The organism is Chelatococcus caeni (genome assembly GCF_014196925.1).
Lineage (GTDB): Bacteria > Pseudomonadota > Alphaproteobacteria > Rhizobiales > Beijerinckiaceae > Chelatococcus_A > Chelatococcus_A caeni.
In genome coordinates this window covers 166,241-222,134 of record NZ_JACIEN010000008.1, presented here as the reverse complement: position 1 = coordinate 222,134, position 55,894 = coordinate 166,241, and the positions used below count along the sequence as shown (strand labels likewise).

Sequence of the window (55,894 nt, the reverse complement as noted above, 5' to 3'; positions counted from 1 at the left end):
GGACTCCGTCGCCTTCGCCACGAGCGGCGAGAACTTCATCTCCCGCCGGGCCGGCGGCATCACCAAGACGGACAATCCGCTCGATCTCGCCATCGACGGGGAGGCGTGGTTCGCCATCACGACGCCGGCCGGCATCGTGCACAGCCGCGACGGGCGCCTGCAGATAGGCAACGACGGCATGCTGCGGACCGTGACCGGCTATCCGGTGCTCGATGTCGCCGGCGCGCCGATCATGATCGAGGCCGATGCCGGCCCGCCGACCATTGGCCGCGACGGCACGCTGAGCCAGAACGGGCAGCAGATCGGCGCGATCGGCCTCTTCACCATCGCGCCGGGCGCCGATCTCGAGCGCTTCGAGGCGTCGGGCATTATCGCGCGGACGGGCGTCGCGCCGGTCCAGGATTTCGTCGCTCATGGCGTCGTGCAGGGCTATGTCGAGGAATCGAACGTCAATCCCATCATGGAGATGACGAAGCTCATCGCCGTCTCGCGCGCCTTCGACAATGCCTCGACGGCGGTGAATGACGGCGAATCCTCGCTGCGCGAGGCGATCCGCAGCCTCGGCCCGTCGACCTGAGCCGGCCATGGACACGCTCGAGCGACTGGCCGCCGTCGTCACGGCCGGGGCACAGGAACTGCCGAGCGTGCGCATTGGCGGCGTGGTGCGGGAGGTAACGCCCACCTACTACCGCGTCGCCGGTCTCTCCCGCTTTCTCAAGCTCGGCGATCGCGTCGCATTGTGTGCTAACGGGCGCGAGCACGCCGGCGAAGTCGTGCGCATCGACGACGGCGGCGCGACCGTGAAGCCGTTCGACGGTTATGTCGATATCGGCATCGGCGCGCGCGCCTATCGCCTCGGCACCATGGCCCTGCGCCCGCACGAGAGCTGGAAGGGGCGCGTGATCAACGCCCTCGGCAAGGCGGTGGACGGGCTCGGGCCGCTCGGCGCCGGCGAGCGCGCCATGCCGGCCGATGCGCCGCCGCCCTCGGCGATGACGCGCGGGCGCGTGACGAAGCCGCTGCGCACCGGGGTGCGCGTCATCGACCTCTTCCTGCCCATCTGCGAGGGCCAGCGCATCGGCATCTTCGCCGGTTCCGGCGTCGGCAAGTCGACGCTCCTGTCCATGCTGGCCCGTGCCAGCGGCTTCGATACGGTGGTCGTCGCCCTCGTCGGCGAGCGCGGCCGCGAGGTGCGCGAGTTCCTGGAGGGTCCGCTCGCCGCGAGCCGGGAGCGGGCGATCACCGTCGTCTCGACGGGTGACGAGAGCCCGATGATGCGGCGCCTCGCGCCGCGCACGGCGCTCAGCATCGCCGAATATTTCCGCGATCGGGGCGAATCCGTCCTGCTCATCGTCGATTCCGTCACCCGCTTCGCCCATGCGGCGCGCGACGTCGCGCTCTCGGCCGGCGAGCCTGCCGTCGCGCGCGGCTATGCGCCGAGCGTCTTCAGCGACCTGCCGAAGCTCCTGGAGCGGGCAGGCCCGGGCGAGGAGGGCAGCGGTACCATCACGGGCGTCTTCTCCGTGCTCGTCGACGGCGACGACCACAACGACCCGGTGGCCGACAACATCCGCGGCACGCTCGACGGCCACATCGTGCTCGACCGCGCGATCGCCGACCAGGGCCGCTATCCGGCGGTCAACGTGCTCGCCTCCATCTCGCGCCTCGCCGACCAGATCTGGTCGGGGGACCAGAAGGAGCTGGCGCTGCGCCTCAAGGGCATGATCGCCCGCTTCGAGGACACGCGCGACCTGCGCCTGATGGGCGGCTACCAGACCGGTTCGGATGCGGCACTCGACCAGGCGGTGACCCTGGTGCCGCGCATCTACGACGCCCTGCGGCAGGACCCCGGCATGCCGCCGAGCGTCGACGCATTCGGCGAGCTTGCGCAGGTTCTGCGCCAGTAGCGCCGGACGGCTGCCGGCAAGCGGCAGCTTCACGCAAGCTTTTGCCCGTTTACTGGGGGCAACCACGGATAGCGAGGATAGGGTCCCATGAGCCTTTATGGTGTGCTGCGCACCGGCGTGTCCGGCATGAATGCCCAGTCGAACAAGCTTGGCACCGTTGCCGACAACATCGCCAACGCCAACACGGTCGGCTACAAGCGCGCCTCGGCGGAGTTCTCCTCGCTCGTGCTCTCCTCGGGCAAGGGCAGCTACAACTCGGGCAGCGTCGTCACCAACATCCGCTATTCCATCAGCCAGCAGGGGCCGCTGGTCTTCACGACGTCCTCTGCCGACCTTGCGGTGCAAGGCAACGGCTTCTTCGTGGTGTCGGACGAAGGCGGCACGCCCTATCTGACGCGCGCCGGCAGCTTCGTGCCCGATAGCGAGGGCAATCTCGTCAACACCGCCGGCTACTACCTGATGGGCTACCCGCTAACGAACGGCAACCCGAACGTCACGCTCAACAGCCTCGACGGTCTCGAGCGGGTCAATCTCGCCAACCTCGCCATGTCGGCCAACCCGACGACGCAGGGTTCGCTCGGCGGCAACCTTCCCATCGCCGCGGCATTGGGCGACACGTTCCAGTCCTCGCTCATCGTCTACGACAACGTCGGCAACAAGGTGCAGTTCAACGTCACCTTCGAGAAGATGACCGATTTCGATCCGCTCGCGCCGGCCAACCAGCAGTGGCAGGTCACCATCGACGGCGTCGAGCCCGCGGGCTGGACGGCCGGGCCGTTCGCGCTCGAGTTCGACACCTCCGGCCAGATCGTCGCCGGCGCGGCGCTGACGCCGATCAACATTCCCAACGGCCAGGCGATGACGCTCGACCTCTCGGGCATGCAGCAGCTCGCCTCCGAGTATGCGCCGCTCGACCCGATCGTGAACGGCAACGCGCCGAGCCAGGTCGACAAGGTGGAGTTCGGCAAGGACGGCACGGTCTACGCCGTCTACGAGGACGGCACGCGCATCGCCACCTACCGCATCCCGCTCGCCAACGTGCCGAGCCCGGACAAGCTGACGCCCGAGGCCGGCAACGTCTATTCGGCCAGCATCGAGTCCGGCAACGTGCAGGTCGGCTTCCCCGGCCAGGCGGGGCTCGGCTCCATCCTCTCCGGCGCGCTCGAGCAATCCAACGTCGACATGGGCGAGGAGCTGACGGCCATGATCGAGGCCCAGCGCAACTACACCGCCAATTCCAAGGTGTTCCAGACGGGTTCCGAGCTGCTCGACGTTCTCATGAACCTCAAGCGCTGACGGGACGTCCTACACAGCCTTGCCGGAGCCCTCGTCATGAGCCTTTCCGTCGCCCTCAACACGGCCCGCTCGTCCCTGCTGACGACCTCGACGCAGATCGCCGTGTCGGGAGCCAATACCAGCGGGGCGCTCGATCCGAGCTACTCGCGCAAGATCGCGATGTCCGTCACGGCCGGCGACGGCAGCGTGCGCATCGTCTCCATCGGCCGGGCGGCCGACACCTCCCTCTACTACCGCATGCTCGACGCCACCTCGCGCACGGCGGCGAGCCAGGCGCGGCTCGAGGGGCTCGACAAGCTGCACCAGACGGTGGGCGACACGGAAGATGCGCGCTCGCCCGCCGCTCGCCTCGGCAAGCTGCTCGACGCGCTCAACCAATATGCCAACGCGCCGCAGGACAAGGTCCTGGCAGGCCAGGTGCTGAGCCAGGCGAGCGGGCTCGTCACGACGCTGAACGAGGCGGCCAAGACCGTCACCACGACCCGCCAGGAGGCGGATGCCGAGATCGCCAAGTCGGTCTCGCGCGTCAACGACCTCCTGTCGCAGTTCGAGGAGCTCAACCGGGCGGTGGTGAAAGGCACGGCGACCGGCGCCGACGTCACCGACCTGCTCGACAAGCGCGACATGGTGCTCGCCCAGATCTCGGAGGAGATCGGGGTCAACGTCGTCACGCGCGAAAACAACGACATGGTGCTCTACACGGACGGCGGCGTGACGCTGTTCGAGACGAGCGCCCGCAAGGTCGAGTTCACGCCGACGCTGGTCTATGGCGCGACGACGGTTGGCAACCAGGTCGTCATCGACGGCGTGCCGGTCACCGGCAACACCACGATGCCGCTGCGCTCGGGCCGCATCGTCGGGCTGATGGAAGTGCGCGACGTGACGACCGTCGCCTACCAAAACCAGCTCGACGAGATCGCTCGCGCCGTCATCGACATCTTCGACACCGGCACGGCGGCGGGCGGGCTCTTCACCCAGGTCGGTCTGCCCGCGGGCGGCGGACTGCGCCCGGGCCTTGCGGCCGACATCCGCATCAACGCGGCCTACGACCCCGACCAGGGCGGCTCGCTCGACGAGTTGCGCGACGGCGACACCAACCCGACCGGAGAAGCGAGCTATTCGGCGCGTCTCTTCGAGCTCATCGACCGGTTCAATGCGACGCGTGGCTTCGACCCGGCCGCCGGCATCCAGACGAGCGGCTCGCTGGTCGATTTCTCCTCCTCCTCGGTCGGCTGGCTGGAGGCCCGGCGCTCGAGCGCGCAGACCGACGCCGCCTACCAGGAAACGGTGCTGGCCCGCGCCTCCGATGCGCTGTCGACCGCGACGGGCGTCAATCTCGACGACGAGCTCGCGCTGCAGCTCCAGCTCGAGCGCTCCTATTCGGCAGCCTCGCGTCTCATCGCGGTGATCGACGAGATGCTGCGCTCGCTCCTCGAGGCGGTGAGGTAAGCGCCATGAAGACGACGTTCATCTCCACTTATTCGCTGCTCAACTCGCCGCGCTCGTCGCTCGTGCGTATGCAGGCGGATGCGGCGCGCCACAACCAGGAGATCGCCACCGGCCGCCATGCCGATGTCGGCCTCACCCTCGGCGGCAGGACGAGCCAGGCCGTGTCGCTGCGGGCCGAGTACGACAACCTGACGGCGATGATCGACGCCAACAGCCGCACCAAGACGCGGCTCGACGTGACGGTCGAGGCGCTCGGCAACATCCGCGCCATGGCCGACGAGTTCCAGGCCGAGCTCCTGTCGGTGCCGCATGCGCAGCGCGGCAGCGAGGTGATCCGCAATGCGGCGCGTGACAAGCTCGCCGCGCTGATCGGGAGCCTGAACTCGGCCGTCGACGGCCAGTTCCTCTTCGGCGGCACCAACAGCGGCGTCACGCCGGTCAACAACTATGCCGCCGGCTCGGCCAACAAGGCCGCCCTCGATGCGGCCTTCCTCGCCGAATTCGGCATGACGCAGGACGACCCGGCCGTCGCCAACATCCCGGCGGCGGACATGGCGACGTTCCTCGACAACGCCTTCTCCGATCTCTTCTTCGACGACGCCCAGTGGGCGGACTGGTCCAACGCCTCCGACAACGCCCAGCGCAGCCGCATCTCGCAGAGCGAGACGCTCACCTCCTCCGTCTCGGCCAACGACGCGGCCCTGCGCCAGCTCGCCGCCGCCTACACGATGGTCTTCGACCTCGGCAGCGACAAGCTCAACACTGAAGCGCTGCAGGTGGTGATCGACAAGGCGACGGAGCTGATGGGCGGCGCCATCGCGCAGATCATCGACATCGAGGCGCAGATGGGCGTGGCCCAGAACCGGATCGAGACCGCCAACACCAACATGGAGGCGCAGAAGAAGATCCTCGCCACCCGTGTCGGGAAGCTGGAGGATGTCGATCCGGCCGAGGCGAAGGTGCGGCTCGACGCGATCCTGACGCAGATCGAGATGTCCTATTCCCTGACGGTTCGCCTGCAGAGCCTCAGCCTGCTCAGATATCTGTAACCCTGTTAGTGAGGCGGACGGATGTATCGGCATTCCTATGCGGAAATCCTCGACGACGCGGCTTCGGAGGGCAGGGCGCGCGAGCGCATGGCCTTCGATCACGCCATCGAGCTGATGCAGGCGGCCGAAGCGAAGGGCGCCGATTCGCGCGAGGCCGTGGAGGCGATCTATTTCCTCAACCGGTTGTGGAACCTCCTCATCGAGGATCTGGCGAGCGAAGAAAACGGACTGCCGCAGGAGCTGCGCGCGAGCCTCATCTCCATCGGCCTGTGGGTTCTGCGCGAAGCGCAGCGCCTCCGGCAGGAGATGGCCGGCAGCTTCTCCGCCCTGATCGAGGTCAACTCCGCCATTCGGAACGGTCTTGCATGAAGCGTTCGATGCAACTGTCGCTGCGTGCCGGCGAGCGTATCTACATCAACGGCGCGGTGCTGAGGGTCGATCGCAAGGTCGCGATCGAGCTGCTCAACGACGCGACCTTCCTCATGGAGAACCACGTCCTGCAGATCGAGGACGCGACGACGCCGCTGAAGCGCCTCTACTTCGTGCTGCAGACGATGCTGATGGATCCGGCCACGGCGCAGGAAACGCTGAAGCTGTTCCGCCAGCTCTTCGATCTCGTCCCCTGCAGCTACAGCCAGGCGCCTGAAGCGCCCTTTCTCGAGACGCTCGAGAAGGTGCGAGGGCTTGCGGAAGAGGGGCGCCCCTTCGAGGCCATGCGCGTCCTGCGCGGTCTCTACTGCGACGAGCTGCCGCTCCTCGACGAGCACGAGCGGGAGGCCGAGGCGCCGCTCCTGCGCAAGCAGGCCGGCTAGGCGCAGGGCCAGACACCCGGGAGAAGACCCATGACCGTACCCTCGGTATCCAACGTGACGAACAACACGCCGACCAATCAGTCGGCGGGCACGTCGAAGACCTCGGTCGATTACGACACCTTCCTCAAGCTCCTCGTCGCCCAGCTGAAGAACCAGGATCCGACGGAGCCGATGGATTCGACGCAGTACATGGCGCAGCTCGCCACCTTCTCGCAGGTGGAGCAGAGCGTGATGATGAACAAGAAGCTCGATTCCCTCCTCGTCGCCAGCTCCCTGCAGCAGATCGACGGGATCATCGGGCGCACGCTGACGACGGCGGACGAGAGCATCTCCGGCACGGTCAAGTCGGTCTGGATCTACGACGAGGGTGCCGTCGCGGAGCTCGAGGACGGCACGCGCGTGCTGCTCGGCCCGGGCGTCAACATCAGCTGAGCCGATGAACGAGGCTGATGCGCTCGACATCGTCCAGATGGCCATCTGGACGATCATCATCGGGGCGGGGCCGGCCGTCGCCGCGGCGATGCTCGTCGGCGTCGGCATCGCGCTCATGCAGGCGCTCACCCAGGTCCAGGAGATGACGCTGACCTTCATTCCGAAGATCCTCGCCATCTTCGTGGTCATCGCGCTCACCGGCTCGTTCACCGGGGCGCAGATCTTCGCCTTTACCGAACAGGTCTACGGCCGCATCACCACTGGCTTCTGAGGCGGCGGGCCGACGCGGCAAACGAGGGAACAGGCGATGTCGGACGTGACGGCGGGGCAGGCGGCGGCAGGCGGGCGCAGGGGGCTCGATGTCGGCTTCGCCATCGGCATCATCGCCATCCTCACCATCCTCTTCCTGCCGGTTCCGACGTTCCTCATCGACATGGGCCTGGCCCTGTCGATCGCCTTTTCCGTGCTCATCCTCATGGTGGCCTTGTGGATCCACAAGCCGCTCGAATTTTCCGCCTTTCCGCAGGTGCTGCTCATCGCCACGATGCTGCGCCTCGCCCTGTCCATCGCCACGACGCGCCTCATCCTCGCCCACGGCGACCAGGGCGTCACGGCCGCCGGCTACATCATCAACGGCTTCTCGCAGTTCGTGATGAGCGGTGACTTCGTCATCGGCATCGTCGTCTTCCTCATCCTCATCACCGTCAACTTCCTCGTCATCACCAAGGGTGCGACGCGTATCGCGGAGGTGGGCGCCCGCTTCACCCTCGACGCCATCCCCGGCAAGCAGATGGCCATCGACGCTGACCTGTCGGCCGGCACCATCGACGAGAAGGAAGCGCAGCGGCGCCGGCGCGAGCTCGAGGAGGAGAGCGCCTTCTTCGGCTCCATGGACGGTGCCTCGAAGTTCGTGCGCGGCGAGGCGGTGGCGAGCCTCATCATCACCGCGGTCAACATCTTCGGCGGCATCATCATCGGCGTCACGCGACACAACATGTCGCTGGCCCAGGCCGCCGACGTCTTCACCAAGCTGTCCGTCGGCGACGGCCTCGTCTCGCAGATCCCGGCGCTCATCGTCTCGCTGGCCGCCGGCCTCCTCGTCTCCAAGGGCGGCACGCGCGGCTCGGCCGAGCAGGCGGTGCTCGGCCAGCTCGGCACCTATCCCAAGGCGCTGTTCGTGGCGGCCGGCCTCATGTTCACGATGGCCGTCGTGCCGGGCCTGCCGTTCCTGCCCTTCGTCGCGCTCGGCGGCCTCATGGCTTTCGTCGGCTACGCCATCCCCCGCCGCATCGCCGAGCGGGAGGCTGCCGCCGCCGCCAAGGTCAAGGAAAAGGAAGAGCAGACCAAGCGCGAGGCGCAGGATTCGGTCAAGGAATCGCTCAAGACGGCCGAGATCGAACTGTGCCTCGGCAAGCAGCTGTCGATGAAGCTGCTCAATGCCCACGGCGAGCTTGCCCACCGGGTCGGCAAGATGCGGCGCAAGTTCGCGCAGCAGTACGGCTTCGTGGTGCCTGACATCAAGCTGACCGACACGTTGTCGCTGCCCGGCAAGACCTACCAGGTCAAGATCCACGGCACCGTCGTCGCTACCCAGGAGATGCGGATCGGCGAGATGCTCGTCGTCACCGGCGACGGCCCGCAGCCGGACGTGCCTGGCGAACTGACGCGGGAGCCAGCCTTCGGCATCAAGGCCATGTGGGTGGCGGAAACCTATTCGAACGAAGTGCGCCGGCAGGGCTTCACCACCGTCGACAACGTCTCGGTGCTGCTGACGCACCTCAGCGAGATCATCCGCAACAACCTCTCGCAGCTCCTGTCCTACAAGGACATGCGCGGGCTGCTCGATCGGCTCGACCCCGAGTACAAGCGCCTGATCGACGACATCTGCCCGGCGCAGATCTCCTATTCCGGCCTGCAGGCGGTGCTGAAGCTGCTCCTCGCCGAGGGCGTCTCCATCCGCAACCTGCACCTCATCCTCGAGGCCATCGCCGAGATCGTGCCGCATGCGCGCCGGTCCGAGCAGGTCGCCGAGCACGTGCGCATGCGCATCGCCCCGCAGATCTGCGGCGACCTCGCGGAGAACGGCGTGCTCAGCGTGCTGCGCCTCGGCAACCGCTGGGACCTTGCCTTCCACCAGAGTCTCAAGCGCGACGCCCGCGGCGACGTCGTCGAGTTCGACATCGACCCGCGCCTCGTCGAGCAGTTCGGCAACGAGGCCTCGCAGGTCATCCGCCGGCACCTCAACGAGGGCGCCACCTTCGTCCTCGTCACCGCGCCCGACGCCCGGCCCTACGTGCGCATGATCGTCGAGCGGCTGTTCCCGACCCTGCCGGTGCTGTCGCACGTCGAGATCGCGCGGGGCATCGAGATCAAGTCGCTCGGAACCATCTCGTGAGCGCTCAGCTTTCGCAGTCGCTCCTCGCCGTCTTCCTGATCTTCTGCCGCATCGGCGGCTGCCTCATCGTCGCGCCCGGCTTTTCGAGCGCACGCGTGCCGACGCGCGTGCGCCTGTTCATCGCGCTCACCGTCTCGCTCGCGCTGACGCCGCTGCTGCTGGGGCCGGTCGGCGCGCGGGTGGGAGATGCGGCTCCGGCCGACATGCTGCGCCTGATCGCTTTCGAGACCTTCACCGGCTTCGTCATCGGCTTCATGGCGCGCCTGTTCTTCATGGCGCTCGAGACGCTGGCCGTCGCCATCGCCATGGCCATCGGCATCGGCGGCATGCTCGGCACGCCGGTCGATGACGGCGAGAGCCTGCCGTCGCTCGCGACGCTGATCACCCTGACGGCGGTCGCGCTCGTCTTCTTCGCCGATCTGCACTGGGAGCTGCTGCGCGGCCTCGTCGCGTCCTACCAGCGGCTGCCGCCGGGCGAGACCTTCGGCACGCGCCTGGCGCTGACGGAGGTCGTCGACAAGCTGACGGACGCCTTCCTCATCGCCTTGCGCATCAGCAGCCCCTTCATCATCTATTCGCTCGTCATCAACTTCGCCATCGGCGTCGCCAACAAACTGACGCCGCAATTGCCGATCTACTTCATCATGATGCCGCTCGTGATCGGGCTCGGACTGTTGATCTTCTACCTTCTCTTCCGTGAATACATGACCCTCTTCATGCTCGGCTTCGCCGAGTGGCTCCGGAACGGATAGCCCATGGACGCCCGCCGCAGACTGGACAAGATGCGCCGCCTCATGGACGTGCAGGAGCGGCTTTGCCGCATGGCGGAGGCGAAGCTCGTCGAAATCGAGCGCCAGCAGGCCGAGCTCTCCCGCGCGCAGACGGACATCCTGGCGAGCCTCAACGAAGGCGAGCCGCTGCACGGCCTGTTCGTGGAAACGATGGCCCGTCATCTCCACCGGCTCGCGGGCCACGCCGGGGAGCTGGAGGCGGCGCGGCAGACGCAGGCGCAGCAGGTGCTGCAGGAGGCGATGAAGCTCAAGCGCGTTGAGCGGCACGCGGCCAAGGTGGCGCGCTCCTCCCGTGAGGAGGAGGACAAGCGCAGCCTCGCGGAGATCCTCGACGCCCTGCAGGCGCGCGCGACGCAAGCCTGACATAAGCCAGCGCGGGCAAATTACCCCACGGCGCACAGACTCTATCCGCTCTGCGCCGTGAAAAGGGTAAGCCATGGCCATTCAGCCGCCGTCGGATATCGTGCTCGAGGTGACGCGCGCCGTCGAGCCGTCACGCTATCAGGCCGCGCTCCAGCGCCTGCAGAGCATGCCGGCGAGCGCCGCCGGCGTCGATTTCGCCGATACCTTCGACGCCGTCCGCCCGCCGGTGCTCGGCTCGACGCACGACGTGGAGGGCGCCCTGACGGCGATGCGCAGCCGCGCCGCCTCGGTGCGCAAGAGCGACGGCGACCCTTATCGGAAATTCGAGGCCTTCGTTCTCCAGAATTTCATCGAGGCCATGCTGCCGGAGAACGGCGAGGTCGTCTTCGGCACCGGGACGGCCGGCAAGATCTGGAAGTCGATGCTCGCGGAGAAGATGGGCGAGCAGGTGGCGGCGTCGGGCGGCATCGGCATCGCCGACATGCTGCGCACGGCCACCGAGCGGTCCCAGCAGGCGAAGCAGCAGTTTGCGCACAACGACGGCGAGGGTGCCGCCGGTCCCCTTCCGGCAGCCGGAACAGGTGAGGAGAACAGAGCATGACGTTCGATGATGTGAACGGGTCCGAGGCCGGCGAGGGACTCGACGCTGCCGAGCGCCGCGGCGAGGCGAGCATCCTTCCCCCCGCCGGGCCGCGGGTGTCCGCCACGGGAACGGCCCTGCTGCGGGCCATGGAACGGCTGGAGTTCGTCGTCGACGTCGAGACCCGTGCACTCGAGACGCACCACGACATCGATCTCGACGAGACCAACCGGCGCAAGAGCCAGATCCTGCTCGAGCTGAGCCGGCTCATGAAGGTGGTCGACCAGGAGCCGATGGAGCGGCAGGTCATCGACCGCATGAGCGGCGTGCGCCAGAAGCTCGCCCGCAACCACGCGGTGCTCGAGCTCAACCTGCGCGCCATGAACGAGGTGGCCGAGATCGTCGCCGCCTCGATCCGCGCCGAGGATTCTGACGGCACCTACAACCCCGCCGGCCATCTCCAGGGTTCCGCCCGATGATGCGTCTGCTGCTGACCGGGTTCTGGGTGGCCGCCATCGCCCTGATGTCGAGCTACGCGACCGCCTACTGGGTCGCGGGCGGCAATCCGCTCGGCACGCAGCAGACCTATCTCGAAGGCCTTGAGTACAAGAAGCTGGCGCCGATGAACGTGCCCGTCATCCTCGATGGCGAGCTCCAGGGCTACATCGTCACCCAGCTCATCTTCACGGCGGATGCGGGCACGCTGCGCGAGATGTCGGTGCCGCCCGATCCCTTCCTGATCGACGAGGCTTTCCGCCGTATCTACGCGGAGGATCGCATCGATTTCCGGAACCTCTCGCGGCAGAACCTGGCCGAACTGCTGCAGGTGATCAAGGACCGGACCAACGAGAGGATCGGTAGTCCGATCGTTCGCGACGTTCTCATCGAAGAAATCAACTACATCAAGAAAGACGAGATGAGGCCGTAGGGCGAAGCCTCATGTCGAGCGTGCAATGAGTACGTTCTTCCAGAACGGGAAAGCGGGGCACATGAAGATCTCCGGCAAGATATACGCGATTGTCGCAATCATGGGTGGCGTGGCGGTGATGGTCGCGGCGATGGCGATCCATGCGCTCCGGCAATACGACGATCAAAGCACTCTGCTCAACCAGACCGCTCAGCGTGCCTATTACGCGGAGCATCTGAACCGCCTCATCACGGCGGTCGTCATGGACTCGCGCGGCATCTACATGTCGGAGACGAGCGATTCCGCGGTGCAGTTCGCCGACGGCATCCGCAAGCACCTCGAGGAGATCGAGAAGACGCTGGCGGACTGGCGCCATCTCGTGCCGCCGGACCGGCTCGGCAGCTTCGAGGAGATGGCCGCGCGCGCGGCGGAGTTCCGCACGTTCCGGCTCGAGACGGCGCGGCTCGGCGTCGATGTCTCGCCCTCGGCGGCGAACGAGCAGGGCAACAACGAGACCAACCGCCGCAACCGCAAGGAATTCCAGGCATCGCTCGACCAGCAGGTCGACGGCATCCTCGGCCAGCTCGACCGGGTCCGCGGCAACATGCGCGACTTCCAGTCACGCATGATGGGCCTCGTCGTCGGCACCGCGGCCATCGGCCTCCTGCTCGGCGCCGGCCTCGCCGCCTGGATCGGCACCTTCCTCCTCAGCCGGCCGCTGCGCCGTGTCACGGGCGTGCTGCAGCAGATGGCCGCCGGCGAGTACGATGTCGAGATCGAGACGCGCCGCTCGCGCGACGAAGTGGGAGCGATCTGGGGCGCCACAGAGCATTTCCGCGAGGCGCTTCTCGAGGGCGAGCGGCTGAAGGCCGAGCAGGCCGAAGCCGATGCGCGCGCCGAAGAGCGCAAGCGCGCGATGCTGAACGAGCTTGCGGACGCCTTCGAGGCGCAGGTCATGGGCGTCGTGCGGTCGGTCTCGGCGGCGGCGGCCCAGCTCGAGCAGAATGCGGCGGCGATGAACGCCGCGGCCGAGGAGACGAACCACAAGTCGCTCGCGGTCTCCTCGGCGTCGGACCAGGCGACCAACAACGTGCACACGGTCGCCTCGGCCGCCGAGCAGCTCTCCGCATCCATTCGCGAGATCGGCCACCAGGTCACGAACGCCGCCGCCATCGCCAGCGAAGGCGCGCAGCAGGCGGGCTCCACCGTCTCGGTGGTGCGCGGCCTCGACGACAGCGCCCAGCGCATCGGCGAGGTCATCCGCCTCATCAACGACGTGGCGGCGCAGACGAACCTCCTTGCCCTCAACGCCACCATCGAGGCGGCGCGTGCGGGCGAGGCGGGGCGGGGCTTCGCGGTCGTCGCCATGGAGGTGAAGAACCTTGCGGCCCAGACGGCCAAGGCGACCGAGGAGATCTCGGCCCAGATCGGCGCGGTCCAGGGTGCGACCGGCGACGTCGTGCGGGCCATCGAGGGCATCTCCGAGACGATCGCGCGCATCGACGAGATCTCGGCGACGATCGCCTCCTCCGTCGAGGAGCAGGGCGCGGCGACGGGCGAGATCGCCCGCAACGTCCAGCAGGCGGCGCAGGGCACGCAGGAAGTCTCGGCGCATATCTCGGGCGTGACGCACGCCGCGGCCGACACCGGGCGCGTGTCGTCGGAGATCGTCAGCGCGGCGAGCGAGCTGACGGACCAGGCCGGGCGGCTGCGCGAGGAAGTGGACCGCTTCATCGCGCGGGTGCGAGCGGCCTGATCGGTACGGGTTGAGAGGCCGGAGCGGGGCTCCGGTCGGGCTGAACGGGAAGGGGGCGGATGCGCGGGCCGAGATGGCCGGCATCCCTCCGGCGCCGGGCGGGCAGGCCGCACGGCGGGCTTTGGGGAGTTGGGCGCATGGACGATCTGCTTCGGGAGTTTCTGACCGAGACGAACGAGAACATCGACGTCGTTGACGTCGAACTCGTGAAGTTCGAGCGGGACCCCAACAACGCTCAGGTTCTCGACAACATCTTTCGCCTCGTCCACACCATCAAGGGGACGTGCGGCTTCCTCGGCCTGCCGCGCCTCGGTGCGCTGGCTCATGCCGCGGAAACCCTCATGGGCAAGTTCCGCGAGGGGGCGCCGGTCACGACGGAGGCGGTCGGGCTCATCCTGCGCACCATCGACCGGGTGAAGGAACTGCTCGTCGAGCTCGAGAACAACGTCGGTCAGGAGCCGGTCGGCACCGACGACGATCTCATCGCCCCGCTCGAGGCACTGGCCTTCGGGCCGCCGGCTCCGCCGGAGCCTGCGCCAGCTCCCCAGCGCAAGGTCTCCGTCGGCACGCTGAGCGACCAGGTGCTGGAGCGCGAGCTGCTGCCGGGGGAGGATTCGCTCGACGAGATCGAGCGCGCCTTCCGCGAGGCGGAGGCTGAAGTGCCGCGGCCGAAGCCCGTCACCAAGCCCGCAGCCAAGGCTCCGCCGGCGCCCGAGGTCGAGACCAAGACCGAGGCGAAGCCCGCTCCCAAGGCCGAGGCCAAGGCGCCCGTCGCCGAGGGCGACGAGCAGGGCGGCTCCGGCAAGGGCTCGGTCTCCTCGCAGTCGCTGCGGGTCAATGTCGACACGCTCGAAAAGCTGATGACAATGGTCTCGGAACTGGTGCTGACGCGCAACCAGCTCATGGAGATCGCCCGCCGCCAGGGCGACACCGAGTTCAAGGTGCCGCTGCAGCGCCTGTCCAACGTCACGGCCGAGCTGCAGGAAGGCGTCATGAAGACGCGCATGCAGCCCATCGGCAACGCCTGGCAGAAGCTGCCGCGCATCGTGCGCGACCTCGCCCAGGAACTCGGCAAGCAGATCGACCTCGAGATGGTCGGCGCCGAGACCGAGCTCGACCGGCAGATCCTCGACCTGATCAAGGATCCGCTGACGCACATGGTGCGCAATTCGGCGGACCACGGCCTCGAGACGTCGGAAGGCCGCCGCGCCGCCGGCAAGCCGGAGCGCGGCAAGATCCGCCTCTCCGCCTATCACGAGGGCGGACACATCATCATCGAGATCGCGGACGACGGGCGCGGGCTCGACGTGGCGCGCATCCGCGCCAAGGCGCTGGAGAACGGCCTCGCCACCGAGGCCGAGCTCGAGAAGATGAGCGAGGCGCAGATCCACAAGTTCATCTTCCACGCCGGCTTCTCGACCGCCGCCAAGATCACGAGCGTGTCGGGCCGCGGCGTCGGCATGGACGTGGTGCGCAACAATATCGAGATCATCGGCGGCACCATCGACGTGCGCTCCGTGCTCGGGCGCGGCACCACCTTCGTCATCAAGATCCCGCTGACGCTCGCCATCGTCTCGGCGCTCATCGTCGAGGCGGCGGGCGACCGCTTCGCCATCCCGCAGCTGGCGGTGATGGAGCTGGTGCGGGTGCATCACAAGTCCGGCCACCGTATCGAGCGCATCAAGAACACGCCGGTGCTCCGGCTGCGCAACAAGCTCCTGCCGGTCATCCCGCTCGCCGAGCTGCTCGGCACGGCCGAGCCGGAGGGCGGAGCGTCCGGCGTGGAGCAGGGCGAGCAGGGCTTCATCGTCGTCATGCAGGTCGGCAACCAGACCTTCGGCATCGTGGTGGACGCGGTCTTCCACACCGAGGAAATCGTGGTGAAGCCGATGTCGACGCTGCTCAGGCACCTGTCGATGTTCTCGGGCAACACGATCCTCGGTGACGGCAGCGTCATCATGATCATCGACCCGAACGGCATCGCGCAGGCGGTGGCGCATTCGGCGACGCTCGGCTCGGGCGAGGTGGCCGGCATCGACGCCGAGCGTGCCGCCGGCAAGGGAAACACGGTGGCGTTGCTGCTCTTCCGCGCCGGCGGGGCCGAGCCGAAGGCGGTGCCGCTGTCGCTCGTCACCCGCCTCGAGGAGCTGCCGGTCGAGAAGATCGAGCGCGCGACGGGGCGGCAGGTCGTGCAGTACCGCGGCTCGCTCATGCCGCTCGTGCCCGTCAACGAGCGCATCGAGCAGCGCGAGGGCGGCACGCAGCCGGTGCTCGTATTCTCGGATTCCGGCCGCTCCGTCGGCCTCATGGTCGACGAGATCATCGACATCGTCGAGGAGCAGTTCGAGGTCACCCTCGCCTCGGAGATGCCCGGCATCCTCGGGTCGGGCGTGGTGCGCGGCCAGACGACCGAGATCATCGACATCGCCCATTACCTGCCGATGGGCTTCAAGGACTGGTTCCATCGCCGCGGCGCGATGCAGGGCGCGCCGGAGCGGCGCAGCCTGCTGCTCGTCGACGACAGCGCCTTCTTCCGCAACATGCTCGGCCCGGCCCTCAAGGCTGCCGGCTATGACGTGACGCTGAGCGACTCGGCGGTCGCCGCCCTGCAGCTCTTCGAGCGGGGCGCCATGTTCGACGTCGTCGTCACCGACATCGAGATGCCGCACATGGACGGCTTCGAGTTCGCCGGCCACCTGCGCCGCGACCCGCGCATGGAGGGGCTGCCGATCATCGCGCTCTCCGGCCTGTGCACGCCCGAGGCGATCGAGCGCGGCCGTTCCGTCGGCTTCTCCGACTACATCGCCAAGTTCGACAAGCCCGGCCTCCTCGAGGCGCTCAAGGAGTTCGCCGGGATCCAGCAGGAGGTGGCCGCATGACCAAGCCGATCGAGGCGGCGGGCAAGCCCGCCGACACCATCCAGTACGTCACCGTGCGCATCGCCGGGCAGCTCTTCGGCCTGCCCATCCTCTCCGTGCACGACGTCTTCATGCCCGAGCGCACGACGCGCGTGCCGCGGGCGCCGCGCGCCGTGGAGGGCGTGCTCAACCTGCGCGGGCGCATCGTGACGACGATCAACATGCGCCGGCTGCTCGATTTTCCCGACGCGACCGACACCCTGCAGCCGATGGCCGTGGGCATCGACTACAAGGGTGAGTCCTATGGACTCATCATCGACACGGTCGGCGAGGTGCTGGCGCTCGACAGCTCGACGCGCGAGCCCAACCCCATGAATCTCGATCCGCGCTGGGCGCAGGTGGCCGACGGCATCCACCGGCTGGACAGCGAGCTGATGGTCATTCTCGACGTCGAGCGCGTCCTGTCCCTGCGGCAGGGGGCGATGGCGGCCTGAGCCGCAGCAGTCGGAGCCGATGAGTATAGAGGCGGCTGATGAAAACGTGTCTGGTGGTCGACGATTCCCCCTTCATCCGGAAGGTGGCGCGCAAGATCCTCGAGGAACTGTCCTTCGAGGTGAGCGAGGCGGGCAACGGGCAGGAGGCGCTCGACCATTGCATCGTGACGATGCCGGACGCGATCCTGCTCGACTGGAACATGCCGGTGGTCGACGGGCCGCAGTTCCTCGAGGCGGTGCGCGCCCTTGAGGGCGGCACCAGGCCCAAGATCGTGTTCTGCACGACGGAGAACCATCCCGGCCATATCGCGCGGGCGCTCATCGCAGGGGCGGACGAGTACATCATGAAGCCCTTCGATCGGGAGATCCTGGCCTACAAGTTCCAGGAGGTCGGCCTCATCGATGCGGAGGCCGAGGCTCTCGCCGATGCCGGAAAGCCGCTCGCATGACGGGTGTCACGGGAGCCGCCACGGCGGGTGATCAGATCCGGGTCATGATCGTCGACGATTCGGCGATCGTGCGCGGGCTCGTGTCGCGCTGGCTGGAGGAAGAGCAGGATTTCGTCGTCGTCGCCACCCACCGGCACGGCCGCCTCGCCGCGCAGGACATGACGCAGTCGCGGCCGGACGTGGTGATCCTCGACATCGAGATGCCGGAGATGGACGGGCTCACGGCCCTGCCGCTCCTCCTCAAGGCCAAGCCCGACACCGTCGTGCTCGTCGCCTCGACGCTGTCGCAGCGGGGCGCGGAGACGAGCCTCAGGGCGCTGGCGCTCGGCGCTGCCGACTATGTGCCGAAGCCGGACCCGACGGGCCGGCTCGCCACCTCGGCCGACTTCCGCCGCGAGCTCGTGGAGAAGGTGCGCCATCTCGGCCAGCGGCTGCGCACCCGCTCGGCGGCGGGCCTGCGCCTGCCGCTCGGCGCCCCCGCCGTCAAGCCGGCCACCCCGGCGCCGGCACCTGCGGCGCCGGCTTTCCAGCCGCGGCCGCAGCCGCCGCGGGGAACGGAGAAGCTCAGGGCCTACACGGGTATTCCCGCGCGGGTCCTGTGCATCGGCAGCTCCACCGGCGGACCGCAGGCGCTGATGCAGTTCCTGCAAGGGGCAGGGCAGGCACTCGCGCGGCTGCCGGTCCTCATCGTCCAGCACATGCCGCCGACCTTCACGACCATCCTCGCCCAGCACCTCGGCCGCACGGCCAACCGCGAGGCGGCGGAGGGCGTCGACGGCGAGCCGCTGGCGGCGGGGCGCATCTATGTGGCGCCCGGCGGCCGGCACATGCTGGTCGAGAAGGTGGGCGAGAAGCCCGTCATCCGCCTGTCGGACGCGCCGCCCGTGCATTTCTGCCGGCCGGCCGTCGACCCGATGTTCGAGTCCGTCGCGCGGGTCTTCGGCTCGGCGGCGCTCGGGGTCATCCTGACCGGCATGGGCAGCGACGGCGCCAAGGGCGCGCTCGCCATCGCCGATGCGGGTGGCAACGTCATCGCGCAGAACGAGGCGACGAGCGTCGTGTGGGGCATGCCGGGCGCGGCGATCGCCGCCGGGGCCTGCGCGGGCGTGTTGCCGATCGAGGACATCGGTCCCAGGGTCAGCCAGCTGATCGTCGGAGGTAGAGCATGATTGCGGCCGGCGATTACGAATTCCTGCAGCACTTCCTCAAGCAGCGCTCGGGCCTCAACCTGTCGCAGGAGAAGCAGTATCTCATCGAGAGCCGCCTTGCGCCCGTGGCGCGCAAGGTGGGGCTCGTCGGCGTCGAGCAGCTCGTGACGCGCCTGCGCGCCGCTCCTTCGGGCGCGGTGGCGGATGCCGTCGTCGAGGCGATGACGACGAACGAATCCTCCTTCTTCCGCGACAAGACGCCGTTCGAGACCTTCGTCTCCTTCGTGGTGCCGAACCTCATCGACCGGCGCGGCTCGCGGCGCATCCGCGTCTGGTGCGCCGCCGCATCGACGGGGCAGGAGCCCTATTCCCTGGCGATGACGCTGAAGGAGAACGCGCATCTCCTGCCGGGCGTCACGGTCGAGATCCTGGCGACGGACCTTGCCGGCCACGTGCTGGAGCGGGCGCAGGCGGGGCTCTATTCGGCCTTCGAGGTGCAGCGCGGGCTGCCCATCCAGTACCTGCTCAAGTACTTCGAGCAGAAGGGCGACCAGTGGCAGATCCGCCCGGAGATCCGGGCGATGGTGCAGTTCCGGCAGTTCAATCTGCTGCAGTCCTTCGCCGGGCTCGGCACGTTCGACATCATCTTCTGCCGCAACGTGCTCATCTACTTCGACATCCCGACGAAGGCGGACGTGCTTTCGCGCATGGCGAAGGTGCTCGCGCCCGACGGCTACCTGGTTCTCGGCGCAGCCGAGACGGTGATGGGCATCTCCGATGCCTTCCGGTCCGCCTCGGGGCGGCCCGGGCTTTATGTGGCCAACCGGCTGGCGGAGGCCACGGCATGATGGCCGCCGCCCTGCCGCCCCTTTCCCCCTTTCCGTTCCCGCTCACCGCCGCGACTTGCCGCGGCGCGCGGGACGAGTTCGCGTGGTAGGAATGATGTCCGAAGCGGTTCTTTCCCTGAACGAGCGCCTGGCCTTCTACAAGATCGACGCTGCGGTGCGCGGTGACCTCGAGACCGCCTGGGGTCTCATCGCGCCCCACATGCCGCGCATCATCAGCGACTTCTACCGGCATCTCGCCAAATTCCCGATGACGGCGCGGCTCGTCGACAAGCGGCAGGACCGGCTCGCCAAGCTGCAAGCCGAGCACTGGCGCCGGCTCTTCACCTCGGGCTTCGATGAAAGCTATCTCACGAGCGTGCGGGCCGTGGCCGTGGCCCATGTGCGCGTCGGCGTCGAGCCCGACTGGTACATCGGCGGCTACAGCGTCATCCTCGCCGAGCTGACGACCGTGCTCGCGCAGGAGACGCGGCTGCGTTCGGGCCGGCTGGCGCGGCTCGCTAGCGCCGTCGGCAGCGCGGTGATGTTCGACATGGGCATCGCGGTCTCCGTCTATCACGAGACCTTGCTGACCGCAGGCGAGGAGCGCCGTACGCGGCTGACCGGCGAGATCGGCATCTTCGATCAGACCTTCTCGCAGAGCCTTTCGGCGCTCAACCAGGCGGCGCACGTCATGCGCGGCGCGTCCGAGCAGCTCGGCGCGGCGACCGGCCGCACGAGCGAGCAGGCCGACAGCATGACGATGACCGCCGAGGAAATGGCGGAGCGGGCGGCCCGCGGTGCGGCTGCGGCAGGCACGATGGCGAGGTCCATCGAGACCGTCGAAGGCTATGCCCAGCGCGCCTACGAGATCGCCGGCAAGGCCGCGGAACAGGCCAAGGCGGCCGACGCCGGCGTGCGCGGCCTCGCCGAGGTCACCGAGCGCATCGGCTCCATCGTCGAGCTCATCGGCGGCATCGCCCGGCAGACGAACCTTCTCGCCCTCAACGCCACCATCGAGGCGGCGCGCGCAGGCGAGGCCGGGCTCGGCTTCGCCGTGGTGGCGCGCGAGGTCAAGACGCTGTCGACGCAGACCGCCAAGGCCACCCAGGAGATTTCCGACCAGATCGCGGCCATCCAGCAGGCGACGCGGGCCACCGTCGGTGATCTCGACGGCATCGGCACCGTCATCCGCGAGGTCGTGCAGTCGGCCGAGGCGATTGCCGCGGCCGTCGAGAACCAGGCTGCGGCGACCCATTCGATCCTCACCGCGGTCGAGGAGATGTCGCAGGATGCGCAGGGCGTGGCGGAGGCCGTGGCGACCGTGCGTGCCGCCGCGCAGGACATCGGCGGCATCGTCACCACCGTGCAGACGCTCGCGTCCTCGCTCGACGAGCAGGCGGCGCACATGAACGGCGACGTGCGCCAGTTCTTCGACCGTGTGGCGGCGGCGTGAGCGGCGACGACGAACAATCGGGAAAGAAGAAGGGGGCGCGGCGCGTGCGGCCAGGTCTCGATGCCCTCTTGCAACCCGGTCTGGCGAAGGCGCCGGACCGGGTGAAGCCGTTTCAGCCGCCGCGCTTGCCCGGCCCCCTCAAGAAGCGGGCGCAGCCGCCGAAGGCCGCGCCCGTGCCGCCGCCCGCAGGCCCCGCCCGCGCGCCCGGCTCCGCGCAGGAGACGGGCGGGCGCGAGCTGCTGCCGGTCGTCGCCCAGTACGGCGCGGATTCGGCCGCCCGCGGCGACGGCCAGGGGCATGTGGTGGAGGCGCGCAACCGCCGGGCGCGGGTGCAGTTCTCCTTCGGCGGCGTGCCGGCGGGCCAGTGGTGCGAACTGGCGTTCGCCCTCACCTGGGCGGATGACGAGAAGGCCGGCAGGGTGCCGGACGCCGTCCGCCTCGGCTTCGACTTCCAGACGGGCGACGGCGTCAGCCTCGACCTTCCGGCCGTCGCCGGGTTGATGCGGGGAAGGATCGACCCCTTCTCGATCGACGTCGCCGGACCCGCCGCGCCTGGCCGCAAGGTCTCGCAGGTGCGCGTGGCCTTCCAGCTGCCGGCCCATGCCGAGCGCGTGGAACTGACGGTACGCAGCTGGCGCAACACGGCGCCGTTCGAGATCGCGACGCCCCGCCTGCGGCCGTTGCCGCAGCCGCCCGCAGAGGCCGCGGCGCCGCCGGGACCCCAGCTCCTCGACGCGGAGCCGCAATGGGAGAGCTGGGGTGTCGTGCCGGGCGGCGGGCTGACGGTGCGCGGCCAGCTGCTCTGCGCAACGCCCGCGCCGGACATGGCCTTTGCGCGCATCGTCTACCGCGATGCCAAGGGCCGGGCCTTGCCGCGTCCCTATGAGGGCACGCTCGAGGCCGAGGGCATCGGCGCCTTCGTCATGCTGCCGACGGACCGGCGCGCGCGTCGCTTCACGCTGCGCCTTGCCCCGCCGGCCGGCGCCCGCTCGGTCGATATCGGCTTCCAGGCGCGGGGCCGGGCGGATATCCGGCGCATCCTCCCTTACGAAGTTTCGCCCGACGATGGACTTGCGGACGGGACCGAAGACGACCCGCTGGGGCTGCTTGGCCGCCTGGCCGAGCGGTTCGGCATCGCCGAACGCGACGCCCGCGGGCTGCTCGCGTCTTTCGTCGACGAAGCGGCGCTCGCCGCGGCGCCGTTCGTCCAGGCCGATCTCGCCGGCTGGCTCGCCGGCGGCATGGGCAGCGTGGCCGACGGGCGCCTTCGCCTTGCCGGGCACGAGGACTGGTCGCTGCCGGAGATCATCGACTGGCAGGAAGACCCGTTTGGCTGCGGTCTGTGGCGCGCCCGCTATCACGCTCTCGGCTGGCTCGTCTCGCTGACGGAGGGCGGCGAGCGCAAGAGCCTCGCCCAGGCGGTCGCCCTCGCACTGTCGTGGCAGGCGGCTGCCCCGCGGGCGGACGTCGACGACGAGGATCGGTTCGGCCCGCGTACGGTGGCGATCCGGGTCGAGGTGTTGCTGCAGCTCCTCGCGCAGTCGCTCGCGGCCGGCCTGCCGGTCGGCAAGAGCGCGGGGCTGGTCGCCGAGATCGTGCGGCATGCCCGGTTCCTCGCCGAGGCGCTCGGCGACAATCTCATCGGCGAGGCGCGCGAGCGGCTGCATGCGGCGGCCGGGCTCGCGGTCGTCGCCGCGGCGCTGCCGCGCCTGCCGCTCGCGGCCCTGTGGCGCTCCATGGCGCTCAACCACATCGAGTGGTCGGCGGCGCAGCTCTTCGCCGAGACGGCGATGCCGAGCGAGGGCTCGTCGCATCTGCATTTCGAGGCGCTCGCGGTCGGCCTGGCGCTGCAGGGCGTCCTTGCCGTCCTGCCGGGCACGGAGGGCCTGCGCCGGCGCATGGCGCTGCCGCTCGGCCGGGCCATCGCGACGAGCGTGGCGCTGACCGACCCCGACGGCTGCCTCGCGCCCTTCGGGGAGACGACGGGCGGTGCGGAGCATCTGCCCATCCTGCGGGATCTCATCGCCCGTTGCGGGCGGGACGTGATGGCCGAACCGGCGGTGGCCGAGATGCTGGCCGCCCGTGCCTCGGCGCCGCTTGTGCTCGACCGGCAGGCAGGGCTCGTCACGGCGCGCCACAGGGACGGGCGGGACTGGGCCTATTTCGCCACCCGCTTCGGTGCCAGCAGTGCCCGTGGACACGATGACTGCGGCTCCTTCGTCTATGCCGCCAGAGGCATCCGCTGGATCACCGATCCCGGCGGCATCGCCGTCAGGGGCGATGGCGGGGCGGGCAGCCACTTCCGCACGGGCGCCGCCCACAACATCCTTCGGCCGGTCGATGCGGAGAGCGTTGCCGGCTGCGGCTGGCTCGCGGCGGATGTCGCCCTCGAGGGGGCGAGCGCCTTTCTCGTCGACAGCAATGTCCACGGGACGTCCCATCATCACCGGCGCCTCTTCCTGCTGCTCGACGATCTCTCCGGCATCGCGGTGTTCGACCGGCTGGCGAGCGTCGAGCCCGGTGCCGATCTCGCGGCCGAGGGCTTCCTGCATCTCGGGCCTGGCGTCGCCGGGGTGCTCGTCGCCGCCAATCTCGGCCTTGCCCTCGCCGGCAACAGCCGGCTGCAGATCGTGGCGCAGGCGCGGGCAGGCGTGCTGAACGGCCTGTCCTTCATCTGTGGCCAGGAGGCCGGGACGGGGGGCGAGCAGGGCTTCCTGTCGGGAGCCTGCGGCGAGAAAGAACCGGCGAACGTTCTTCGTTATTCGGTCGCGGGGAAGGGCGACGTCACCGCCGGCGTGCTGATCGCCATGGATGACACCGCCCGCCGCCGGCTGGCCGAGGGCCTCGGCGATCCCCGCCTGACGATGCAATTCGAGATGCCTTTTGGGGGCATGGCATGAAACTGACGCGCGAATTCACCGCCCCGATCGGGGCGACGGGCGGGATGCGGTCGCCGGCTGCCTCGCAGGCGCTCTGCCGCCGTGCGGGGCCGCTCCTCGGCCTCCTCGTCCTCGCCGGCTGCTCATCGGGCGACTTCAACAGCTGTGAGCGCTATTACACCAGCCCTTGGAACCCGCCGGCGCGGTGCTACCGGGCGGCGCCGCCATCCGTGGAGGTCGAGGCCGTCGTCGTGGCCCCGGCCGTGGGCATGCGCCCGCGGGGCGTGGTCGTGCGCGAGGCGCCGATGCCGCCCCTGCCGGCGCAGCCCTTGCCGGCGAAACCGGCGGGCCCCCCTCCGCCCCTGGGCGGGGCGACGGCTCCCGGCCCGCTGCCGGCGCCGAAGGTGGTCAAGGGCTACACGCCGCCCCAGGCTGGACATGCGAAGCCGGTGCCGCAGCGGTCCCAGGTCTCCGGCCGCTGGCGCATGACGGAAGCGGGCGGCAAGGCCTGCGAGCTCGTGCTGACCAATGCCGGCCTCCTCGACCAGTACCGCGCCTCGACGAGCGGCTGCGCGAGCGAGGCGCTGCGCAGCATCAACGGCTGGGACCTGAAGGGACCGGACGTGGTGCTCTATGCACGCGGCGCGATCATTGCGCGCCTTGCCGAGGATCGCGGCGGCTATCGCGGCGTCGTCCTCAGTTCCGGGGCCGGCCTCGCGCTGGCGCGCTGAGGCCGTCCTCCAGCTTCGCACAAGGCTGGCGGCCTAAGCTGAACATGGTGTTGGTGGGAGAACTGCGTTCTTCGGTCCTGCGCGGGTCTCCGCGGCCGGTCTGACCGGGGAAGCGCCGGCGGCTCATTCGCTCAGCGGACACCGCCGAGTTGCGTCTATTCCGAAATGCGACCGAGGAGGTCCTCCGGCCGACGGAGGGCCCCATCGGCGAGGCAACGCCGCGCACCGGCAAGGGTGGGCGGCACCAAACGAAGGGCGACCGGCTGGCAAGAGCCGGTCTGCGAATGCGGGGTGGCTGGCATGGAAACTGCCAAGGTTCGAAACGGATTGGGTCGCTTTCTCGGAAAGATCGGCCTCAGGACGATCGGCGCGCGGCTGGCGGCGGTCGTCGCGCTCTTTGCGGTCAGCACGGCTGCGATCGTGGCCATCCTTGCATCCATGCAGGCCACCTCGATCCGCGATGCCCGCGTGGACATGCTGCAGTCGGTGACGGGTGTCGTCATCAAGGCCATCGACCAGCAGTTCCAGGAAACGGCGAAGGGCCTCATCGGCGAAGGCTGGGCGCAGCAGCGCGCCCGGGCCGTGGTCCGCGCCATGCGCTACAACGGCGACGAATATTTCTTCGTCATCGATGACGAGGGCAATTCCATCGTCAACGGCGGCCAGCCGGCGATGGAGGGCAAGAACATCATGGACGCCAAGGACGCCAAAGGCGTGGCGTACGTGAAGGAAATGATCGCCATCAGCAAGGACAAGGGCTCCGGCTACGTCTCCTACGACTACCCGCGGGCGGGCGAGGACATGTCGCAGGCGGTGCCCAAGCTCGCCTATGTCGAGCGCTTCGGTCCCTGGGGCTGGACCGTCGGCACCGGCGTCTACACCGACGACGTGACGGCGCGCATCCAGCACGCCGCGCTCGTCGCGGCTGCGGTCGGCTTCGCCTTCTTCCTCGTCATCGGCGGCTTCGCCTTCGTCTTCGCCCGCAACCTGACGCGCCGCATGCGCAACCTGCGCGACGTGATGCTGCGCCTCGCCGACGGTGACAGCAACGTCGTCGTGCCGCCGGTCGTCGGCCGTGATGAGATCGACGAGATGACGGGTGCGGTCGAGGTCTTCCGCGAGAACGCCATCGAGCGCGAGCGCCTTGCCGCGGAGCAGGAAGCCGAGCAGCTCGCCAAGGAAGAGCGGGCGCGCAACGTCGAGGCGCTGGTGAACAAGTTCGAGGCCGAGGCGATGGGCGTGGCCCGTGCCGTCGCCGCCGCAGCCTCGCAGCTGCAGCAGAATGCCGGCGCCATGAACTCCGCCGCCGAGGAGACCAGCCGTCAGTCGACGACGGTCGCCGCGGCCGCGGAGCAGGCGACGAGCAACGTCAACACGGTCGCTTCGGCCGCCGAGCAGCTCACGGCCTCCATCCGCGAGATCGGGCAGCAGGTGACGACGGCCGCCCGTGTCGCGAGCGCCGCCAACGGCCAGACGAAGTCCGCGGCGGACGTGGTGCGCGGCCTCGCCTCCAGCGCCCAGCGCATCGGCGAGGTGGTGAGCCTCATCACCGACATCGCCTCGCAGACGAGCCTGCTCGCCCTCAACGCCACCATCGAGGCGGCGCGGGCCGGCGAGGCGGGCCGCGGCTTCGCCGTCGTCGCCACCGAGGTCAAGAACCTCGCGGAGCAGACGGCCAAGGCGACCGACGACATCTCGGCCCAGATCGCCGCGGTGCAGAACGCCACCAACGACGTGGTCGGGGCCATCGACAGCATCACCGAGACGATCCGCCAGATCGACGAGGTGTCGACGACGATCGCCTCGGCGGTGGACCAGCAGGGCGCGACGACCAACGAGATCGCCCGCAACGTCTCGCAGGCGGCGCAGGGCACGCAGGAGGTGTCGTCGAACATCACCGGCGTCAGCCGTGCGGCGGCCGAGACGGGCGTCGTCTCCAGCCAGATCGTCGAGGCGGCCAATGACCTCGTGCGCCAGTCCGATGCACTGCGCCAGCAGGTCGACGGCTTCATCCGGCAGGTGAAGGCAGCGTGACGAAGGCGACCTGAGCCGTCCCTCGGAGGGTTCAACGATCATCCGCCGCGCGACGAGCGCGGCGGATTTTTTGTTCGCAAGCGAGCGAGAGGCACGGAGTAAGGGGCCGGCCGATCCCGCGACTAGGCCTCCTCGCGCCTGAAGCCCTCGCTCGCCACCATCAGCTCGCGCGTATAGGGCGTCTCGATGCGCCGGGCGGCGAGGTCGGCGGAGGTCAGGAGCTCCACCGGCCTGCCGTGCTGCATCACCAGCAGGCGCTCGCACATGTGCGTGACGACGGCGAGGTCGTGGCTGACGAGGACATAGGTGAGCCCGCGCTCGCGGCGGATCTCCTCGAGGAGGTTGAGCACCTCGGCCTGCACCGAGGCGTCGAGCGCCGAGGTCGGCTCGTCGAGCAGCAGGATCGTCGGCTCGAGGATGAGCGCGCGGGCGATGGCGACGCGCTGGCGCTGGCCGCCCGACAGCTGGTGCGGATAGCGGAAGCGGAAGCCCTTGCCGAGACCCACCTCGTCGAGCGCCTTCAGGATGCGCCGCTCGGAATCGCCGATGCCGTGCACGGCGAGCGGCTCGGCGAGCGCCCGGTCGATGGTGTGGCGCGGATGCAGCGAGCCGTAGGGATCTTGGAAGACCATCTGCACCCGGCGGTAGAAGGCCTTGCTGCGCGCATGGCCGATCGTCTCACCGCTGACGGAGATGGCGCCCTCGGTGACCGGTGCAAGGCCGGCGACGGCGCGGAGGACGGTGGATTTTCCCGAACCGGATTCCCCGACGAGGCCGAAGGATTCGCCCTCGGCGACCGAAAAGCCCACGCCGTCCACGGCGCGGAAATCGTCGAACTCGACCGCTAGGCCCTTGATCGCGAGCGCCTCCGTCATGCCGCCCACTCCGGCTTGCGGTCGAGCACCGGCAGGGGATGGCGGCTCTGCCCGAGCTTCGGCAGGCAGTTCAGCAGGCCCTGGGTATAGGGATGCTGCGACTGGTGCAGCCTGTCGGCGGCGATCTCCTCCACCACGCGGCCGGCATACATGACGAGCACACGGTCGCAGAAGGAGGAGACGAGCCTGAGGTCGTGCGAGACGAAGATGAGGCCCATGCCGCGCTCGGCGACGAGCTTGTCGAGGATGGAGAGCACCTGGAGCTGCACGGTCACGTCGAGGGCCGAGGTCGGCTCGTCGGCGATGAGCATGTCCGGCTCGGCGACGAGCATCATGGCGATCATGGCGCGCTGGCCCATGCCGCCCGAGACCTCGTGCGGATAGAGGTTGAAGACGCGCTCGGGATCGCGGATCTGCACCGCCTCCAGCATGGCGAGCGTGCGCCGGCGCGCCTCGGCGCCCGAGCCGCGGCCGTGGGCGGCGAGGGTTTCCATGATCTGCTCGCCGATGCGCATCACCGGGTTGAGCGAGAACTTGGGATCCTGCAGCACCATGGCGATGCGCTTGCCACGCAGCGTCCGGCGTTCCTTCTCGCTCGCGGCGAGCAGGTCGGTGCCGTCGAAGACGAGGCGGTCGGCGGTGACGGTCGCATGCGGCGGGGTGAGGCCGAGGATGGCGCGGCCGGTCTGCGACTTGCCCGAGCCCGATTCGCCGACGATGCCGAGCCGCTCGCGCCCGAGGGTGAAGGAGACGCCGCGCACGGCCTCCACCACGCCCGAGCGCGTGGGAAAGCTGACGCGCAGGTTTTCGACGTCGAGGAGCGCGCTCATTGGCCGGCCGCCTTCGGGTCGAGCGCGTCGCGCAGGCCGTCGCCCAGGAGATTGAAGCCGAGGCTGACGACGAAGATGGCCACGCCCGGCGCTGCAGCGACCCACCACTGGTCGAGCACGAAGCGCCGGCCCGAGGCGATCATGGCGCCCCATTCGGGCGAGGGCGGCTGGGCGCCGAGGCCGAGGAAGCCGAGGCCGGCCGCCGTCAGGATGATGCCGGCCATGTCGAGCGTCACGCGCACGATCACCGAGGACACGCACAGCGGCATGATGTGGCGGGCGATGATGCGGGCGGGCGAGGCGCCCATCAGCCGCACAGCGCTGATGTAGTCCGCATGGCGCAGCGTCAGCGTCTCGGCGCGGGCCATGCGTGCGTAGGGCGGCCAGGAGGTGATGGCGATGGCGATGACGGCATTGACGATGCCGGGGCCGAGCGCCGCGACGAAGGCGAGTGCCAGCACGAGGCGCGGGAAGGCGAGGAAGATGTCGGTGATGCGCATCAGCACGGCATCGATCCAGCCGCCCGCATAGCCCGCGACCGTGCCGATGAGGAGGCCGACGGGCGCGGCGATGACCGCCACCAGGATGACGACGAAGAGGGTGATGCGCGAGCCGTGCACCAGGCGGGCGAAGATGTCGCGCCCCTGGTCGTCGGTGCCGAACCAGTGCGCGGCGCTCGGCGGCAGCAGGCGCGCCGTGCGCAGGTCACCGTCGGTCACGGCCGAATAGGGCGCGATCACGTCGGCGAAGGCGGCGACGAGGAGCAGGGCCAGGATGATGAAGAGGCCGGCCATGGCGAGGCGGTTGTCGGCAAAGCGCGACCAGGCGGCATAGGCGCGGCCGAGGCGGGCCTGCCGGCGCGAGGCCGGCCGCTCGCTCGTCAGCCATGCGCGCCAGGTTTGAGCGTCGTTCGTCATCTTGCGCGGGTCCGCTATCGGGCTCGGGTTCTGGGGTCGAGGACGCGGTAGAGCAGGTCGGACAACAGGTTGAGGCCGATGAAGACCGAGCCGACGACGATGGTACCGCCGAGGACGGCGTTCATGTCCGCGTTCTGCAGCGAATCGGTGATGTAGAGGCCGAGGCCCGGCCAGGAGAACACGGTCTCCGTCAGCACCGAGCCTTCGAGCAGGTTGGCGTAGGACAGGGCGATGACCGTGACGAGCGGCACCAGCGCGTTGCGTAGCGCATGGCGCCAGATGATCGTGCGCTCCGACAGGCCCTTGGCCCTTGCCGCCACGACATATTCCTGGCCGAGCTCCGTCAGCATGAAGGAGCGCGTCATACGGCTGATGTAGGCCATCGAGAAATAGCCGAGCAGCGACGCCGGCAGGATGAGATGGCCGAAGACGTTGCGGAACGCCTCCCACTCGCCCTGCATGGCCGTGTCGAGCAGCAGGATGCCCGTGACGGGCGTGACGGTGTATTCGTAGACGACGTCGATGCGGCCCGGGCCTTCCACCCAGCCGAGGCGGGCATAGAAGACGAGCAGTGCCATCAGCCCCAGCCAGAAGATCGGCACCGAATAGCCGACGAGGCCGATGACGCGCACGACCTGGTCGAGGAAGCTGCCGCGCCGCACCGCGGCGAGGACGCCGAGCGGCACGCCGAGGAAGGCGCCGATGAGCGTGCCCAGCGTGGCGAGCTCCAGCGTCGCGGGGAAGACGCGGCGGATGTCGGTCATCACCGGGTTCGAGGTCAGCACGGAGATGCCGAAATCGCCCGTCAGCGCCTTGCCGACATAGATGACGAACTGCTGGTAGAGCGGCAGGTTGAGGCCGAGTTCCTCGCGCACACGCTCGACGACATGCGAGGGCGCCCGATCGCCGACGATGGCGAGCACCGGATCGACGGGAATGACGCGGCCGATGAAGAAAGTGACGGCGAGGAGGCCGAGATAGGTCAGCGCGACGACGACGAGAAAGCGCGCGATGGCCATGGCCGTGGAACGCAGGCGGGCGCGTCTGCGCCCGCCTGCTGTGGCGGAACCCGCGAGTGCCATGCGGGCCTCAGTTCTTGGAAACCCTGAAGACGTAGGTCGAGTCGGAGGTGGAGCCGAGGACGAAACCTTCGACGTTCTTCCGCACGCCTGCGGTCTCGACCATCTGGTAGATGATGACGAAGGGGCTCGTCTTCAGCAGGTCGCGCTGCAGCTCGGTGTACATCTCCACGCGCTTGGCCGGGTCACGCTCGAGCACCGCGGCATCGGCCTTCTTGGTCAATTCCGGAATGTCCCAGGCGTTGCGCCAGGCGAGCGGCTTGGAGGCCGCGTTGTCGGAATTGTCCGGGTTGCGCGCGAAGGTGTCGGCGTTGGTGTGGGGGTCCCAATAGTCGGCGCCCCACTGGCCGATGTAGAGGTCGTGGTTGCGGGCGCGGTACTTGGTCAGCGTCTGCTTGCCGTCGCCGGGGATGATCTCGAGCTTGATGCCGGCCTGGGCGAAGGTGCGCTGGACGGCCTCGGCGATGCCAGCGACCGGCTGCGTCTGGCGCACGTCCATGGTGATCGAGAAGCCGTCCTTGAGCCCGGCCTTCTCCAGCAGCTCCTTGGCCTTGGCGACGTCGAGCTTGTAGGGCTTCTCGTCGATGGCCCCGAGCAGGCCCATGGGCAGGAAGGTCTGGTGGACGGTGCCGATGCCCTTGATCAGCGTCTCGCCGATGGCGTCGTAATCGACCAGCCACTTCATCGCCTCGCGTACCTCGGGCTTGGCGAGGGTCGGGTTCTTCTGGTTGAGGCTGATGTAGTAGATCGTGCCCTTGGGCCGGTTGGTGATGGCGACGTCGGCATTCTTCTCGACCGCCGCAAGATCTTCCGGGCTGAGGTTGCGGGCGATGTCGACGTCGCCCTTCTCGAGCAGGAGGCGCTGGGTCGCGCTTTCCTTCACGTGGCGGTAGATGACGCGCGGCAGCTTGGCCTTCTCGCCGTAGTAATTGTCGTTGCGCTCGAGCGCCAGGATCTCGTTGGCGCGCCAGTCGCGGATCTTCATCGGGCCGGAGCCGGCATAGTTCGTCTTCAGCCAGGCGTAGCCGAGGTCGCCGTCCTTCTCGTGCTCGAGGACGAGCTTCTTGTCGATGATGGCGGCGACGTTGGCGGTGAGGCAGTTGAGCACGAAGGTCGGTGCATAGGCCTGGTCGGTCTCGATCACGACGGTGAGGTCGTCGATCTTCTTCACCTTCTCCTCGACATTGTCCTTCGACAGGCCGAACTGGGTGAGGATGAAGGCCGGCGACAGGTCGAGCTTGACCGCGCGCTGCAGCGAGAAGGCGACGTCGTCGGCCGTCAGCGGATTGCCGGAGGCGAACTTGAGGCCGGGCTTCAGCTTGAAGGTATAGGTCTTGCCGTCTTCAGAGACCGTCCAGCTTTCGGCGAGGTCGCCGTAGAGCTTGGAGGGATCGGCCACGTCGAAGCGCACCAGCCGGTCATAGGTGTTGCCCATGATCTCGCCGGCGCTGATCTCGAAGGATTCGGCGGGGTCGAGGGTGATGATGTCGTCGATGGCCCAGGCGAGGACGAGCGTGTCCTTCGGGGTCGCGGCAAGGACGACGGGGCTCGTGGTGGCGATGAGGACGGCCGCGGTGGCGCCCAGGAGGCCACGGCGGGTGAGGCCGCGGGCGACGAGGTTCTTCACGGCGGTCATGGGCGTGCGGATGGGCATTCGGGTCATGGACATGGATTGTTCCCCCATTTTGCGCCATACGAGGGCATGACGAGGGGCGGGCGTCAAGAGCGCGCGGTGGGCAATCCCGGGTGGAGAAAGGGCACGAGCTGCCCATGCTGGAGGCAGTCCCTAAGAGGCATGCCCGCGAGGCTGTGCAAAGGCGGCGCCAGCGGCTATGAAGCGCTGTCCGCTGCTGCGGCAGGCGGGCAAGTGGACGGGCCAGGTATATGACCATTCTCGTCACCGGCACGGCCGGCTTCATCGGATACCACACCGCCGAGGCGCTGCTGGCGCGCGGCGAATCCGTGGTCGGCCTCGACATCGTGAACGACTATTACGACCCGGCCCTGAAGGAGGCGCGGCTCGCGCGCCTTGCCGGCCGCGCCGGCTTCGTCGAGGCGCGGGTCGACATCGCCGACCGGCCGGGGCTCGAGGCGGTCTTCGCCCGCTATCGGCCACGCGGGGTCATCCACCTCGCGGCGCAGGCGGGGGTGCGCTATTCGGTCGAGAACCCGCATGCCTATGCCGGCAGCAATCTCGTCGGCTTCCTCAACATCCTCGAATGCTCCCGGCAGGGGCGCGTCGAGCATCTGGTCTACGCCTCGACGAGCTCCGTCTATGGCGCCAACGCCGCCCTGCCGTTTTCGGAGCAGCACGGCGTCGGCCATCCGATGAGCCTCTATGCCGCCACCAAGCGGGCCAACGAGGTGATGGCGCATTCCTATGCGCATCTCTACGGCCTGCCGTGCACGGGGCTGCGCTTCTTCACGGTCTACGGCCCGTGGGGGCGGCCGGACATGGCGCTGTTCAAGTTCACGCGCGCCATCCTCTCGGGCGAGGCCATCGACGTTTACAACAACGGCGACATGCGCCGCGACTTCACCTATGTCGACGACATCGTCACGGGCGTGGTGCGCGTGTTCGACCGGCCGGCGCGGCCCGATCCCGGTTGGGACCCCGCATCGGAGCATCCTGATCCCGGCATGAGCGGCATCGCCCCCTTCCGCATCTACAACATCGGCCGCGGCAGCCCCGTGCCGCTGATGGAGTTCATCCGCGTTCTCGAGGACAAGCTCGGGCGTCGGGCGGTCTGCAACATGCTGCCGATGCAGCCTGGTGACGTTGCCGCCACCTTCGCCGACACGAGCGCCCTTGCACGCGATACCGGCTATGCGCCCTCGACCTCGGTCGAGACCGGCGTCGGCCGCTTCGTCGACTGGTACCGGGAGTATTATGGTGTCTGACAGGCCGGACCGGGTCATTTCGGTCGTCGGCCTCGGCTATGTCGGCCTGCCGGTGGCCTGCGCCTTTGCCGCGGGCGGCTATCGCGTCATCGCCTTCGACATCGACGCGGGCCGGATCGCCGAGCTCAAGGACGGCGTCGACCGGACGGGCGAGGTCGAGCCGCAGGAACTGGCGGCGCCGTCGCTCCATCTGACGGGCGATGCCGAGGCGCTGCGCGAGGCGGACTTCCACATCGTCACCGTGCCGACGCCGATCACGGGTGAGCGCCTGCCCGACCTCAGGCCGCTTCTTGCCGCCTCGCGCACCGTGGGGCGCGTGCTGAAGCGGGGCGACATCGTCGTCTACGAATCGACCGTCTATCCCGGCGCGACCGAGGAGGACTGCGTGCCGGTGCTGGAGGCCGAGAGCGGCCTTATCTTCGGGCGCGACTTCACGGTCGGCTATTCGCCGGAGCGCATCAACCCGGGCGACCGTGCCCACCGCTTCACCACCATCACCAAGGTCGTCTCCGGCTCGGACCCGGCGACGCGCGCGACGGTGGCCGCGGTCTACGGCGCGGTGGTGCGGGCCGGCGTCCACGAGGCGCCGTCGATCAAGGTGGCGGAGGCGGCGAAGGTCATCGAGAACACGCAGCGCGACCTCAACATCGCGCTGATGAATGAACTCGCCCTCATCTTCGACCGGGTGGGCATCGCCACCAGCGACGTGCTCGACGCGGCGGCGACGAAGTGGAACTTCCAGCGCTTCTCGCCGGGCCTCGTCGGCGGCCATTGCATCGGGGTCGATCCCTACTACCTCACCGCCAAGGCCGAGGCGCTCGGCTACCACCCGCAGATGATCCTCGCCGGGCGGCGCATCAACGACGCGATGGGCCATTTCGTCGGCGAGAAGCTGGTGAAGCTGCTTCTGGCGCGCGGGCGCGACCTGCGCACGGCGCGCGTCGCCATCCTCGGCCTCACCTTCAAGGAGAACGTGCCGGACCTGCGCAACAGCCGCGTGCCGGACATCATCGCCGAGCTCGGCGAATACGGCATCCGCCCGCTGGTGCACGACGCCCTGGCGGAAGCACGCGAGGCCGAGCGCGCCTACGGCGTCGCCCTCGCCGACTGGGGGGCCCTCGACGCGCTCGACGCGGCGGTGCTCGCCGTCCCGCACGGCGCCTATCTCGCGGATGAGGGTGCTCGCATCGCATCGATGCTGGCGCCGGGCGCCGTCGTGATCGACGTGCGCTCGGCAATCAAGCCCGGGTGCCTGCCGGCGGATGTCCTGCACTGGCGTCTGTGAGGAGGAGCGCAGCCTTCGTCCCACGCTCCCGTCATACTTCAAGCCCTATTGCCCTTTCCGTCGCGGGGCGGCAAGAACGACGCCGGCTGATGCCAGAATTCGGGGGGCGGGGATGAAGTGGGCAGCAATCGCGCTGGCGCTCGCGGCAAGCGTCGTGGTCGCCGGATGCAAGACGACGGAAGAGGCCAACAAGGCGCTCAGGGGCAAGTGGATCGGGCAGACGGCCGACGCATTCTTCATCGAGAATGGTCCGCCGGTCTCGAGCTATGAACTCGACGGCGGCGGGGTGATCTACACCTGGCGCGGCGGCGAGACGAGCTATGTGCGGCCGGCCCGGGTGCAGACGCAGGGGGCGACCCAGCCGCTCAACCGCTCCCAGCGCACGGTGACGACCGTTTCCAATCCGGCGCCGGGCACCACGGTCACGCGCACGAGGACCACGTCGACCTCCTTCGGCGCCGCGGTGCCGACGTCCGTGATCGTCGAGCCGGCGCGACGCGTCGACCTGTTCTGCGAGGCGCAGATCGCGACCGATGCGCAGGGCGTCATCACCTCAGTGCGCATCAACAAGGATACGGAAGGGGCGGGCCTGTCCTTCTCGCGCTGCGCCGAGCTGTTCGGCGACGAATAGGCGCGTGGCGACGCCGTGGCGCAGGTCGGCCTGGCCGGCGCGCCGCTAGAACGTCCGGCGGAAGAGGAGACACGGGCCGATGGTGACGATCGAAGCCGTCTTCGCCGGCAAGGCGGTGCCCTATGCGCGCGAGGGCACCCTGAGCGCCATCGACAAGCGGCGTCTCGACGCGCCGGTCGAGATCCGCGCGGAGGGGCTCGCCGGCGACGAGCAGGGCGACCGCAAGAACCACGGCGGGCCGGACAAGGCGGTGCACCATTATCCGGCCGAGCATTACGACGCCTGGGCGGGGGAGGGCATCGACCTGTCGTCGTTCCTGCCCGGCCGGGCGGCCTTCGGCGAGAATCTCCGCACGCGGGGGCTCGTCGAGGCGGACGTGTGCATCGACGATATCTTCCGCGTTGGCACGGCGCTCGTTCAGGTCTCGCAGGCCCGGCAACCCTGCTGGAAACTGAACCACCGCTTCGGCCGCAAGGACATGGCGCGTCGCGTGCAGGAGAGCGGTCGCACCGGCTGGTACTACCGGGTGCTGGAGCCGGGGATGGTCGCGTCGGGCGACCGGATGGTCCTCCTCGAGCGGCCGCAGCCGCAATGGCCGCTGTCGCGCGTGCTCCACGTCCTCTATGTCGACATGCTCGACCGCGAGGCGCTGGCGGAGCTGGCGCGCCTGCCGCATCTGCCGGCCTCGTGGAAGGCGCTGGCCGCCCGGCGGCTGGAGCGCGGGGCGGTGGAGGACTGGTCGCGGCGGCTCGGCGAGGGCTGATCAGGCCGGTACCAGCCCCGGCGCCGGCATGGCGAGCTCGATGCTGCGCTCGCTGGCGCAGGTGGTGTCGAGGGGCCGCGCGGCGAGCTGGCGCACATAGGCGCGGGTCAGGCGCTCGCGCAGCGGATTGAGCGACCCCACCGGCTCGTCGTCGGCAAAGCGGCAGCTCAGCACGAGCCCGCTCTCCCGGCGCACGGCGGTCAGCTCGACAGCGCGATGCGTGCGGCGCGCCTCGTCGAGATAGGCCGGCAGCAGCGCCGCAAGGTAGAGCCCGATGCCGATGGCGCGGTCGAGGTCGACCGTGACGTCGCGGGCGGCGACTTCGATCCGCACCTGTTCGGCCGGCAGGGCCGCCGAACGGCGCAGGCCGTCGACGATGTCGTCCAGCAGCTCGGCGAGCGGGGCATCGGTGATGTCGCCGAGCGCGTAGCAGACGCGATAGGCCACGGCCATGGCCTGCACGTGGTCCTCGATGAAGCGGATGTCGTCGCGCCGCTCCGCGGGCAGCGCCTGCTTGTGCAGGCTGAGCAGGCTGACGATGACCTGGAAGTTGTTCTTGACCCGGTGATGCAGCTCGCGCAGCAGCTGCGACTTCTCCTCGGCCACCGTCTCCAGCGCCTCGGCGTGCTGGGCGATGTTCTCGGCCATGTTGTCGAAGGCCTCGCCGAGCTCCGCGAGCTCGCTCGGCGCATGCACGAGCCGCACGGCGCGGACCGAGAAGCGGCCGCTGCCGTAGACCCTCGTCAGGCGCTTGAGATAGTGCAGCCAGCGCAGCACCAGCCGGTCGACGGCGAAGACGATGCCGATCGTCGCGCCCACCAGCATGATGACGGGCGGCATGATGGCCCCCCACAGCTGGCGCTGCTCATTGCTGAAGAAGGCGGCCGAGGGATAGCCGGTGACGACCGTGATCCCCGTCCTCGACGAGCGGGTGGCGAAATAGCGGTAGCTTTCTCCACCGCGGCTTTCGTCCATGAAGACGTGCGATCCGCTGCCGAACTGCTGGGTGGTGATGCCGCCCTTGGGCAGCCAGTCGGCCGGGATGTTCTCGGTCCGGTATTCGGCGACGCGCCGGTCGGACGGGGAGAATACGACCGAGCCGTGCTCCTGCGACACCCGGGCCGAACGCAGGGCGATTTCCAGGATGATGTGCGAAACGGAGAAGATCGCGATGGCATCGCGGTCGCTGCCGGCGGCGATCGCACTCGCGAGCAGCACCGGGCCGCCCGTGACGGGACTGTCGAGAACGGCGGTGAGCCCCTGCGCGAGCTGGGCGGACAGCCGCTCCCGGGTCGTCGCGCTGGCGCGGGCGACGAGGGCATCGCGATCGAAGCCGTAGGCGCAGCGCAACGTATCGCCGGCAAAGACGGCCACCGCCGTCAGCTCCGGGTAGGAGCCGAGGACCGGTGCCGCGGCGGCGCTGCAGCTGTCGGGCGCGCCGCCGGCCTTGGCCAGATGGGATTCGAGTTCCGCCGCCGCGAGCTGCGCCTCGCGCAGTACCTCGTCGATCTGCGCGGCGACATAGGCATTGGCCTGGGTGGCGGCATCGATCCGCTCCTGGCGCAGCTGCCGGTTCTGCGCCACCGTCCAGCCGAGGGCGATGAGGGCCGCCGGCAGCAGGACGAGCGCCAGGGCCGCGACGAGGCGGCCGCGCAGGCTGCGGCTGAGGCCACTCACGCCCTCCATCGCCTGGACCTGGCGGTCTTCGTTCGGGCTGCCGGTGCCGGTATTCCGGAGGATGGTCATGGCGCGCCGATCAGCTGATCGATGCGGCGCGGCTGCCATGGACCGGGTCCATTCGCGGCCTCACGGACAGGGATGGCAAGCGCTCATGCCGCCCTGCTTCCATCATTGGGGAGACCGCCAGCACGTCGATCGATCCTCATTGCTTTTCCCCACCCTCGTCCGGTTCGTCGGGGGCGGAGGCGGTCCCGCCAATTCTGGCGTCCAGCTCCGTAAGCAGCTTCATGAAACGGTCGGGCACCTCTTGCTGCAGGATGTCGTCGTAGACGGCACGCAGCTGCTGGCCGATCTGGGCCTGGATGTCCTTGCCGACAGTCCGTCCCCCGCCTGCCGCCCTATCCGCGGACGGGGGGCGACCGGCCGTGGTGTCCTTCTGCCGTTGGGTGACGCCACCCTTTGCGCCCTTGTCTGCGCCCATATGCCTGCTCGTGTTCCGTCTGCCATTGCCCCGCTACATCGATAATGGGCGGAATTTTAAATTGTTCCTGACCTACCGGAACTTTTTTCGATGGACTTCGTTTGCTCATGATGGTGCTGTCGCCGCGTGAGTGGCGGGTCGGCCCCCACCGCGATGGCGGTGTGCAGACGACGACAACGAAACAGAGGTTGTTCATGTCCCTCGCTCAAGCGATTGCTCCCCATCTGCCCTATCTGCGCCGCTTCGCGCGCGTGCTCGCGGGTAGCCAGAGCGGAGGCGATGCCTATGCCGTCGCGACATTGGAGGCGATCCTTGCCGATCCGGCGGCGCTCGACCGGCAGATCGACCTGCGCGTTGCGCTGTATCGCGTGTTTCTGCGGGTGTGGCAGTCCATCCAGCTCAATGCGGAGGCGCCCCCAGCCATCGACACCGAGCCGCAGGATGAAGGTTTCACACGGCTCGAGCAGCTGACGCCGCGTCCGCGCGTCGCCTTCCTTCTCGCCGCGGTCGAAGGATTCTCGACCGCGCACGTCGCCCAGGCCCTCGACTGCAGCGAGGACGAGGCGGCGGCGCTTCTCGCCGAGGCCGGCCAGGAGCTCTCCGAGCAGCTGGCGACCGACATCCTCATCATCGAGGACGAGCCCATCATCGCCATGGACCTCGAGGCGCTGGTCGAAAGCCTCGGCCACCGTGTCATCGACGTCGCCCGGACCCACAGCGAGGCCCTCGAGGTCGTGAAGCGGCAGCGTCCGGGACTGGTGCTCGCCGATATCCAGCTCGCCGACGGCTCGTCCGGCCTCGATGCGGTCAACGACATCCTCGCCGAGGCGGAGATGCCGGTGATCTTCATCACGGCCTATCCGGAGCGGCTGCTGACCGGGGCGCGGCCCGAGCCGACCTTCCTGGTCACCAAGCCGTTCAGCCCGGATGCCGTGAAGGCGGTGATCAGCCAGGCGCTGTTCTTCGACCGCCGGTCGCATCAGGCAGGTCCCGTCGCGGCGGCAAGCTGAGCGCGTCGTCCGCCGGCGCCCGAGCTTGTGAAGCGCGGGCCCGGCGGCGATCCCGCCCTGCCATGCCTAATCTTTCCGTTTCGATCGTCCGGGGCGCTCCAGCAGGCGCCCCGAGACGAACCCGGCTATGAGTGCGGCAAGCATCAATTGCTTGCCGTCCAGAGACCGGGCAAGCTCGCGCCCCACGTTCAGAGCGGAGGCTTCGAGCGCTTCCTGCCGCGACAGGCCGGCGGCAGTGGCTGGGTGGGCAGCGACGTCGCGGGGCCGATACCGACCGGCGCGCGCGCCCAGAAGAAGCAGGATGGCCACGAGCACGAAGGTCCCGGCGATGATCGACGGGGCCGCAATCGGCCCATACAGGTCTTCCAGCCACCGGTGAGCGGCGATCGCGGCGAAGACCAGCCCGATGCCGAGGGACAAGGCCGCCAGCAGGCACAGGACGATGCTGCGCACGATGCGCGCGGCTCCTTCTTGCACCTGCCGGCGCGCAGCGCTGGTGACGAGCGAGAGAAGCCCGCCCATCAGCGCCGGCTCATCATGCCGAGGATGAGGCCTATGCCGCCGGCGATCAGCACTGCCGTGAGCGGGTTGCGTTCGATGCCGTGCTCGATTTCGGAGCCGACGGAACGCACCCGGCGCTCGGCATCGGCAGCGGCGTCGCGCGTTGCCCGGGCGATTTCCTCGGCCGTGGCCGTGAAGCGGTCCATCGTCTCGCCGGCTGCCGTGCGCACCCGCTCGCCGGTTTCCTCGAGCTCGCGCTGCAGGAGGTTGGAGACGGCCTCGGTCAGACGACCGATGTCGCCCCTGAGGGTGTCGATCTCCCGGCGCAGCTCAATCGCCTCAGCGGACCCGCCATCGGTCTTGGTGGCCATCCTCTCCTCCTCGCTTTCAGTGGGTTCAACGCTCTTTCAGTGCCGGCTCAGCCAGGTGTCGATCTCGCGTTCAGCCTGGTCCTTGGCATAACCGTAGCGCTCCTGGAGACGGCCGACGAGTTCGGTCCGCTTGCCCTCGATGACGTCGAGGTCGTCATCGGTGAGCTTGCCCCACTGCTGCTGGGCCATGCCCTTGAATTTCTTCCAGTTACCTTCGACCTGATCCCAGTTCATCTCCACCTCCGTTTGCAAGGAATGTCCGACAGGCCGCAGCGCCGTGCGGCTTTGCCCGGAAAGAACGCCCCTGCGACATCGATGGTTCCGTCGGTCCCCGTTGGGAACTTCTCGTCCGGCACGACGTTGATGGATGATTGAACACAGGACGGTATGATGATTGTGGCAGCGTTTACGGAGACCTCGGTATGACCATGACGAGCGACGGAAGAGCCGGAGACGGCCATAACCGACGCCGTGATGCTGCCCTGGGCGGCAGCCGGGCAGCCCTTCGGATGCGCGATGGAGACGGCGGATCCGTCATGGCTGAAAACAAGAACGATGCGGTGGTTGTGTCGCACGCGGCTGTTGCTGCGCCGTTGCCCGAGCACCTGACGCGGTGCCTCAGGGCGATGTACGACGACGTTCTCGACGAGCCGGTGCCGGACCGTTTCCGTCAGCTCCTCGAAGCGCTCGATCGTCAGCAGGGAGCCGCCGATGCAGCCGACTGAGAAGACCAAGCAGGATCTGCTCAAGGCGATACCCAGCCTGCGCGCCTTCGCGATGTCGCTCACCGGCAATCCGGACCGCGCGGACGACCTCGTGCAGGAGGCCCTCATCCGGGCCTGGGCCAATCTCGGTTCCTTCACCGAGGGCACCAACATGGTCGCCTGGCTCTATACGATCCTGCGCAACGCCTTCTATTCGGAGTATCGCAAGCGAAGCCGCGAGGTCGAGGATGTCGACGGCCGGGCGGCCGCAGCCCAGGCGATGCCGCCCTCGCAGCTCGACCACATGAACATGTGCGACTTCCGCGCCGCCCTGATGACCCTGCCGGCCGACCAGCGCGAGGCGCTCGTGCTCGTCGGGGCGGCCGGCATGTCCTACGAGGAGGCGGCGGAGATCTGCGGCTGTGCGCTCGGCACGATCAAGAGCCGCATCAACCGTGCGCGCACGCGCCTTGCCCAGGTCCTCTCCGTGGAGAACGGCGCCGATTTCAGCGCCGATCCCGAATGGCAGGCGGTGATGGACCAGCCGGTTCCCACGGCGCGGGCGGGCTGACCGCTCAGCGGGCTTCGCCCGCGAAGGTCGCCTTCAGGGCCTTGCCGAGGCGGCGGGTGTCGCCGTCGAACAGCCGATCGGCGGCGCGTGAGATCCTCTTCTCCAGCCGCCGCTGCTCCTTGCCGATGAGGCTGCCGAGGGTGGCGAGTTCCGCCCCATCGACAAGGCCGGCACCCGCAATGGCCCGGCGGGCGTCGTGCAGGTCGTGGTGGCGCCCGAGGAGGTCGCGCAGGTCCTGCATGCGCTTGCGGCGCGTCTCCATGAGACGGCCCGCGGCTGTGAGGAAGCCGAGATGGTAGCGGTGGCGCACCACCCAGCGGCGCGCGGCATGCAGTTCGTCCGCATCGCGGCTGGAAAGGCCCTTGGCGAGGCGCCGCCGCGCCCGGCGCACCGTGTGCTTCGCGCCCTTGAGGAGCTGGCGCCAGCTATCGGGCACGGGCCAGTCGCCGACGCCTTCGCCAAGGCCGTGCAGCGCTTCCGCCACCTGCGCGACGCGCTGGTGGCTCAGGACCTCGCCCTCGGCAGCGGAGGCACATTCGTCGGCCCACCGGCACAGGCGGGCGAGCAGGGCGCTCGCCTTCTCCGGAGCATGATGGGCCAGCGCGCCGAGGGTTTCGGCGAGGACGCGCGCCTCCCGGGCGCCCGCGAGCAGGGTCGCGCTGTCGCGCAACTGCGCATCGACCTCGCACAGCCGTTCGCATTCGGGATCGGCGAGACGCAGCAGCGCCCGGAGCGCCTTGATGCCCTTGCGCGTCTCATGCGCGGCGGTCGCCGGCATGGCGTCGAAGGCGGCGAGCGCGCGGGACATGTCGGCGAGGAGGGCCCGCGCGAGGTGTCGCACGGCCTCGTCTGCCGGCAGCGAGGGGTCGAGCGCGTGTTCCGCGATGGTCGGCGGGCGTGCATCCATGGCGCTATTCGCGGCATTGCCCCGCCTCCTGTCAACGGTGCGCTGCCCGACCGGCGCCCAATACCGCCGTGGAGCACGTCACGGGGCGGCTTTCAAATCTGCAGCTTCCTGATCTAATCTCGTCACAGTGCCGTCATGGGCGGCAGCGGGCGCGTGCCCGCATCTCGGGAGGCAATCGATCATGCAGAAACTGTTCTCGCGCCGCGATGTCGCGCGGCTCGGTCTGGGGCTGGGCGCCGTTGCGCTCATGGGGCGCGAAGCCTTCGCGCAGGGGCCGGCCTTCTTCCGCATCGGCACCGGCGGCACGGCGGGCACCTACTATCCCGTCGGCGGCCTCATCGCCAACGCGGTCTCCAACCCGCCCAACCTCATTGTGACGGCGCAGGCGGCCAACGGCTCCGTCGCCAATGTCAACGGCATCGCCTCAGGCGCCATCGAATCCGGCTTCAGCCAGGCGGACGTCGCCTACTGGGCCTATACGGGCACGGGCCTGTTCGAGGGCAAGGGCAAGGTCGACGTGCTGCGGCTCATCGCCAATCTCTATCCAGAGAGCATCCACCTCGTCGTCTCCAAGGCCGCCAACATCAAGTCGGTCGCCGACCTCAAGGGCAAGCGCGTGTCGCTCGACGAGCCGGGCTCGGGCACCCTCGTCGACGCCAAGATCATCCTCGGCGGCTGGGGCCTGACCGAAAAGGATGTCGCGGCGGACTACCTGAAGCCGAACCAGGCGGCCGAGAAGATGCGCGACGGCGGCATGGACGCCTTCTTCTTCGTCGGCGGCTATCCGACGAGCGCCATTGCCGAACTCGCGGCGACCAGCTCCGCCGGCATCGACATCGTGCCGATCGACGGCGAGGGCGCGGCCAAGATCATGAGCGAATACAAGTTCTTCGCCGCCGACGAGATCCCCGCCGACACCTACAAGGGCGTCGGCGCCGTCAAGACGCTCGCCGTCGGTGCCCAGTGGGTGACGTCCTCCAACGTGTCGGACGATGTCGTCTACGAGGTCGTCAAGGGGCTGTGGAGCGACAAGACCCGCCAGGCGCTCGATGCCGGCCATGCCAAGGGCAAGCTCATCCGCAAGGAGACGGCGCTCGCCGGCGCGGGCATTCCGGTCCATTCGGGTGCCGAGAAGTTCTACAAGGAAGCCGGCCTCTTGAAGTAAGAGCCTGGAGAGGCAGTAGGCAATCGGCCGTCGGCAGTCGGGATCCCGGCCGCCGAGGCGCGATTGCCTGCTGCCAAGCCTTTTGGGGCAGTCAGCCCCGACGACTGCCGACTGCCCATTGCCCATTGCCGTGTCCCTGACAATGACCAATGCAAACCTTCACACGGTGACCGAGAGCCGGTCGCTCGAGGAGAAGTTCGATCCGGAGATGCGCTTCCGCCCCCTCCAGCCGGGTGTGGCGTGGCTGGTCGCGGGGCTGCTCTTCGCGCTGTCGGCATTCCATTACTACACGGCCGGTTTCGGTCTCCTGCGCGAGACGACGCATCGCGGCATCCACATGGCCTTCGTCGTCGGCCTCATCTTTCTCGTCTTTGCCGCCCGCAAGGTCGACCAGGAGAGGCTCGCGCCATCGCGATGGTGGCGTCCCGGCGGCATCCCGCTCTTCGACTGGGCCTTCGCCGTCGCCGCCGTCGCCGCCAGCCTCTACGTGCCTTGGATCTTCAGCGAACTCGCCTTCCGCGTCGGCAACCCGACGCCGACCGACGTCCTCATGGGCACGCTGATGATCGTCACGCTCATCGAGGCGACCCGGCGCGGTGTCGGTTGGCCGCTGCCGATCATCGCGACCGGCCTCATGGCCTATGCCTATTTCGGCCCCTCCATGCCGGGCATCTTCCAGCATCCGGGCGCCTCCTGGTCCAACATCGTCAACCACCTCTACCTGACGAGCCAGGGCATCTACGGCATCCCCCTCGGCGTGGTGGCGACCTATGTCTTCCACTACGTGCTGTTCGGGGTGCTCGCGACGCGCATCGGCCTCGGCAAGCTGTTCATCGATCTTGCGTCCTGCGTCGCCGGGCGCTTCGCCGGCGGGCCGGCGAAGATCTCGATCTTCGGCTCCGCCCTCTTCGGCATGATCTCCGGCTCGTCCATCGCCAATACGGTGACGGTGGGCTCGCTCACCATTCCGGCCATGATCCGGCTCGGCTATCCGCGCCATTTCGCGGCGGCGGTGGAATCGACCGCCTCGACCGGTGGGCAGATCACGCCGCCGATCATGGGGGCTGCGGCCTTCCTCATGGTCGAGTTCCTCGGCATCGCCTACACCAGCGTCATCCTCGCCGCCGCCGTGCCGGCCTTCATGCATTTCTACGGCGTCTTCGCGCAGGTGCATTTCGAGGCGAAGAAGAGCGGCCTGCGCGGCCTGACCGCGGCCGAGCTGCCCAATCCGCTCAAGGTGCTGCGCGAGGGCTGGCAGACGCTGATGCCGCTCGCGGCGCTGCTCACCATCCTCTTTTCGGGCTACACGCCTTATCTCGCCGCCTTCTGGGGCATCACCGCCTGCATGGTCGTCGGCCTCGCACGCGTGCCGGCGATCACCGTCGGCTATTTCGCGGCGCTGGCGGTGGCGGTGGCCTTCGGCGTCGTCACGCAGCTCTGGTTCTCGGTGCCGATGGTGCTCTTCGCCATCGGGCTCGGCGTCGCCGGCTGGCTGCGCGACGACCGGCACAAGGCGCTCGTCATCGACGTCGCCGACGGTTTCGTGGTCGGCGCCAAATATGCCATTTCGGTCGGCGCCGCGGCGGCGACCGTCGGCATCATCATCGGCATCGTCACGCTGACGGGCGTCGGCTTCAAGATCTCCTACATCGTCACGAGCCTTGCGGCGGAGATCGGCCAGGCGGTGCTGTCCGTCGTGCCGGGCGGGCTCCTGACCGACAAGGGCCTGACGCTCTTCTTTACGCTCGTGCTGACCGCCATCGTCTGCATCCTGCTCGGCTGCGGCGTGCCGACGACGGCCAACTACATCATCATGGTGACGGTGGCGGCGCCGACGCTCGCGCTCTTCGCCATCGAGCCCGTGGTCGCGCACTTCTTCGTCTTCTACTACGGGGTGCTGGCGGATGTGACGCCGCCCGTCGCGCTGGCGGCCTATGCGGGTGCCAGCATGGCGGGGGCCGATCCGTTCCGCACGGGCAACACGGCCTTCCGCCTCGCGCTCGGCAAGGTGCTGGTGCCCTTCGTCTTCGTCTACGGCCCGGCGATGCTCATCGTCACCCAGGGCTTCAACTGGCCGGATTTCCTGACGACGACGGCGGGCTGCCTCATCGGCATCACGCTGCTCTCGGCGGCCTTCGCCGGCTTTGGCCTTGCCCCGCTCGCCGGCTGGGAGCGGTGGCTCATCGGCATCGCGGCGCTGCCCACCGTGGCGCCGGGGCTGACGAGCTCGCTCGCCGGCGTCGCCCTCGCGAGCCCGGTCGTCCTGCGCCAGCTCCTCGCCATGCGGCGCGCGGCGGCGCCCGGCCTCGGCTGAGGCCAGGCGAGGTCAGGCCTTGACGTAGACCCAGGCCTCGCGGCCGGATGCGAGGCGCACGAGGATGCGCCGGTAGTCCGCCACCTCGTAGGCGTCGGCGGCCGCAAGCTCGGCCTCGGTGATGGCGAAGACCTTGCCGGGGACTCGGTCGGCCGGGTCACCGGTGGGCGCGACGATGGGGTGGAAGCGGCTGCCGCTGGTGCGGACGACCTCCGGATCGGTGATCTCGACGAAGGATTGCCGGTATCCCGGCATGGCATCGTCGCTGCCGTCGAGCAGCCGGCCGAAGGAGGCGAGCTGCACGTTCTCCTGCTGCAGGGTGCCGTAGGAGAACAGGAGAACGGTGCGGCTGTCGCTCATCGGGTCGCCCTTCAGTCGAAAAATCGCGGGGCCGATACGTTAGCGCCTCGCGCCCCGCCGGCCAGTGGGTGTCGCCGCGGCAGGCTGCGACATCGTCGCGCGGGTCCCTGCGGCGCATCTCGCCCTTCGCCGCGGAACGAAGGTGGCCGCGCTTCGTTCGAAGACTGTCCCCGACAACGAAAGGGAGAAGACAGATGCAGGATATTTCCGGCAAGCGCGTCGCAATTCTCGCAACGAACGGCTTCGAGCAGTCGGAACTCGAGGTGCCGCGCGACAAGCTGCGCCAGGCGGGTGCCGAGGTTCACGTGATTTCGCTTGAGGCCGGCGAGATCAAGGGGTGGGACAAGAGCGACTGGGGCCGCCCGGTGCCGGTCGACAAGACCCTCGAGGAGGTCCGGCCGCAGGACTACGACGCGCTGGTGCTGCCCGGCGGGCAGATCAACCCCGACCTGCTGCGCGTCGAAACGAAGGCGCTCGCCTTCATCAAGAGCTTCTGGACGGACAAGAAGGTGATCGGCGCCATCTGCCATGCGCCGTGGCTGCTGATCGAGGCCGGCATCATCCGCGACCGCCGCGTCACGTCCTACAAGTCCATCAAGAGCGACATGATCAACGCCGGCGGCAAGTGGGAGGACAGCGAAGTGGTCACGGACCAGGGCCTCGTCACCAGCCGCAATCCCGGCGACCTCGACGCCTTCTGCGGCAAGCTCGCCGAGGAGATCCGCGAGGGCCGGCACGAGCGTCGGGCCGCGTAACCGCCGCGATCAACGGCCGCAGGTTGGGAAGGCGTCCCTCAGGGGCGCCTTTTCCGTTCTGGAGCGGATAACGTGCCGCCGCTACCATCCCGGAAGCGTCCATCAGCTTGACAGGGGCCCGGTCCCGATTCATAGGAGAATGAATGTTCATTCTCATCGGGTGAGTGTTGCGTAGCGACCTATGGGAGCGTCCGGCCGAGGGCGAGGGGAGCGCCGACAGGCGCTCGCGTATCCTCGATGCGGCCGAGAGGTGTTTCGTCCGCAGCGGCTTTCATCGCACGACGATGCAGGACGTTGCCGCCGAGGCAGGCATGAGTGCGGGCAATCTCTACCGGTACTTCCGCTCGAAGGGCGCGATCGTCGCGGGCCTGACGGAGCGGGACCGGGCGGAGATGGCCTCCGACCTGTCCGTCATCGGTGCGGGGGACGATTTCATCGCCGCCTTCCGTGAACTGGGGCGCAAGCACTTCGAGGACGAGCCGCGCGAAAGGGCGGTCCTGTGCCTCGAGATCTGGGCGGAGGCGACCCGCAACCGCGAGGTGGCCGCGACGGCACAGGAGTTCGAGCGTGATCTCATCGCGCGCCTGACCGACCTGATCGCCGCCGCGCAGGCGAATGGCTCGGTCTCGCCGCTCAGCGAGGCGCGCGACATCGCGGTGCTGATCGCAACGCTCGCCGATGGGCTGTTCGTACGCCGGGCGCTCCTGCCGGATTTTGATGCCGATCGGGAGGTCCGTCATGTTCTCACAATCCTTGGCGCCTTGTTGAAGGGACACATTTGTCTGTCACAAGGCGGTTGCGGCGCGGAGGCGTCCTCATGAAGGCCAGTCGAGTTCTTGCCGTCGTCATTCTGATCGGCGCCGTCGCGTGGATCGGATCGGGCGTGTTCGGCCGCGACGGCGAGCAGACCGCGGCGCTCGCGCCGCAGGCCGAGACGCAGGCGCAGGCCCTGTTCCGCGTTGCCGTGCTGCCGGCGACGGTGGAGGACCACGCACGCCGCGTCGTCCTGTCCGGCCGCACCGAGGCGGACCGGCGCGTCAACGTGTCGGCCCGTGCCGACGGCACCATCGAGCAGCTCAACGTGCGGCGCGGCGCGCGGGTCAAGACCGGCGACGTCCTCGCCGTCATCTCCGACGAGGCGCGCGAGGCGCAGGTCGCGCAGGCCAAGGCCAAGCTGGAGCAGCGGCGCGTCGAGCTCACGGCGCGCCTCACCCTTATCGAGCAGGGCAACCTCGCTCCGCTGCAGAAGCCGCAGCTCGAGGCGGAGCTGCGCGCGGCCGAGGCCGCGCTCGCCCAGGCCGAGACCGAGCTCAGCAAGAACCAGGTGCGCGCGCCGATCGACGGCATCGTCATCGAGGTGCCGGTCGAGGCCGGCCAGCCGCTGCAGGTCGGCGCCAAGGTGGCCGAGATCATCAGCCTCGATCCCATGCTCGCCGTGGTCGAGATCGCCGAGCGGCAGCTCGGCGGCATCACCGTCGGCGACACGGCGAAGGTCAAGACGGTGAACGGCGTCGAGGCTGCGGGGCGGGTGCGCTTCATCTCCGCGGCGGCGAGCCAGCAGACCCGGACTTATCGCGTCGACATCGAGCTCGCCAATGCCGACGGGCAGCTGCCCGACGGGGTGACCTGTGAGGTGGTGCTGGAGCTCGCGCCCCAGCCGGCCGCGCATGTGCCGCGCTCGGCATTGACCTTCTCCGCCGAGGGGCGGCTCGGCGTCCGGGTCGTCGGCACGGGCGACGAGGTGGCCTTCGTGCCCGTCACGATCATCGAGGACGGGCTCGAGAAGGTGTGGCTCGGCGGCCTCCAGACCGGCCAGCGCGTCATCGTGCAGGGGCAGGATTTCGTCAAGGAAGGCCAGCGCGTGACGCCCGTCGAGGCGCCGGCGGCGGTGGTCAGCAAGGGCTGAGGCCCACGCGGCTCCCCGCATCCGGCCCGCCGGCGGGCGGTTCGGGAGCCCTCATGCAGCTTCAACGGCGGAACGGCGCGAGCGGCCGTTCCGCCTGCAACGTTCGGGGACCGGGCCCATGGCCAATCCTGTCGATTACGCCATTTCCCATGCCAGGCTGACGCTTGCGACGCTCGCGTTCCTGCTCATCGCCGGCTTTTCCGCCTATCTCTCGATCCCGAAGGAGGCGGAGCCGGACGTCAAGGTCCCGATCATCTACGTCAGCGTGACCCAGCGCGGCATCAGCCCGCAGGACGCGGAGCGGCTCATCCTGCGGCCCATCGAGACGCAGCTCAAGTCGGTGTCGCACGTCAAGGAGATGCGGGCGGCCTCCTATGAGGGCGGCGGCTACGTGCTGGTCGAGTTCGAGGCGGGCTTCGATTCCAACGCGGCGCTCGCCGACGTGCGCGCCAAGGTGGACGACGCCAAGAGCGACCTGCCGCGCGAGGCGGACGAGCCGAAGGTGCAGGAGGTCAATCTCTCGCTCTTCCCGGTGCTCGTGGTGGCGCTCGGCGGCAATGTGCCGGAGCGGACGCTGCTGCAGCTCGCGCGCCAGGCCGAGACGGCGATCGAGCAGCTGCCGGGCGTGCTCTCGGCCGACCTGCGCGGCGCGCGGGACGAGGTGGTGGAGATCATCGCCGAGCCGATGCTGATGAAGAGCTACGGCATCTCGCTCGACACGCTGGTGCAGTCGTTTTCCGCCGGCAACAGCCTCGTCGCCGCGGGCGCCATCGAGAGCGCCTCGGGGCGCTTCGCGGTGAAGGTGCCCTCGCTCATCGAGCGGCCGGAGGACGTGCTGAAATTCCCGGTGGCGGCGACGCCGTCCGCCGTCGTCACGCTCGGCGACGTCGCCGAGGTGCGGCCGACCTTCAAGGACCCGACCTCGATCACGCGCATCAACGGCAAGCCGGCGATGACGCTCGAGATCGTCAAGCGCACCGGCGCCAACCTCATCGAGACGGTGGATGCCGTCAAGCAGACGATGGCCGATCTGCAGAAGACCTGGCCGTCGACCGTGGAGGTGGCGTTCACGCAGGACAAGTCGAAAGACATCCGCACGATGCTGCACGAGCTGCAGAACAGCGTCATCACGGCCGTTCTGCTCGTCGTCGTCATCATGCTTTTCGTGCTCGGCGGCCGTGCGTCGATCTTCATCGGCATCGCCATTCCGGCCTCGTTCCTCGCCGGCATCCTCGGCCTGCAGCTCGCCGGACTGACGGTCAACATTGTCGTCCTGTTCTCGCTCATCCTCGCCGTCGGCATGCTGGTCGATGATGCCATCATCGTCTCGGAATTCGCCGAGCGGCGCATGGCGGAGGGCATGCCAGCGAAGGCGGCCTATTCGCTCGCCGCCAAGCGCATGGCGGGGCCGGTGATCGCGGCCACGGCGACGCGCGTCGCCGCCTTCTCGCCGCTGATGTTCTGGCCCGGCATCGTCGGCGAGTTCATGAAGTTCCTGCCGCTGACGCTGATCGCCACGCTCTCGGCCTCGCTGGCGGTTGCCCTGTTCTTCACCCCGACCCTCGGCGCCATCATGGGCCGGGCCACCGAGATCAAGGACGAGCGCGCGGCCGACCGGGGCGTCTACATGCGCACCGTGCGCCTGGCCCTCAAGCACCCGCTCGCCACGCTCGGGCTCGCGGTGCTGCTGCTCGTCGGCGTGATCCAGGCCTACGGGCGCTTCGGCCACGGCGTCGAGTTCTTCCCCGAGGTGGAGCCGGACTATGCGCTCGTGCAGGTGCGCGCGCGCGGCAATCTCTCCATCGCCGAGAAGGACGGGCTCGTGCGCCGGGTGGAGGAAACGCTGCTCGGCATGAAGGAGCTGGAGACCGTCTATGCGCGCGCCGGCGAAGGCCAGCGCGGCTCCGACGAGGTGACCGAGGATACCGTCGGCACCATCCAGTTCGAATTCGTCGACTGGCGCGAGCGGCGTCCGGCCTCCACCATCATGGAGGAGATCCGCCAGAAGACGGCGGGCCTCCCAGGCGTGATCATCGAGGTGACGAAGCCGGCGGCCGGCCCGCCGACGGGCAAGCCGATCACCCTGCAGATCACCTCGCTCGATCCCGAGAAGCTGTTCCCGACGGCCGTGCGCGTCGGCGACCTGCTCCGCTCGATGCCCAATACGCGCGACGTCGACGACGGGCTGCCGCTGCCGGGCATCGACTGGCGGCTCGACGTCGACAAGGCCGAGGCGGCCAAGTACGGCGCCAATCCCTCGTCCGTCGGCACCGCGGTGCAGCTCGTCACCAACGGCGTGAAGATCGCGGAATACAGGCCCGACAACACCGACAAGTCGGTCGACATCCTCGTGCGCTTCCCCGGCGACCGGCGCAGCATCGACCAGCTCGACGACCTCAGGATGAACACGCCGTCGGGCTATGTCCCGATCGGCAATTTCGTCACACGCACGCCGGACCAGAAGGTCGGCCTCATCAACCGCGTCAATGCCCAGCGCGTCGTGACGGTGACGGCCAACGTCGCCGAGGGCGTGCAGACCGCGCAGGTCCAGCAGGCGGTGATGGAGGCGCTCGCCAAGGAGAACTTCGGCGACGGCATCTCCTTCAAGATGAAGGGCGAAGACGAGGAGCGCGAGAAGGCCGGCGCCTTCCTGATGAAGGCCTTCGGCGCGGCGATGTTCCTGATCTTCGCCATCCTGCTGGCGCAGTTCAACAAGTTCACCAGCGTCCTGCTGGTGCTGACGGCGGTCATCCTGTCGACCATCGGCGTGCTCGTCGGCCTCATGATCATGGGCCAGGCCTTCGGCGTGGTGATGACCGGCATCGGCGTCATCGCCAATGCGGGCGTCATCGTGAACAACAACATCGTGCTGATCGACACCTACGACAGGCTGAGGCGCGAAGGCTGGACCGCCTATGACGCCATCATCGAGACCTGTCGCGAGCGTGCCCGGCCGGTGGTGCTGACGGCGGTGACGGCGGTGCTCGGCGTCGCGGCCATCGCCTTCGGGGTCAATATCGACTTCGTGACGCGCGACGTCTTCGTCGGAGCGCCGTCGACCCAGTGGTGGATTCACCTGTCGACGGCCATCGTCTTCGGCCTCGGCTTCGCGACGATCCTGACGCTCATCGTCACGCCGGCCGCGCTGATGGCGATCGCCAATCTCGCCGCGTGGCGCGACGCACGCCGCGCCCGCCGGCGCGAGCGGAAGGCGGGTGGAGCCGGCGGCGGCTCCGCGGCGGGCGCGACGCCGGCGGAGTAGCCGAGACAGAGCGGGGCCGGCCGGGCAGGGTGATTGCCGACAGGACCCCTCTCGTGTCGACGGTCTTGAGTCACAGCGTCATGCCCGCGCTCGTCGCGGGCATCCACGCCTTGGGAGGTCGTGCAGCTTCAAGAGCGTGGATGGCCGGAACAAGCCCGGCCATGACGCTGGAAGCGTGGTTTTCGATATTATTCCGCCGCGTCCGGCACCTTCAGCACGCCGCGGCGGATCTGGTCTTCCTCGATGGATTCGAAGAGGGCGCGGAAGTTGCCCTCGCCGAAGCCCTCGTCGCCCTTGCGCTCGATGAACTCGAAGAAGATCGGCCCGAGCACCGTGCCGGAGAAGATCTGCAGGAGCACGCGCGTCATGGTGCCGCCGCGCGCGCCGACCTTCACGGCGCCCTCGCCGTCGATGAGGATGCCGTCCTTCTTCAGCCGCTCCACGTCCTCGCCGTGGCCGGGCACGCGCGCGTCCACCTTCTCGTAATAGGTCGGTGGCGGAGCGGGCATGAAGGGCAGGCCGTTTGCCTTGAGGCGCTCGACGCTCTCGTAGATGTCACGGCAGCCGCAGGCGATGTGCTGGATGCCCTCGCCCTTGTAATCCTTGAGATATTCCTCGATCTGGCTCTTGTCGTCGACGGATTCGTTGATCGGGATGCGGATCTTGCCGCAGGGGCTGGTGATGGCGCGGCTGATGAGGCCGGTCAGCTTGCCCTCGATGTTGAAGAAGCGGATCTCCTTGAAGTTGAACAGCTTCTCGTAGAAGCCGGCCCACACGTCCATGCGCCCGCGTTGCACGTTGTGGGTGAGATGGTCAATGTAATAGAGCCCGACGCCTTCGGGCTTCTTTTCGGCGCCCGGCAACGGCTCGAAATCGGCCATCCAGTCGTCGCCCTCGTTGGAGACGAAATAGATGACCGAGCCGCCGATGCCCTCGATCGCCGGCGCATCGACGGCGAGCGGCCCGCGGTCCTCGCGCACGGGCCTGGCGTCGAGCGAGAGCGCGCGCTTGCGCGCGAAGGCGGGATCGACCATGCGCCAGCCCATGCCGACCGCGCAGGGGCCGTGCTCGGCGGCGAAGGCCGCGGCATAGCTCGCCGGCTCGTCATTGGCGAGGTAGCAGACGTCGCCCTGGCGCCACAGCGTCACGGCACGGCTCTTGTGCCGGGCGACGGGGGCAAAGCCCATCTTGGCGAAGAGGTCTGCGAGCTTCTCGGGCTCGGGATGGGCGAATTCGACGAAGGCGAAGCCGTCGGTGCCCATGGGATTGGAAGCATCGATGACGGCCGGCTCGGCATCGTGCGGGAAGGGACCCATGCTGTTCTCTCCTCTCTGGTGATGTAGGACAGAATGACGCATGATCGGTGCAAGGTGCTTGCAAAGGGCGGCATTCTTGCCGGTATGGATGCCGGTTTCGTGCATGAAATGGGGATTGGATGCAGGAAGCGATCACGCTCGACGGGTTCGACTGGCGCCTCCTTCACGCGCTGCAGGAGGATGCCTCGCTGACCAATGCGGGGCTTGCCGAGCGCGTCGGCCTGTCGGCCTCGCAGGTGTCGCGGCGGCGCCAGAAGCTGGAGGAGGCCGGGATCATCCGCGGCTACCGGGTCGATCTCGACGGGCGCAGGCTCGGCCTCGGCGTCACGGTCTTCGTCCATGTGACGCTCAACACCCATTCGCGCGACAATGCCCGGCGCTTCCGGGATCTCGTGCGCCGCACGCCGAGCGTGCTCGAGGGCCACGCCCTGACCGGCGAGGCCGACTATCTCCTCAAGCTCGCCGTCGCGGATCTCGGCGAACTGTCGCTCGTCATCAACGATGTCCTCCTGCCGGACCCGAGCGTTGCCCGGGTGCGTTCGGAAATCGTGCTCGAGACGTTGAAGGAGGCGGCCGGACTGCCGCTGCCCGGCCTGCCCGCCTGAGGTGGGGCGGAAGGCCGGCCGGTGCGATTTGCGGCCGGGCGAAGCAGGGCTCCATCTGGCAATAGCCGCCCGGCGATCCTACCTGCCGGAAGGAGAGGGCGGCGAGCAGCGCCCGCAACAGGGAGAGAGGGATGTTCGACGCCAAGAAGCTTCTCGACGCGCTCGTCGGTTCGGCCGCCGCCGGCGGCGGCAACGGCAAACAGGGGGAGGCCGGCCTCGGCAACATGCTGAACGACGTGCTCGGGCAGTTCACCGGCGGTGCAGGCGCGGCCGGACGCCCCGGAGCACCGGGGGCGGGCGGCAACATCGCCGAGAAGGCGATGGGCTATCTCAACACGCCGCAGGGCAACATGGCGGCGAGCGCCGTCATCGGCGGCCTCGCGGGCCTGCTGATGGGCTCGAAATCCGGCCGCAAGCTCGCCGGATCGGCCGCGAAGGTCGGTGGTCTCGCCCTGATCGGCGGCCTCGCCTATACCGCCTACCGCAACTGGAAGGCCGGGCAGCAGCCGGCCGCCTCGGCCGGTGCGCAACCCGGCGGAGTGCAGATGCTGCCGCCGCCGTCGCAGTCGCCCTTCAGCGTCGAGGGCGCCTCGCAGGACACGGCGCTGGTGCTGCTGAGGGCGATGATCGCCGCGGCGGCCGCGGACGGGCACGTCGATACGGTCGAGCGCGGCCGCATCATCGGCGGGCTGAAGCAGGCGGGCTTCGACATCGAGGCGACGCAGTTCCTCGACAACGAATTCGCCAATCCCGCCCCGATCACGACGCTCGCTGCCGCCGCGCGGACGCCGGAACTGGCGAGCGAGATCTACACGGCGGCGCGCCTCGCGATCGAGCCGGACACCTTCGAGGAAAAGACGTTCCTGACCCAGCTCGGCGACGCGCTCGGCCTCGACAAGGCGCTCATCGCCCATATCGACGCCGCGGCGACGGCGGCGAAGGCGTAAGCCGCAGGCAGAACATGGGGCGCCGACAAGACTGTCCGGCGCTGTCCGGCGCTCTCCGCCGTCATCCCCGCGCTTGTCGCGGGGATGACGGCGTGACGCTCGCGCAGGGGTGAAAGGCGGGGATGGCCGGGACAAGCCCGGCCATGACGAACGGGGAGGTTGTGCCACGCTCTTCCCGCTTCCTTTGCGCAGCCGTCTCCACCGTCATGCCCGCGCTTGTCGCGGGCATCCACGCCGTCCGTGCTCGCGCAAGGCTGAAAGGCGTGGATGGTCGGGACGAGCCCGGCCATGACGGGCGGGGAGGCTACGCTCTGCCGTTGAGCGAGGCAGGCTCGTCACGCCGCCTTGCGCGAGGCGAGGAAGGCGCCCATGCGGTCGAGCGCCTTCAGGATGTTTTCGGTCGAGTTGGCATAGGACAGGCGGATGAAGCCCTCGCCATGGACGCCGAAGTCCGGCCCGCCGATGACGGCGACGCCCGCCTCCTCGAGGAGGGCCGAGGCGAGCGCCTTCGCCTTCCAGCCCGTGCGCGAGACGTTCGGGAAGGCGTAGAACGCGCCCTTCGGCGTGGCGCAGGAGACGTCCGGCAGCTTGTTGAGACCCTCGACGACGACCTTTCGCCGCCGGTCGAACTCGGCCACCATCTCGCTGACGCAGTCCTGCGGGCCGGTGAGGGCGGCGAGCCCCGCCCATTGCGCGGCGGCATTGACGCAGGAATAGGAATTGACCGCGAGCTTGCGCGCCGCTTCGTAGAGCGGCTTCGGCCAGAGCGAGAAGCCCATGCGCCAACCGGTCATGGCATAGGTCTTCGACCAGCCGTCGAGCAGGATCAGGCGGTCGCGGATCTCGGGATAGGCGAGCAGCGACACGTGCTCCTCGCCGTCGTAGGTCATCTGGCCGTAGATCTCGTCCGACATCACGGCGACGTCCGGGTGGGCGGCAAGGCCGGCGACGAGGCGGTCGATCTCGGCCTTGGGCGTGACGCCGCCGGTCGGGTTGGCGGGGGAGTTGAGGATGAGGAGGCGCGTCCGCGGCGTGATCAGCGACAGGGTCTCCTCGGCGGAGAAGGCAAAGCCGTTCTCCTCGCGGATCGGCACCGGAACGGGCGTCGCCCCGGTGAACTCGATCATCGAGCGGTAGATGGGAAAGCC

54 protein-coding genes (2 of these 54 cut by a window edge) are annotated in these 55,894 nt (G+C 68.8%); 40 read left to right on the top strand and 14 right to left on the bottom strand.

Translation table 11 applies throughout. The annotated features are described in order from the left end of the window. From flgF to GGR16_RS23815, 25 genes are all read left to right on the top strand, one after another. On the top strand, nt 1-577 hold the 3' portion of the coding sequence (flgF, locus tag GGR16_RS23935; protein WP_019402922.1) for a flagellar basal-body rod protein FlgF. 149 nt of this gene lie to the left of the window's left edge; only the last 577 of its 726 coding nucleotides appear in the window; the start codon falls outside the window, past its left edge; its stop codon occupies nt 575-577. Nucleotides 578-584: 7 nt separating this feature from the next. Continuing rightward, a complete protein-coding gene (gene fliI, locus GGR16_RS23930; protein WP_019402921.1) occupies nt 585-1,907 on the top strand; it encodes a flagellar protein export ATPase FliI in 1,323 nt (440 codons plus the stop codon). Between the two features lie 87 nt (nt 1,908-1,994). Next, nucleotides 1,995-3,203 carry a flagellar hook protein FlgE gene (locus GGR16_RS23925; RefSeq protein WP_019402920.1) on the top strand — a complete coding sequence of 403 codons (1,209 nt, stop codon included), beginning with the start codon at nt 1,995-1,997 and terminating at the stop codon, nt 3,201-3,203. A 36-nt stretch (nt 3,204-3,239) separates the two neighbouring features. Continuing rightward, a complete protein-coding gene (gene flgK, locus GGR16_RS23920; RefSeq protein ID WP_019402919.1) occupies nt 3,240-4,652 on the top strand; it encodes a flagellar hook-associated protein FlgK in 1,413 nt (470 codons plus the stop codon). Nucleotides 4,653-4,657: 5 nt separating this feature from the next. Further along, nucleotides 4,658-5,701: a flagellar hook-associated family protein gene (locus tag GGR16_RS23915; protein WP_183318616.1), complete on the top strand. Its 1,044-nt coding sequence runs from the start codon at nt 4,658-4,660 to the stop codon at nt 5,699-5,701. 21 nt (nt 5,702-5,722) lie between these two features. Further along, nucleotides 5,723-6,070 (top strand): flagellar biosynthesis regulator FlaF, encoded by a 348-nt coding sequence (gene flaF / locus GGR16_RS23910; RefSeq protein ID WP_019402917.1) that lies wholly within the window; start codon nt 5,723-5,725, stop codon nt 6,068-6,070. Continuing rightward, a complete protein-coding gene (flbT, locus tag GGR16_RS23905; protein WP_026015264.1) occupies nt 6,067-6,513 on the top strand; it encodes a flagellar biosynthesis repressor FlbT in 447 nt (148 codons plus the stop codon). The genes flaF and flbT overlap by 4 nt, the downstream gene beginning before the upstream one ends. 30 nt (nt 6,514-6,543) lie before the next feature. Then, the gene (gene flgD / locus GGR16_RS23900) at nt 6,544-6,945 is read left to right on the top strand and encodes a flagellar hook assembly protein FlgD (protein ID WP_019402915.1); all 402 of its coding nucleotides are present in this window, start codon (nt 6,544-6,546) and stop codon (nt 6,943-6,945) included. A gap of 4 nt (nt 6,946-6,949) precedes the next feature. Then, the gene (locus tag GGR16_RS23895; protein WP_019402914.1) at nt 6,950-7,216 is read left to right on the top strand and encodes a flagellar biosynthetic protein FliQ; all 267 of its coding nucleotides are present in this window, start codon (nt 6,950-6,952) and stop codon (nt 7,214-7,216) included. 36 nt (nt 7,217-7,252) lie between these two features. Next, the gene (flhA, locus tag GGR16_RS23890; protein ID WP_053193292.1) at nt 7,253-9,340 is read left to right on the top strand and encodes a flagellar biosynthesis protein FlhA; all 2,088 of its coding nucleotides are present in this window, start codon (nt 7,253-7,255) and stop codon (nt 9,338-9,340) included. Next, nucleotides 9,337-10,092 (top strand): flagellar biosynthesis protein FliR, encoded by a 756-nt coding sequence (gene fliR / locus GGR16_RS23885; RefSeq protein ID WP_019402912.1) that lies wholly within the window; start codon nt 9,337-9,339, stop codon nt 10,090-10,092. Before flhA ends, fliR begins: the two co-directional genes overlap by 4 nt. A 3-nt stretch (nt 10,093-10,095) precedes the next feature. Beyond that, a complete protein-coding gene (locus GGR16_RS23880) occupies nt 10,096-10,494 on the top strand; it encodes a hypothetical protein (RefSeq protein WP_019402911.1) in 399 nt (132 codons plus the stop codon). Between the two features lie 73 nt (nt 10,495-10,567). Continuing rightward, entirely contained in the window at nt 10,568-11,095 is a 528-nt protein-coding gene (locus tag GGR16_RS23875) for a rod-binding protein (RefSeq protein WP_183318613.1), read from the top strand. Further along, nucleotides 11,092-11,553 carry a hypothetical protein gene (locus GGR16_RS23870; protein WP_246373279.1) on the top strand — a complete coding sequence of 154 codons (462 nt, stop codon included), beginning with the start codon at nt 11,092-11,094 and terminating at the stop codon, nt 11,551-11,553. Before GGR16_RS23875 ends, GGR16_RS23870 begins: the two co-directional genes overlap by 4 nt. Then, nucleotides 11,550-12,002, top strand: coding sequence for a hypothetical protein (locus tag GGR16_RS23865; protein WP_026015261.1), 453 nt, complete (start codon nt 11,550-11,552; stop codon nt 12,000-12,002). Before GGR16_RS23870 ends, GGR16_RS23865 begins: the two co-directional genes overlap by 4 nt. Before the next feature lie 25 nt (nt 12,003-12,027). Beyond that, complete coding sequence (locus GGR16_RS23860) at nt 12,028-13,737, top strand: methyl-accepting chemotaxis protein (RefSeq protein WP_245258913.1); 1,710 nt, start codon at nt 12,028-12,030, stop codon at nt 13,735-13,737. 137 nt (nt 13,738-13,874) lie between these two features. Next, on the top strand, nt 13,875-16,616 hold the full coding sequence (locus tag GGR16_RS23855; RefSeq protein ID WP_183318611.1) for a hybrid sensor histidine kinase/response regulator: 2,742 nt from the start codon (nt 13,875-13,877) through the stop codon (nt 16,614-16,616). Next, on the top strand, nt 16,613-17,089 hold the full coding sequence (locus GGR16_RS23850) for a chemotaxis protein CheW (RefSeq protein WP_019402905.1): 477 nt from the start codon (nt 16,613-16,615) through the stop codon (nt 17,087-17,089). Before GGR16_RS23855 ends, GGR16_RS23850 begins: the two co-directional genes overlap by 4 nt. A gap of 38 nt (nt 17,090-17,127) precedes the next feature. Continuing rightward, the gene (locus GGR16_RS23845; protein WP_183318609.1) at nt 17,128-17,538 is read left to right on the top strand and encodes a response regulator; all 411 of its coding nucleotides are present in this window, start codon (nt 17,128-17,130) and stop codon (nt 17,536-17,538) included. After that, entirely contained in the window at nt 17,535-18,707 is a 1,173-nt protein-coding gene (locus GGR16_RS23840; RefSeq protein ID WP_183318607.1) for a protein-glutamate methylesterase/protein-glutamine glutaminase, read from the top strand. Before GGR16_RS23845 ends, GGR16_RS23840 begins: the two co-directional genes overlap by 4 nt. Further along, on the top strand, nt 18,704-19,534 hold the full coding sequence (locus GGR16_RS23835; protein WP_183318605.1) for a CheR family methyltransferase: 831 nt from the start codon (nt 18,704-18,706) through the stop codon (nt 19,532-19,534). The genes GGR16_RS23840 and GGR16_RS23835 overlap by 4 nt, the downstream gene beginning before the upstream one ends. A gap of 94 nt (nt 19,535-19,628) precedes the next feature. Then, entirely contained in the window at nt 19,629-20,966 is a 1,338-nt protein-coding gene (locus GGR16_RS23830) for a globin-coupled sensor protein (protein WP_183318604.1), read from the top strand. Then, nucleotides 20,963-23,866 (top strand): heparinase II/III domain-containing protein, encoded by a 2,904-nt coding sequence (locus GGR16_RS26545; RefSeq protein ID WP_183318602.1) that lies wholly within the window; start codon nt 20,963-20,965, stop codon nt 23,864-23,866. The genes GGR16_RS23830 and GGR16_RS26545 overlap by 4 nt, the downstream gene beginning before the upstream one ends. Next, nucleotides 23,863-24,576 (top strand): AprI/Inh family metalloprotease inhibitor, encoded by a 714-nt coding sequence (locus GGR16_RS23820; protein ID WP_019402899.1) that lies wholly within the window; start codon nt 23,863-23,865, stop codon nt 24,574-24,576. The genes GGR16_RS26545 and GGR16_RS23820 overlap by 4 nt, the downstream gene beginning before the upstream one ends. A gap of 327 nt (nt 24,577-24,903) precedes the next feature. Continuing rightward, on the top strand, nt 24,904-26,610 hold the full coding sequence (locus GGR16_RS23815; protein WP_019402898.1) for a methyl-accepting chemotaxis protein: 1,707 nt from the start codon (nt 24,904-24,906) through the stop codon (nt 26,608-26,610). A gap of 122 nt (nt 26,611-26,732) precedes the next feature. On the opposite strand, the gene GGR16_RS23810 is transcribed toward GGR16_RS23815, so the two are convergent. Genes GGR16_RS23810 through GGR16_RS23790 form a run of 5 tightly spaced genes read right to left on the bottom strand, consistent with a single transcriptional unit; the run spans nt 26,733 to nt 31,947 of the window. Beyond that, entirely contained in the window at nt 26,733-27,485 is a 753-nt protein-coding gene (locus GGR16_RS23810; protein WP_183318599.1) for an ABC transporter ATP-binding protein, read from the bottom strand. After that, nucleotides 27,482-28,315, bottom strand: a complete 834-nt coding sequence (locus tag GGR16_RS23805; RefSeq protein WP_183318598.1) for an ABC transporter ATP-binding protein — start codon at nt 28,313-28,315, stop codon at nt 27,482-27,484. Before GGR16_RS23805 ends, GGR16_RS23810 begins: the two co-directional genes overlap by 4 nt. Further along, nucleotides 28,312-29,232 (bottom strand): nickel transporter permease, encoded by a 921-nt coding sequence (gene nikC / locus GGR16_RS23800; protein WP_019402895.1) that lies wholly within the window; start codon nt 29,230-29,232, stop codon nt 28,312-28,314. Before nikC ends, GGR16_RS23805 begins: the two co-directional genes overlap by 4 nt. A gap of 14 nt (nt 29,233-29,246) precedes the next feature. Beyond that, a complete protein-coding gene (locus GGR16_RS23795; protein WP_183318596.1) occupies nt 29,247-30,314 on the bottom strand; it encodes an ABC transporter permease in 1,068 nt (355 codons plus the stop codon). 7 nt (nt 30,315-30,321) lie between these two features. Next, nucleotides 30,322-31,947 carry an ABC transporter substrate-binding protein gene (locus tag GGR16_RS23790; protein WP_183318649.1) on the bottom strand — a complete coding sequence of 542 codons (1,626 nt, stop codon included), beginning with the start codon at nt 31,945-31,947 and terminating at the stop codon, nt 30,322-30,324. A 248-nt stretch (nt 31,948-32,195) separates the two neighbouring features. Here GGR16_RS23790 and GGR16_RS23785 point away from each other — a divergent pair, with 248 nt between their 5' ends. From GGR16_RS23785 to GGR16_RS23770, 4 genes are all read left to right on the top strand, one after another. Further along, complete coding sequence (locus tag GGR16_RS23785; protein WP_183318594.1) at nt 32,196-33,212, top strand: NAD-dependent epimerase; 1,017 nt, start codon at nt 32,196-32,198, stop codon at nt 33,210-33,212. Continuing rightward, complete coding sequence (locus tag GGR16_RS23780; protein WP_183318592.1) at nt 33,202-34,497, top strand: nucleotide sugar dehydrogenase; 1,296 nt, start codon at nt 33,202-33,204, stop codon at nt 34,495-34,497. Before GGR16_RS23785 ends, GGR16_RS23780 begins: the two co-directional genes overlap by 11 nt. A gap of 112 nt (nt 34,498-34,609) precedes the next feature. Further along, a complete protein-coding gene (locus GGR16_RS23775; protein ID WP_019402890.1) occupies nt 34,610-35,128 on the top strand; it encodes a hypothetical protein in 519 nt (172 codons plus the stop codon). A gap of 79 nt (nt 35,129-35,207) precedes the next feature. After that, nucleotides 35,208-35,891, top strand: a complete 684-nt coding sequence (locus tag GGR16_RS23770) for an MOSC domain-containing protein (protein ID WP_019402889.1) — start codon at nt 35,208-35,210, stop codon at nt 35,889-35,891. On the opposite strand, the gene GGR16_RS23765 is transcribed toward GGR16_RS23770, so the two are convergent. Next, a complete protein-coding gene (locus GGR16_RS23765) occupies nt 35,892-37,637 on the bottom strand; it encodes a sensor histidine kinase (protein ID WP_019402888.1) in 1,746 nt (581 codons plus the stop codon). Between the two features lie 136 nt (nt 37,638-37,773). Then, a complete protein-coding gene (locus GGR16_RS23760) occupies nt 37,774-38,052 on the bottom strand; it encodes a NepR family anti-sigma factor (RefSeq protein WP_019402887.1) in 279 nt (92 codons plus the stop codon). Nucleotides 38,053-38,246: 194 nt separating this feature from the next. On the opposite strand from GGR16_RS23760, the gene GGR16_RS23755 reads away from it, so the two are divergent. Next, nucleotides 38,247-39,062: a response regulator gene (locus GGR16_RS23755; RefSeq protein ID WP_183318590.1), complete on the top strand. Its 816-nt coding sequence runs from the start codon at nt 38,247-38,249 to the stop codon at nt 39,060-39,062. A 66-nt stretch (nt 39,063-39,128) separates the two neighbouring features. On the opposite strand, the gene GGR16_RS23750 is transcribed toward GGR16_RS23755, so the two are convergent. Genes GGR16_RS23750 through GGR16_RS23740 form a run of 3 tightly spaced genes read right to left on the bottom strand, consistent with a single transcriptional unit; the run spans nt 39,129 to nt 40,168 of the window. Next, entirely contained in the window at nt 39,129-39,584 is a 456-nt protein-coding gene (locus GGR16_RS23750; protein WP_019402885.1) for a hypothetical protein, read from the bottom strand. Beyond that, the gene (locus tag GGR16_RS23745; protein ID WP_019402884.1) at nt 39,584-39,934 is read right to left on the bottom strand and encodes an ElaB/YgaM/YqjD family protein; all 351 of its coding nucleotides are present in this window, start codon (nt 39,932-39,934) and stop codon (nt 39,584-39,586) included. Before GGR16_RS23745 ends, GGR16_RS23750 begins: the two co-directional genes overlap by 1 nt. A 36-nt stretch (nt 39,935-39,970) precedes the next feature. Continuing rightward, the gene (locus GGR16_RS23740; RefSeq protein ID WP_019402883.1) at nt 39,971-40,168 is read right to left on the bottom strand and encodes a CsbD family protein; all 198 of its coding nucleotides are present in this window, start codon (nt 40,166-40,168) and stop codon (nt 39,971-39,973) included. Between the two features lie 188 nt (nt 40,169-40,356). On the opposite strand from GGR16_RS23740, the gene GGR16_RS26320 reads away from it, so the two are divergent. Next, on the top strand, nt 40,357-40,659 hold the full coding sequence (locus GGR16_RS26320) for a NepR family anti-sigma factor (protein ID WP_156332675.1): 303 nt from the start codon (nt 40,357-40,359) through the stop codon (nt 40,657-40,659). After that, nucleotides 40,646-41,209: a sigma-70 family RNA polymerase sigma factor gene (locus GGR16_RS23730; protein WP_019402881.1), complete on the top strand. Its 564-nt coding sequence runs from the start codon at nt 40,646-40,648 to the stop codon at nt 41,207-41,209. Before GGR16_RS26320 ends, GGR16_RS23730 begins: the two co-directional genes overlap by 14 nt. A gap of 4 nt (nt 41,210-41,213) precedes the next feature. On the opposite strand, the gene GGR16_RS23725 is transcribed toward GGR16_RS23730, so the two are convergent. Beyond that, complete coding sequence (locus GGR16_RS23725; protein ID WP_183318588.1) at nt 41,214-42,116, bottom strand: CHAD domain-containing protein; 903 nt, start codon at nt 42,114-42,116, stop codon at nt 41,214-41,216. A 181-nt stretch (nt 42,117-42,297) separates the two neighbouring features. Between GGR16_RS23725 and GGR16_RS23720 the strand changes: the two genes are divergently transcribed. Together GGR16_RS23720 and GGR16_RS23715 are read left to right on the top strand one after the other, a co-directional pair. Then, entirely contained in the window at nt 42,298-43,281 is a 984-nt protein-coding gene (locus GGR16_RS23720) for a TAXI family TRAP transporter solute-binding subunit (protein ID WP_019402879.1), read from the top strand. Nucleotides 43,282-43,423: 142 nt separating this feature from the next. Further along, on the top strand, nt 43,424-45,595 hold the full coding sequence (locus tag GGR16_RS23715; protein WP_183318586.1) for a TRAP transporter permease: 2,172 nt from the start codon (nt 43,424-43,426) through the stop codon (nt 45,593-45,595). Nucleotides 45,596-45,607: 12 nt separating this feature from the next. Here the strand turns inward: GGR16_RS23715 and GGR16_RS23710 are convergent, their stop codons facing one another. After that, nucleotides 45,608-45,955, bottom strand: coding sequence for a gamma-glutamylcyclotransferase family protein (locus tag GGR16_RS23710; RefSeq protein WP_071924181.1), 348 nt, complete (start codon nt 45,953-45,955; stop codon nt 45,608-45,610). Nucleotides 45,956-46,149: 194 nt separating this feature from the next. On the opposite strand from GGR16_RS23710, the gene GGR16_RS23705 reads away from it, so the two are divergent. The 4 genes from GGR16_RS23705 to GGR16_RS23690 all read left to right on the top strand — a co-directional run bounded on the left by GGR16_RS23705 (nt 46,150) and on the right by GGR16_RS23690 (nt 51,878). Continuing rightward, complete coding sequence (locus tag GGR16_RS23705; RefSeq protein WP_183318584.1) at nt 46,150-46,710, top strand: type 1 glutamine amidotransferase domain-containing protein; 561 nt, start codon at nt 46,150-46,152, stop codon at nt 46,708-46,710. A gap of 164 nt (nt 46,711-46,874) precedes the next feature. Then, the gene (locus GGR16_RS23700) at nt 46,875-47,531 is read left to right on the top strand and encodes a TetR/AcrR family transcriptional regulator (protein WP_425486600.1); all 657 of its coding nucleotides are present in this window, start codon (nt 46,875-46,877) and stop codon (nt 47,529-47,531) included. Beyond that, complete coding sequence (locus tag GGR16_RS23695; RefSeq protein WP_019402874.1) at nt 47,528-48,616, top strand: efflux RND transporter periplasmic adaptor subunit; 1,089 nt, start codon at nt 47,528-47,530, stop codon at nt 48,614-48,616. Before GGR16_RS23700 ends, GGR16_RS23695 begins: the two co-directional genes overlap by 4 nt. Nucleotides 48,617-48,734: 118 nt before the next feature. Beyond that, a complete protein-coding gene (locus GGR16_RS23690) occupies nt 48,735-51,878 on the top strand; it encodes an efflux RND transporter permease subunit (protein ID WP_183318580.1) in 3,144 nt (1,047 codons plus the stop codon). A gap of 188 nt (nt 51,879-52,066) precedes the next feature. Here the strand turns inward: GGR16_RS23690 and hppD are convergent, their stop codons facing one another. Further along, nucleotides 52,067-53,194, bottom strand: a complete 1,128-nt coding sequence (gene hppD, locus GGR16_RS23685) for a 4-hydroxyphenylpyruvate dioxygenase (protein WP_183318578.1) — start codon at nt 53,192-53,194, stop codon at nt 52,067-52,069. 119 nt (nt 53,195-53,313) lie between these two features. Between hppD and GGR16_RS23680 the strand changes: the two genes are divergently transcribed. Together GGR16_RS23680 and GGR16_RS23675 are read left to right on the top strand one after the other, a co-directional pair. Continuing rightward, nucleotides 53,314-53,799: an Lrp/AsnC family transcriptional regulator gene (locus tag GGR16_RS23680; RefSeq protein ID WP_183318577.1), complete on the top strand. Its 486-nt coding sequence runs from the start codon at nt 53,314-53,316 to the stop codon at nt 53,797-53,799. Between the two features lie 131 nt (nt 53,800-53,930). Continuing rightward, nucleotides 53,931-54,746 (top strand): tellurite resistance TerB family protein, encoded by an 816-nt coding sequence (locus tag GGR16_RS23675; RefSeq protein ID WP_019402748.1) that lies wholly within the window; start codon nt 53,931-53,933, stop codon nt 54,744-54,746. 335 nt (nt 54,747-55,081) lie between these two features. Here the strand turns inward: GGR16_RS23675 and GGR16_RS23670 are convergent, their stop codons facing one another. Continuing rightward, a protein-coding gene (locus GGR16_RS23670) for a pyridoxal phosphate-dependent aminotransferase (protein ID WP_183318574.1) crosses the window boundary here: on the bottom strand, nt 55,082-55,894 show its 3' portion. The gene runs 369 nt beyond the window's last position; 813 of the gene's 1,182 nt are visible here — the last part of the coding sequence; its start codon lies beyond the right edge, outside the window; its stop codon occupies nt 55,082-55,084.

Coding starts and splice junctions, on each gene's coding strand:
- fliI (WP_019402921.1), top strand. CDS start 585: ATGGACACGCTCGAGCGACTGGCCGCCGTCGTCACGGCCGGGGCACAG.
- GGR16_RS23925 (WP_019402920.1), top strand. CDS start 1,995: ATGAGCCTTTATGGTGTGCTGCGCACCGGCGTGTCCGGCATGAATGCC.
- flgK (WP_019402919.1), top strand. CDS start 3,240: ATGAGCCTTTCCGTCGCCCTCAACACGGCCCGCTCGTCCCTGCTGACG.
- GGR16_RS23915 (WP_183318616.1), top strand. CDS start 4,658: ATGAAGACGACGTTCATCTCCACTTATTCGCTGCTCAACTCGCCGCGC.
- flaF (WP_019402917.1), top strand. CDS start 5,723: ATGTATCGGCATTCCTATGCGGAAATCCTCGACGACGCGGCTTCGGAG.
- flbT (WP_026015264.1), top strand. CDS start 6,067: ATGAAGCGTTCGATGCAACTGTCGCTGCGTGCCGGCGAGCGTATCTAC.
- flgD (WP_019402915.1), top strand. CDS start 6,544: ATGACCGTACCCTCGGTATCCAACGTGACGAACAACACGCCGACCAAT.
- GGR16_RS23895 (WP_019402914.1), top strand. CDS start 6,950: ATGAACGAGGCTGATGCGCTCGACATCGTCCAGATGGCCATCTGGACG.
- flhA (WP_053193292.1), top strand. CDS start 7,253: ATGTCGGACGTGACGGCGGGGCAGGCGGCGGCAGGCGGGCGCAGGGGG.
- GGR16_RS23880 (WP_019402911.1), top strand. CDS start 10,096: ATGGACGCCCGCCGCAGACTGGACAAGATGCGCCGCCTCATGGACGTG.
- GGR16_RS23875 (WP_183318613.1), top strand. CDS start 10,568: ATGGCCATTCAGCCGCCGTCGGATATCGTGCTCGAGGTGACGCGCGCC.
- GGR16_RS23870 (WP_246373279.1), top strand. CDS start 11,092: ATGACGTTCGATGATGTGAACGGGTCCGAGGCCGGCGAGGGACTCGAC.
- GGR16_RS23865 (WP_026015261.1), top strand. CDS start 11,550: ATGATGCGTCTGCTGCTGACCGGGTTCTGGGTGGCCGCCATCGCCCTG.
- GGR16_RS23860 (WP_245258913.1), top strand. CDS start 12,028: ATGAGTACGTTCTTCCAGAACGGGAAAGCGGGGCACATGAAGATCTCC.
- GGR16_RS23855 (WP_183318611.1), top strand. CDS start 13,875: ATGGACGATCTGCTTCGGGAGTTTCTGACCGAGACGAACGAGAACATC.
- GGR16_RS23850 (WP_019402905.1), top strand. CDS start 16,613: ATGACCAAGCCGATCGAGGCGGCGGGCAAGCCCGCCGACACCATCCAG.
- GGR16_RS23845 (WP_183318609.1), top strand. CDS start 17,128: ATGAAAACGTGTCTGGTGGTCGACGATTCCCCCTTCATCCGGAAGGTG.
- GGR16_RS23840 (WP_183318607.1), top strand. CDS start 17,535: ATGACGGGTGTCACGGGAGCCGCCACGGCGGGTGATCAGATCCGGGTC.
- GGR16_RS23835 (WP_183318605.1), top strand. CDS start 18,704: ATGATTGCGGCCGGCGATTACGAATTCCTGCAGCACTTCCTCAAGCAG.
- GGR16_RS23830 (WP_183318604.1), top strand. CDS start 19,629: ATGTCCGAAGCGGTTCTTTCCCTGAACGAGCGCCTGGCCTTCTACAAG.
- GGR16_RS23820 (WP_019402899.1), top strand. CDS start 23,863: ATGAAACTGACGCGCGAATTCACCGCCCCGATCGGGGCGACGGGCGGG.
- GGR16_RS23810 (WP_183318599.1), bottom strand. CDS start 27,485: ATGACGGAGGCGCTCGCGATCAAGGGCCTAGCGGTCGAGTTCGACGAT.
- GGR16_RS23805 (WP_183318598.1), bottom strand. CDS start 28,315: ATGAGCGCGCTCCTCGACGTCGAAAACCTGCGCGTCAGCTTTCCCACG.
- nikC (WP_019402895.1), bottom strand. CDS start 29,232: ATGACGAACGACGCTCAAACCTGGCGCGCATGGCTGACGAGCGAGCGG.
- GGR16_RS23795 (WP_183318596.1), bottom strand. CDS start 30,314: ATGGCACTCGCGGGTTCCGCCACAGCAGGCGGGCGCAGACGCGCCCGC.
- GGR16_RS23790 (WP_183318649.1), bottom strand. CDS start 31,947: ATGACCGCCGTGAAGAACCTCGTCGCCCGCGGCCTCACCCGCCGTGGC.
- GGR16_RS23785 (WP_183318594.1), top strand. CDS start 32,196: ATGACCATTCTCGTCACCGGCACGGCCGGCTTCATCGGATACCACACC.
- GGR16_RS23780 (WP_183318592.1), top strand. CDS start 33,202: ATGGTGTCTGACAGGCCGGACCGGGTCATTTCGGTCGTCGGCCTCGGC.
- GGR16_RS23775 (WP_019402890.1), top strand. CDS start 34,610: ATGAAGTGGGCAGCAATCGCGCTGGCGCTCGCGGCAAGCGTCGTGGTC.
- GGR16_RS23770 (WP_019402889.1), top strand. CDS start 35,208: ATGGTGACGATCGAAGCCGTCTTCGCCGGCAAGGCGGTGCCCTATGCG.
- GGR16_RS23765 (WP_019402888.1), bottom strand. CDS start 37,637: ATGACCATCCTCCGGAATACCGGCACCGGCAGCCCGAACGAAGACCGC.
- GGR16_RS23760 (WP_019402887.1), bottom strand. CDS start 38,052: ATGGGCGCAGACAAGGGCGCAAAGGGTGGCGTCACCCAACGGCAGAAG.
- GGR16_RS23755 (WP_183318590.1), top strand. CDS start 38,247: ATGTCCCTCGCTCAAGCGATTGCTCCCCATCTGCCCTATCTGCGCCGC.
- GGR16_RS23750 (WP_019402885.1), bottom strand. CDS start 39,584: ATGGGCGGGCTTCTCTCGCTCGTCACCAGCGCTGCGCGCCGGCAGGTG.
- GGR16_RS23745 (WP_019402884.1), bottom strand. CDS start 39,934: ATGGCCACCAAGACCGATGGCGGGTCCGCTGAGGCGATTGAGCTGCGC.
- GGR16_RS23740 (WP_019402883.1), bottom strand. CDS start 40,168: ATGAACTGGGATCAGGTCGAAGGTAACTGGAAGAAATTCAAGGGCATG.
- GGR16_RS26320 (WP_156332675.1), top strand. CDS start 40,357: ATGACCATGACGAGCGACGGAAGAGCCGGAGACGGCCATAACCGACGC.
- GGR16_RS23730 (WP_019402881.1), top strand. CDS start 40,646: ATGCAGCCGACTGAGAAGACCAAGCAGGATCTGCTCAAGGCGATACCC.
- GGR16_RS23725 (WP_183318588.1), bottom strand. CDS start 42,116: ATGGATGCACGCCCGCCGACCATCGCGGAACACGCGCTCGACCCCTCG.
- GGR16_RS23720 (WP_019402879.1), top strand. CDS start 42,298: ATGCAGAAACTGTTCTCGCGCCGCGATGTCGCGCGGCTCGGTCTGGGG.
- GGR16_RS23715 (WP_183318586.1), top strand. CDS start 43,424: ATGACCAATGCAAACCTTCACACGGTGACCGAGAGCCGGTCGCTCGAG.
- GGR16_RS23710 (WP_071924181.1), bottom strand. CDS start 45,955: ATGAGCGACAGCCGCACCGTTCTCCTGTTCTCCTACGGCACCCTGCAG.
- GGR16_RS23705 (WP_183318584.1), top strand. CDS start 46,150: ATGCAGGATATTTCCGGCAAGCGCGTCGCAATTCTCGCAACGAACGGC.
- GGR16_RS23695 (WP_019402874.1), top strand. CDS start 47,528: ATGAAGGCCAGTCGAGTTCTTGCCGTCGTCATTCTGATCGGCGCCGTC.
- GGR16_RS23690 (WP_183318580.1), top strand. CDS start 48,735: ATGGCCAATCCTGTCGATTACGCCATTTCCCATGCCAGGCTGACGCTT.
- hppD (WP_183318578.1), bottom strand. CDS start 53,194: ATGGGTCCCTTCCCGCACGATGCCGAGCCGGCCGTCATCGATGCTTCC.
- GGR16_RS23680 (WP_183318577.1), top strand. CDS start 53,314: ATGCAGGAAGCGATCACGCTCGACGGGTTCGACTGGCGCCTCCTTCAC.
- GGR16_RS23675 (WP_019402748.1), top strand. CDS start 53,931: ATGTTCGACGCCAAGAAGCTTCTCGACGCGCTCGTCGGTTCGGCCGCC.